The organism is Micromonospora sp. WMMD975, from assembly GCF_029581215.1.
GTDB lineage: Bacteria > Actinomycetota > Actinomycetes > Mycobacteriales > Micromonosporaceae > Micromonospora.
Window position 1 is genome coordinate 857102 of sequence record NZ_CP120739.1, and the last position, 57671, is coordinate 914772.

Sequence of the window (57671 nt, forward strand, 5' to 3'; positions counted from 1 at the left end):
TCGGGAAAACCGAGCCGCCGGCCGATCCCGGCGATCGGCTCGTCGGTGGCGGCCAGCAACCGCCGGGCCTGCAACGCCACCCGCTCGTCGATGACCTGCTTGGCGCTGCGGCCGGTCACCGCCAGGCAGGCCCGGGTCAGGGTACGCACGGAGCAGCCGAGCTGGCCGGCGTAGTCCTCCACCCGGCGGGTACGCCGGTAGCCGCGTTCCACCTCCCGGCACAGCCGCCGGAACGTCTCCGCCTCGGCGCCCGGCGCCGGCCCGTCCCCGGGATGCGGCAGCAGGCTCAGCCGCAGCAGCAGCACGGCGAGCTGGTGCCGCAGCAGCGCCGCGGCGGCGGGCACCAGCGCGTGCCGGTCGGCGTCCACGGCCAACTGGGTCACCTCGCTGATCACCGCGTCCTCGTCCTCCCCGGCGAGCTGGCGGTAGGTGGGCACCGCGTCCGGGTCGACGTCGAGGCCGCGCAGCGCGTCTGGCCCCCAGCACACCACCGTGGCGTCGAGCTGCGGACCGAGGCAACGCAGCACCTGGCCGGGCCGGGCGTGCAGCAACGTGCCCGGCCGGCAGGACACCGCCCGGAAGTCCAGCTCGGCGGTGCCGTGGCCGTGCGTGACCAGGATCAGCAGATCGTGGTCGAGCAGGACCGGCCGGGGCCAGCCGGGTGCCGGGGTGAGATCGTCGAGCGCGCCGGTGAAAATCTCGTCAGCGCTGAGGCGGGGCTCCGACAGGCCGGTGCGGAAGGCCGGGGAGGGCTGACCGGTAGTGACCATTGACCCGACGTTAACCGGCTTGGCCGCACCTTGCATCTCGGCGGTTCACCCTTGTCGGGGCGCCTGACGGACGGTTAGGTTACCGATCGGTAAGGCACGGGTCGGCCGACGGCCGTGACCCGGGAGGACGGCGATGGGATGGGCATGACGGATCTGTTCTCGGTCGACGGCAAGACGGTCCTGGTCACCGGCGGTTCGCGGGGGATCGGGCTGATGATCGCGCGCGGATTCGTGCGGGCCGGCGCCCGGGTCGTCATCTCCTCCCGCAAGGCCGACGTGTGCGAGTCGGTGGCCGAGGAACTCTCCGCCGACGGGCACTGCGAGGCGATCCCGGCGGACCTGAGCAGCGACACCGGCGCGCTGGGCCTGGCCGAGGCCGTGCGGCAACGCCACGACCGGTTGCACGTGCTCGTCAACAACGCCGGCGCCACCTGGGGCGCGCCGCTGGAGGACTACCCGGAGAGCGCCTTCGACAAGCTCTGGGCGGTGAACGTCAAGGCCGTCTTCCGGCTCACCACCGCGCTGCTGCCGGCGCTGCGCGCCGCCGCCGACCTCGACGACCCGGCCCGGGTGATCAACATCGGGTCGATCGACGGACTCCGGGTGCCGTGGATGGAGGTGTACGCCTACTCCGCCACCAAGGCGGCCGTGCACATGCTCACCCGCGGCCTCGCCCACCAACTCGCCGGTGAGGCGATCACGGTCAACGCGATCGCGCCCGGCCCGTTCGAGAGCAAGATGACCGCGTTCGCGCTCGACGACCCCGAGTCACGCGCGGCCATCCGGCAGCAGGTGCCGCTGGGCCGGATCGGACGCCCCGAGGACATGGCGGGCACCGCGATCTACCTCGCGTCGCGCGCCGGCGCGTACCTCACCGGGGCGGTCATCCCGGTCGACGGCGGGATCACCACGCGCGGCTGACCCGCGTACCCCGGGGTGTGGGGGTGGAAGACGGCCCGGGGCCGCGCGGACTCGGCAGATCCGCGCGGCCCCGGGTGTGGCGTGGTCAGCGACCGGCGAGCAGCCGGTTCACCGCGGTGTCGACGTCCAGGTGCTCGGCCTCCCGGCCGCGCGGAACGACGACGTAGGTCCGGCGCAGAAAACGCACCAGCACGCTGCGCGGGACCTCGAACAGCGCGTTGCCGTCCGGGGACGACAGCGCGAGCGCGACGAAGTCGCCGCGCGGGGTGGCCCACGGCCAGACCCGCACATCACCGATGCCGGCCGGCTCGTCGAGCCCGGTGACCAGCAGCTCGCGGGCGAACGACCAGCTCACCGCCTCGCCACCGGCCGATTCGGCATGGAACAGGACATGGACCGCATACGGGTCAGCAGGGTCGTAACGCAGGCTGGCACGCACCGGCAAGGCGGTGGCGTCAGGCGCGACGAGCCTTAGCGACGTCTCAACCTCGACGGTCGTCGGTCGAATGACACTCATGGACGTTCTCCCCCCGGCACCGCTGCGGAACGCGCGTGTCCCGCTTTTCCCATACTCAGGTGCTGCTCCTGGCTACGCTCCGCCATACGCTGACTTCACCCAGTGGTGGGAAGGGGGTCGGAAAGCCCCCGGGACCAGCCCGGCCCCGAGTAAAATTTCCGATTCCGCCCACTCCGTCGTTCCGCCCGGCAACGGGTGGTTCAGTCGTCGACTTACTCCGGTAACGTCCAGTCGTCAGCAGGGGTGACGGTCCCGGGCGACACTGGGGGTGGAAATGGCCGCGAGGAGGACCTCCTCGGTGGCGACGAGGACCGCAGCCGATCGGGGGGACGACGTGCCGGTCGACGGGCGTTCGCAAACCGCTCTCATGGAGCGGCGACGGCGACGGGGCTGGCGCGCCCGCCTGCACACCACGCTCGACCTCATCCGCGCCAACCCCACCGGCCGCATCGCCCTCAAGATATTCATCGGCATCCTCGGCGCCGTCGTGGTCACCGTCGGCATCGCCCTCATCCCGCTGCCCGGCCCCGGCTGGCTGCTCGTCATCGCCGGCCTCGGCGTCTGGGCGGTCGAGTTCCACTGGGCCCGCCGGCTGCTCGCGTTCACCCGCCGGCACGTCAACGCCTGGACACGCTGGGTCACCAGCCGATCGCTCGGCATGCGCTTCGTGCTCGGCCTGGTCGGGCTGGTCTTCGTGTCCGTGGTGGTGTGGCTCTCGCTCAAGTACAGCCTGGGCATCGACGTGGTGGCGGGGATGCTGCACTACCTCGCGACGCACTGAGGCCCGGTTTTTGGGTCCGGCTCGCCATCGGGTAGAGTCATGCGCGCTGAGGGCGATTAGCTCAGCGGGAGAGCGCTTCGTTCACACCGAAGAGGTCACTGGTTCGATCCCAGTATCGCCCACGCAGGTCAAAGGCCACTTCCCGGGTTCGGGAGGTGGCCTTTCTGCTTGCGTACAGCAGCTTTGTACAGCAGTTCTCGTCAGCGGCTCGGGGAGTCGCCGAGGCGCTTGAGCGCTTCTCTCGTCTTTGTCGATGTGACCTGCGTGTAGATCTCCATCGTCACCGCGAAGCGGGCGTGCCTGAGCACCTGCATGGCGACTCTGGGGTGGACGTCGAGGTCGGCCAGGAGGGTGGCGCAGGTTCTTCTGGCGTCGTGGACGGTGATCGGCGTGACCTTCTCTCCTCTTCAGGGGTGGCAGGGACGGGAAGCACCACCAGCCGTGGACCGGTGTCCGCTGGTGTTCGTCGTGGGTGACTTCCGTGGCGTCGATCTCTGGGGCATCTCCGACGTCGAGTCCAGCGATTCGGCAGGAAGGGTCCGTCGGCAGCTTGCGATCCGTGGGTGGTTGCGGGGAGAGTCATCCCGCCAGCCGACCCGGGCGAGTCGAGCAGGCCACCGCCCGACCCGCCAGCGTCCGTACGGGCGTCAAGGCCATCTTGACGTGGCGGGCCGGGCGGCGGCCCGCTCCCCAGGAGGGCGGGTCGACGGCAGACAGTGAGGATGGCGAACGTGCCGTGAGGAGGGGTGTCTTATCCCGCCAATTGGGAAGCAATGGCACCAATTAGCGCACCAATGAGTGCCACCACTGTAGTTGTGAAGACGGTAAATCGAGTATCTATGCGGGCCGCCATCTGTTCAACTGAGGCTCGAATGCTGCTTACGTCCAGCGACGTAACGAGATTGACCTCTTGAGGATACTCCTGCTGGAACAGCAAATTCATGTTTCCGCTTGATGCGCTCTCATCGAAGACCAGGCGGGTTCTACTCCACTCCCTCTTATTCTCTTCAATTGTGACGAGTCCAAGCCAAGTGGCCGCGATAAAGCGAGTCGAGTTCTTCCGCCATCCCCGAGTGCGCCACAAGGGCTTCAGCCTTGCGCGCAATGGAAGGGTCCCGAAGAGGGCGCGATTATATTGCAGAGTAAGTAGATCGGCCACGCTGGCGCGGGCATCTTCTTCCGCGACGGCTATAACCCGCCCATGGCTGCGCAGCTTGGTGTACATGTGGCAGACGAAGTTAATATGCGACAACAAGGCGGAGGCGAGTTCCAGGGGTGTTTCCCGATCCCGCACCTCAACCTTCAAGACGAAGCGACCCTGAGTGGAGAAGGTCGGGATGACAGTCTCGGCGACAGGCTCAATCAACATGTCCGAGTGTGCGAATGGGTAGCCGCAGTTTGAGCCACAGGAGAGTCGGCGTAATGACAATCCGCTGTCTTCGGCCGCCTTCTTAAGGATCTCTAGGACGACTAGGCCACCCGCAGTTCCGAATGGGCGCGCAGAGGAACTATGAAGCCACGTAACGAGAACGGTTACCCCGTCCCAGGCTACCCAGTATTCGTCAGAAGGGACCTCGTCCTCGTTTTTACCCTCGACTTGCAGTCGGCGGGGAACTTGGATATGCAACCGTATCGCGGGTTGAACGCGGAGGGCGTGAATGTGGGTATGGGTCGCCCCTTCCGTCCTCATGCTTTTTTTAGACTTGCCTGGCCTGAAAGGCGGAACTACATAACGAACATCTTCTACCGATGCTGTCAAAACGGGCGGGGCGTCGATCGACTTTACGCGAGGGTCCTTCTCAAGGCTCTCTATTAGGCCCGAGTAGCCCTCCTTGTCGTCGCGGACACCGTGCCGAACCAGGATGCAGATGCCTACCCGTCCCACCATCTTGGCCAGGCGTGTCGGCTGCTCCAATGGACTCCTCCTAGCCCTTCGACCGTCGAATAAGAGTACGGCTCAAGCGCATCGGATGCCTCCCGGCCAAGTGTCTGCCAGGCGACAGTCGGTCACGACCTCGGGCAGGATGAAGGGGCCGTGCCTGGCTTCTGGTCATCGCTGGATGTCAAGGGTTAGACAAGAATGGCAGGGCAAGCGGCACGCGGAAAGATAATCAGGTCATTTCGGGCAGATTGGCCTGGTAGCCGGAATCGGACGGGATGCCCGTCTTGCTGTCACCAACAGCGGCGCTCCTACTCCAAGCATCACAAGTCAGACACCATCACGGCTTTGCCGGGTCCCTGCCACCAGTCCAGCCAGCACCGGCCCTCAAAGCGATCCGTACCGTCATCCTCCCAGAGCGACCGCCAGCCGACCGCAGGTGTGAGAGAACTTTGTTTACGTCTATCAAAGCAGCCCTGAATGGGCCGGGCACGCCGCCGGGGCGCGTCCGTCGCTCCGCTGGCGCTCCGAGTCTGGCCACGCACCACGCCCGGCGGCTGGCGCGGAGGGGGTAGCCCCCTGGGCCGCCGGCTGACGACAGGCAGTGCGGGTGGTGGGGTGGGTCGCTGGGTTGGTCTGACTCACCGGCAGAGCGACGGTTGCTGTCCTTTCCCACGCACCCACACCTAACAGCAACGACGCGTCACCGAAGCCCTCAGCAAGCAAGAAATCCTCCGTTACCCCAAACGCTACGTCTACACCGCCCTATGCGCCGATTTCACCGCCCTCACCCCTGAGGTCCATAGGAGCATCGGGATGGCACATGACTTGATGTCGGCCAGTGCACCCACTACCAGTAGATAGCCACGATTTCGGTTTCCATAAACTTCTCGTCTCCCCTGGCAGGAAGGGCCAGCGGCGGTGTATCGACCCTCATGGCGGATCCCCCGGGCCCCAGCCCTTGCTCTTGACGCGCCCTAACCCGAAGTTCAGCGACTTGCGCGGCATCGACCTCCCGCCCACCCAAGGTGGCGATGTACGCGGCAACAGATGAGAAGGCCTTGCGGCTCTCAGTTACCCCCACCACCAAATCCGCCATCTCGCTCGCGATCTGCTCCACCTGCCTACGGTCGATTTCGGTCAACTCGACGCCAGCGCAACTAGCAAGCATATCCCCGAAAGCGCACAGCGCCCGCACTCTCGGCTCCATCACAGGCTGCCGACGCTTCGCGCCTTCGGCAAATGCCTCCAGCATGCCAGAACCGAGCATATTTACTTCATCCATGAATTCGGGAACGACCTCGCCAAGCACATCCGCTAATTTGACAGCAGTCCACTCCGAGCGCAGGCCGTCGTGATCGAACCTGCAAAGAACTCTGAACCTGGACTTCGAAAACAAGATGCGTCGGATGTCTTTCCAAAACAGCGACTCCTCGGCTACGCCGACGAGCAGGAGCTTCTTTGTTGGAGGGCGGCCAGCGTCGTCAAGTTGCCCGAGAAGGCGTTGATGTGCCAGGTAATCAACTCCTCCGATTGACACTACCTCGTAGTCTATGACCCGACACCTCAGCGGCACTAGGCCTGCCATCAGCTTGCTGAGAAGACCATTAAGCTCGATAGCCTTGTCTAGCGCGCTCCTGTCTGTATCGGCAAAAAGCTGCTTGCCTTCCCTCATAAGGTCAGCGAAGGTGGAGATGATGACGCTCACCCGGAAAGCGGGATCGGCCTGCACCTCAACCTCGATGTCCGCTAGACGTCCGCGCCGCAGTCTCTGGCTCGGTATGACCCAGACGTCGTCCGCTACTCCCCCGGCTGCATTATCAAGCAGCCTTCGGGCAGCATTGCTGCTTTTCGGCGGCTCCTCCAACAGGATAGGCCGCAAGACTAGCGAGCTTTTCTCTTCCCGATAGAGCCGCTTAAAGGTAGCCTGAATCGTCGCTTTGCTCACTACCTTGGTGTCTTCGGTCCAGGTCGTTTCTCTTTGAGAACCAACGCGAGTCTTGAGAGCCTTCCAATTCCCTTCGAAGTGGCTGCTGCGTTGTTCCTTACTCGCCTTGGTTAAGGTATCCGTAAACTCGTTTGGAAGCTTTCCTAGGCGAGAGGAAAGAAGGCTTGTGACGCTAACCTCATCGAGGTACACGAACTCACGCAACTCCATCTCTCGTTGAAGCGCAGCAAGTTCACGGCGTCGGCGGCGCCGCTGCTCCAGCCAGCCCCAACCGATCATTGCGTTTCCTCCGCATGTTCTTCACGGGAACTGGCTACTACGCGCGCTCTCTGGCTGGCAACGCGCTCAAACCCGCCAAAATAGTCTTCCTCAACGATCACATCGCGTTCATCTTTCACCGCTAGGAGAGCGGCCTCACTCCAGATTGCGGCAAGTTCTGCGGGCGACCACGATTCGGTCTTCTGAGCAATAATCGAATGAGGCATCTCGCCTCGGATGTTCAGCTTGCGCGCCGAAGTTCGCAGGACCACCTCCCGATCTTCGAGAGGCGGCAACGAGAAATGAATCTCCCAGTCGAATCGGCCGGGCCTGCGCAAGGCGACATCGATATCCTGTGGGCGGTTAGTTGTCGCGACGACCACAACATTCGTGTCGATACTGAACCCGTCTATAGAAGCGAGCAGTTGACCGACGATTCGCCGGGATGCCTCGTGTGAATTGTCGTTCCGCTGGGTAGCGAGGCTGTCCATCTCGTCGAAGAAGACGATAGCCCTGTCTTGCTCGGCGGCATCATCGAAGATTGCACGAATAAGCTCCTCGCTCTGGCCGTACCACTGGCTCAAAACCTGAGGGCCGCTAACCTGGTAGAAGGTAGCACCCGCGCGGTTTGCAATAATTCGAGCGAGCATCGTCTTGCCAGTTCCAGGAGGGCCCGTAAAGAGCACTCCCTTAATTGGCCTTGCGCCAATCTTCGCAAGCTCGCTATGCTTTCTGAGAGGGAGCTCAATCAACTCCTGCGCCCTCTCGACAATCTCGGAGAATCCACCGAAGTCGTCGAACGACGGGTAGTCGCTTGGCTTTGTCCTGAACTCCTTAGCCGAAACAGGATCTTCCCGAAGGTCGAGATACCTAATAGGCTCTTTCGTTAGAACCCTTTGAATTCCGGCCGAATCGGCTCCTTCGACGGTGTTTCCCTTCTTTAACTTGAAGCCCTTCGGCGACGGGAACGCTCGTATCCTCCCACCGACGTCTACAATTACCTCTTTTTTCAGGACCAACCGGACAATGCCAATCCACTGCTCCTCGCGCCACAAGTGTCTTGGAGCTGGCCGCACTTTTGTGAGATCTGCGCTAACTAGGACGACGTCCCCTTTGGCGAAGTCGTCGTCTTCCAGAATGTCATACGGGATCACAAACCCATTGGGGAGTTCTACGATGAACTCGTTGTTATCGAGATCGACATGAAGAACTCGACCAACGATTTTCTTGGGATCACGCTCGGGTGTCATAGCCTACTGCAACTCACCATTCTGATTACGTGATGTGTTTCGCCACGCCGATTCCCGCGCGGCAGTCAAGTCACTCCACTTCCCCTTGGCGACAGATGTTGCCGCCAGGGCGACGGGGCCACGACCCTTCTGCCGGGGTCTCACTCAGGGCTGCACCATGCCACAGCACAACCTGTGTCCGCGACCCCCCGCGCGTACCCGAGCGATCAACTGTCGAGAAGTAGGCAGGTTGGTTACGGACTACGGGCCAAGAGCACTGCGGAACCTGCGATGCCGGCCGTAGAGAGACCTACCTTGCAAGATCGGGACGTCGTTCAGGGCGTCAGACGCCGACCAAAGACGATAGACAACGCCCTAGCTCACACAGAAGAAGCAGGTCGCAGCCCTGGTATCCAGGTGCGAGGTACGCGGGAGGGGCGGGCACCGCCAAACCAGCGCGGAGTATCCTGATGGGCCGATCCACTGGACCTATCGGGGTCGAGGCCCTGTCCGGCATGTTGGGGCTTATGAGTTGGCCGCAGGGTCGGTAGCGTGAACTGACGGCCGTTGTGGGTCGGTGGCGGTTCCGCCCTACGAGGAGGCCCATGGTGGATTCCCTGCCGGAGTTGACGTTTGGGCAGCGGTTGAAGGTCTACCGGGAGCGGTCGGGGAAGACTCGGGCGGTGCTTGGTGGGCTGGTGGGTCGTAGCGCCGAGTGGGTCAAGGCGGTGGAGACGGATCGGATCCTGCCGCCGCGGGTGCACATGTTGGATCGGATAGCGCGGGCCCTCAGGGTCGACGTGTCTGCCTTGGTTGGGGAGTTGAGCGATCGGTCGGCGGTGGTGAACGGGCCGGAGCACCCGGCGTTGGCGTCGGTGCGGGATGCGGTGAATCACTTCTCGCTCTCCGTTGACGTGCTGCCCGAATCGTTGTCCGACCTGAGGGACCGTCTCGACGCGGCATGGCGGGCACGCCATCAGGCGTCGGATCATCGGACGGTGCTGGGCGGCCTGTTGCCGGGGTTGCTGCGCGACACGCAACGCGCCGCGTTGGTGTACGAGGGTGGCGAGCGCCGGCAGGCGCAAGCCCTGTTGGCGGAGACGCTCGGGCTGGCGCAGATGTTCCTTGCCTACCAGCCCGCTGCCGAGTTGCTGTGGCGGGTGGCGGATCGGGCGATGGTGGCGGCTCAGGAGTCCGGGGACCCGGAGGCGGTGGCGGGTGCGGGGTGGTTCCTGTGTCAGGTGCACCGGGACGCGGGGGATTGGGACACTGCTATGGCGGTGACGCTGGACATCCTGTCGGTCCTGGAGCCGCAGGTGGCCGATGCGAACGCCAATCTGCTGGCGTTGTGGGGTGCGGTGAACTTCGAGGCTGCCTATACGGCCGCGCGTGCTGGTGAGGAGGGCCGGGCGTGGCGGTTCTGGGACCACGCGGACCGGGTGGCGGATCGGCTGCCGCCGGGTTTCTACCAGCCGCAGACGTCGTTCTCACGGGTGGTCATGGGTGCGCACGCGGTGACGGTTTCGGTGGAGTTGCAGAAGTCCGGTGAGGCGGTGCGGCAGGCTCGTCGTCATGACGCGGCGGCGATTCCGTCGAGGCCGCGCCGGGCGCGTCATCTGATCGAGGTCGCGCGGGCGCACTACGGCAAGAACGACAAGGAAGCGGCCGTCGTATTCCTGGGGCAGGCGTACCAGGCGGCGCCGGAGACGATTCGCTTCAACGGGTACGCCCGCCAGATCACGTTGGACCTGCTCGATGGCCCGCGTGCCACCCGAGACGAGGCTCGTGACCTGGCGATGAAGGTTGGTCTCGTCTCTTGATCTAGGGGTAGGAACTTTACCCTTTCCGGCCCGTAGCTTTCCGTAGCTTCTCCGTCACTGATGTGACGTCGGGAGGTGCGAGATGCCGGGTAAGGGTGACGAGCCGGCGGTGAGCCGGGGTGAGCAGGTTCAGGCGGCCGAGCGGGAGGCGGCGAAGCGGCGGCTTCTGGCCCAGGCGGAGGCGGATCGGATTCCGGTGGAGGACACCACCCGGGCCATACCGGATCGGCGGTGGCGTCGTGGGCAGCGTTGAGCTGTTGCCGGTCGGTCGGCGAGTGGCGTACTGGCGGGGTCGGCGGAGGTTGTCGCAGCAGGTGTTCGCTGATCGGCTCGGTAAGTCGAAGAGCTGGGTGGACAAGGTCGAGCGGGGCGTGCGGCGGTTGGACAAGTTGTCGACGCTTCAGGAGATCGCCCGTGTGCTCCGTATCGACACGGCCGCGCTTGTGGGCCAGGACGCCGCGCCGGTCCAGGCAGCGGGTCGGGTTGAGGGCGTCGAGCGGATCCGGGTGGCGTTGTCGCGGTACGAGATTCCGTTGGGGAAGTCGGCGGGTCGCCGCCCGGTGGTGCCGGTGGATCGGATGGTGCGGGATGTGGGGTACGCGTGGACGACGTTCCAGCACGCCCGTTACCCGCAGTTGGTTGGCCTGGTGCCGGATCTGCTCACTGATGCGCAGCGCACCGATGCCGTGGCTGCGGTGGCGGGTCGGGTGCCGCTGGTCGAGGCGTACCGGGTCACCGCTGCTCTGTTGGTCAAGCTTGGTGATGCGGAGTTGGCGTGGTTGGCGGTGGATCGGGCGATGCTCGCCGCCACCGGCGACCGGGTCCTGGTCGCTGCCGTGGCCGTGCAGCTCGGGCAGGTGCTGCGGGCGCTCGGGCGGGTGCGGGAGGCGAAGTCGGTGATGCTCACTGCCGCGTACCGGATCGCCCCGCCGGTGATCGAGTACGGCCCGCCGGTGGAGTTGTCCCTGTGCGGGACCCTGCTCATTCAGGCTGGCCTGGCGGCGGCGCAGGACGGCAACGAGTCCGCCGCCGGGGAACTGCTCGACGAGGCCGCCGGCATGGCGGAACGGGTCGGCGACGGGTACGACCATCACCGCACCGGGTTCGGGCCGACCGCCGTCGACGTGGCCCGCGCTGCCGTGGCCGTGGAGAACGGTGACACCGGCGAGGCGCTCGCCTGGCACGAGAAGGCCACCGCGCGGTCCGGGTGGCGGTGGCTGCCCGCCGAACACCGCGCCGCGCACCTGCTCACCGTCGCCCGCGCCCACCTGCACGCCGGGGACGCGGGCCAGGCGGCTCGGATGCTGACCGAGGCCGAGCGCACCGCACCGGCCGAAATCACCCACCGGCCGGTCGCCCGCGACATTGTTGCCGAGATCGCCCGCGACCCCCGTGCCCCGACCACGATCACTCAGCTCGCCACCACGCTCGGGGTCGGCTGAGCAGCGCTACACGCGGTGTACAGGGTGCCGGACGGCGACAAGGCAAGATGACCATCACCGTCACCAGGAAGGGCGTACGTCAGCGGGTTCTCGTCTCAGCTCGCAGAGCGCGATATGCGTCCCAGGGGATCGCGGGACGGGTCATCGATCGGCGGTCCAGGTAGCGCTGAGTGGCAGCGCGGAGCCGTCGGGCGGTGCGGATCGCGTCGAGCGGGCCGGCGCGGAAACGGGATCCCGGCTCGGTCAGCCGGTCGGGGGCGAACACCCAGCCGGTCTCGTCGTGGCTGGTGAGACGGCCGCGGACGCTCGCGTTGTGCAGGTTCCAGAGCTGATCGTCGTGCCGGTGAACCAGCAACGACGCGGGGCCCTCCGCGAGCGGTAGGTCGTCGGGTACGGAGACGAGATATCCGCCGGGGCCGTCTGCCAGCGTTGTCCGCACGAGCACCGGTGCGCCGGTCTCGTCGCGGCCGGCGAGAACCGCCGACGAGTACGACGCCAGAACCGGCCCCCCGACCAGCGACGTGTCGGCTATCACCGTCCGGGACGTCGGCAGCGTCCGGTCGAGGGTGGTGTCCGGGGTGACCTCGATCCGTAGCCGCATGAAGTAGAAGTCGGTGAACCGGTTCGCCGGCCAGTCGAGGTAGGCGCCGCTCTTCGGCTGCCGCGTGAAGATCATGCGCCAGAAGTCAGCGAGGTCTCCGACGGGTTCGGTGTGCACCGTGTCGGCGCAGGTCGCCGAGCCGGTGACCAGCACCTGCCGCGGACTGTCGAGCTCACTGCCGGTCGGGTCCGAGAAGAGCAGGGCGACTCGCGGGTCACGACGAACGTTGAACGCCTTCTGCGGGTACGCGATCGCCGTGGTCAACAGGATCTTTCCGTCTGTGCGGAACAGACCTGAGGTGGGCCACGCGATAGGCGTCCCGTCCTTGGCGAGAGTCGCGAACTCACAGGTGCGGTAGGCGTCGAGAGCGATGCCGGCGTCGTTCATGTGGGTCTCCTGGCGGGTGTCGCGGTGATCTTGCCTGAGCAAGCTAGCGGACGCTCCGGGGACTTCGGCCGTCGCAGCGTCCGGTCAGTGGATGTCGGTGGAGCGGGAGAGCTTCTCCCACGCTGCGATGTCGTGGTCGACCGCTTCGCGGCCGGACCGGATGATCCGCAGGGCGTCCGAGCCGAGGACCAGGTGGTTCGGAGGCTGCGGAAGGTCGAGGATGTGCAGGACAGCGGCGGCGGCGCGGGCCGGGTCGCCGAGCTGCCGGCCGCTCGCGTCCTGCCGGGCCGCGCGGATCGGGTCGAACAGGTCGTCGTAGTCGGGGATCGTGCGCGGGGTCCGGGTCATCGAGCGTCCGGCCCAGTCGGTCCGGAACGATCCGGGGGCGACGGCGGTGACATGTATACCGAAGCCGGCCACCTCCTTCGCGAGCGACTCCAGGATGCCTTCGAGCGCGAACTTGCTGCCGCAGTAGCCGGAGACGCCGGGGAAACCGGCCAGGCCGCCCATCGAGGTGACGGCGAGGATGTGGCCACGGCGGCGTTCGCGCATGGACGGCAGGACTGCCTGAATGGTCGCGGCCGTTCCGAAGACGTTGACGTCGAACTGGGCGCGCAGGGCGGCCAGCGGGGTTTCCTCGAAGGTGCCCTCAAGGCCGTAGCCGGCGTTGGCGATGAGCACGTCGATCGGACCGACGGTTTGTGCGGCGTCGGACACCGTGGCGAACACCGCCGCGTGGTCGGTGACGTCGAGGATGCGAGCGTGCGCCCGCTCGGGTCGCAAGGCGGCGAAGGCCTCGGCGTCGGCGTCCGTGCGGACGGTGCCGATGACGGTGTGGCCCGCGTCCAGCGCGGCGACGGCGAAGGCGCGGCCGAGTCCGGTGCTGACTCCCGTGATCAGAAAGTTCTTGCTGGTCATGCAGCCATCCTGGGCGGCGTCGCGGCCGGCAACCAGGACGAGCCGCACCCAGGCAGGCCGGAGCGCAGCGGCCTAGCCTGGGATGGTGACCGTGAGAAACAGCCTGGGGGATTTCCTCCGTGCGCGCCGTTCCCGCCTGGCTCCCGGCGATGTCGGCCTGCCCTCGCACGGTGTGCGACGCGTCGCGGGGCTGCGACGCGAGGAGGTCGCCGTGCTGGCCGGCATGAACAGCGACTACTACGCCCGCCTGGAGCAGGGGCGCGAGCGCAGCCCGTCCGCGCAGGTTCTCGAGGCGATCAGCGCGGCCCTGCGTCTGGACGATCCGGCCCGCGACCACCTGTATCGGCTGGCCAGGGCGGTGCCCGGCACCCGGCGGACGCCGCGAAAGACGATCAGCGTGCCGCTGCGCCACCTGCTCGACGGATACGCGACCGTCCCCGCCTTCGTGCTCAACCCGGCCAAGGACCTGATGGCACTCAACCCACTGGCCGAGGCACTGTTCTCGCCGTTCCAGGCCGTGGACAACCTGGCCCGGATGACCTTCCTCGACCCGGCGGCGCGGCACTTCTTCGCCGACTGGCAGCGTTTCGCCGAGTCGATCGTGGCTGGCCTGCGCCACGCCGACGGCCTCGACCCGGATCACCCCCGTCTGCGGGAGCTGGTGAGCACCCTGAGCGAGCGGAGCGAGACCTTCGCCGCGTTGTGGTCCTCGCAGGTCATCTACGGCAAGAGCGAGGATCCGACGGAACTCGTCCACCCCGAGGTCGGACCCCTGTTCCTGATTTCGCAGTCTTTCGACGTGCGCGGAGCCGACGGCCAGCTCCTGGTCATCTTTCAGCCCGACCCCGGCAGCTCCAGCGCGCAGGCGCTGACCCTGCTCGGCTCGCTGGACGCCACCCGCCGCTCCGCCACCCTCTGATCGGACTGAGGGGGAGTCAGGTTGCCGCCGGAACGCTGAGGTGGACGAGCCGCCGGATCCGGTCGAGGTCGACATCGCTCGCCAGGCGGGCCCGGTCCGGCACCTCCTCGGTGAGCGGGTCGACTCCGAACAGCAGCCGGGGCAGCACCGGATGGACGGCGAGGCCGATCAGCTGGTTCGCGACGGCCTCGGCCTGGTCGGTCGCGAGTCCCGATCCGCCCTCCAGGTGGGTGGCGAGGTTGCCTGTCGTGACGCCGAAGAGGACGTCGAAGAGTCCGGCTGCCAGGTCCGGCAGCCGGTCCGCCTCGGCGATGCCGAGTCGCGCCATCTTTCCCACCGAGGACCAGCGCAGCAGTTGCACGAAGCGCCCGCAGTAGCGGACGGCTGCTTCCGTCGGTTCGTCGGCGTAGTCGGCGGGGATGCCCATGCGTTCGGCGAACAGGGCGCGGGTGCGCGCGACGACCGCCAGGAACAGCGCGTCCTTGGTCGGGAAGTGCGCGTACAGGGAGCGCTTCGAGGTTTCCGCCCGCAGTGCGATCGCGTCCATGGAGGTTCGCTCGAAGCCGGTCTCCAGGAACGCGACCTTCGCCGTGTCGAGGATGTGCTCGCGCAGTGCTTCCCCGCGTCGGGCCATGGCGTCCACCTCAATGTATACGGTACAGTCGAGTTTACTTCGTCCCGATGCTGATGGGGGTCATCATCCATGATCGTTGTCACCGCTCCTACCGGGCAGATCGGCAGCAAGCTCGTCCGGACCCTGCTGACCCACGACGAGCCGGTCCGCCTCGTCGTCCGCGATCCGGGCAAACTGCCCGCCGACGTGCGAGAGCGGGCAGAGGTCGTCACCGGATCGCACCAGGACCTCGCCACCCTGGACCGCGCCCTCGCCGGTGCCGACGCCCTGTTCTGGCTGATGCCGGCCGCCCCGACCGCGAGCAGCCCCTACGAGGCGTACGTCTCCGCCTCGATCCCGGGCGCGGACGCCGTGGTGCGCCACGCCGTGCCGCACGTCGTGGTCGTCTCCGCACTCGGGCGCGGCTCGCAGATCTACGCCGGGCACGTGTCGGCCTCGCACGCCATGGAGGACCTCTTGCGCAGCACCGGTGCGCACGTGCGCGCCCTGGCGCTGCCGACCTTCATGGACAACATTCTCCGGCAGACCGCCGCGATCGGAGGCGGGGCCGTCACCGGCACGCTGCCGGCCGACTTCACCATGCCGTGGATCGCGACGAAGGACATCGCGGCGCTCGCCGCCGGCCATCTGCTCAACCGTGACTGGACCGGTCAGGACTCGGTCGAGTCCCTCGGCGGTGAGGACCTGTCCTACGCCGACATCGCCGCGATCCTCACCGATGTTCTCGGCACGCCCATCCGGTACCAACTCCTCGACCGCGCCGCGGTCAAGGAGTTCCTCCTCGGCCGCGGCGTCTCCGCGGCGATGGCCCAATCCATGATCGACATGGATGTGGCAGGTGAACGCGGCATCAACAACGCCATCCCGAGAACCGCCCAGAACACCACGCCCACCACTTTCCATGAGTTCGCCCTGGAAAACGTCAAGCCGGCAGTGACTGAGTCACACGGCGCCTGAGAGAGCCGCATGACACTGATGCCGTGGCAGAACCCGCGGAACTGTCGCTCTATGCGGTGACCGGCTTGCTCGCCGGACGACGCGGACCAGATGTGGCTCATCTGATCCGCGTCGCCTGGTCACCGCATGCGTCAGTCGTTCTTGATCGACGAGACCCGGTTGTCCCAGGTAGCACCCACCCAGTACTCGATGTAGTTCGGCCCGGTATACCCCGGGTACCAGTAGCCGCCGCCGCCGGAGTGCTCAGCCAGGTGCGACGTGCAGCTTCCGGTTTGGTACGACGACATCTGGTCGTTGAAGTCGAGCGGGATGTTCTGCCAATAGCCACGGTCGAAATACTGCAGCATTCGGCCTTTCCTGTCGGCGTCCTGGAACAGCCTGAGCGGCGTGCTGCAGGATGCCAGCAACTGCGCCTCCGAAAGGGTGCCTCGCAGGGTGGCCGCTCGTCGGTCGGCCTGCGCCTGGTCGGCGAAGCATTCGACGTGCGACTGCGCCCGCCACACCGAGCACACTCGGGCACCCCTCCAGTCGCCGGCAAGATCGATGCGCTGATGGCCGAACATCGCCGGCATCTGGACGTCGCCGTCTTGCTCGGCGGCGTGTGCGACTGCTGGTTGGGCGCCGGCCAGCAGCGCGGCGAGCGTCGCCACCGCGGTAGCGATGCGAGCCAAGGGCATCAGTGACATCCGGCCTCCTATGAACGTTGCCGCGATCGGATTGCCGCGACCTGCCCTGTTTGTATGCCACCCCGAGGACGTCGCCAGTGACGACGGTCTATTGCGCGAGTCGACGGTCTATCTGCACGCTGGGTAGCATGCCGCGTACGGAACGTCCCCTTGACCCGTCCTCCGGACCCGCCGCCGCGTTTGCGGCAGAGCTGCGTGCCTTGCGGATCGCTGCCGGCTCTCCGAAGTACCTGCAGATGGCTCGGCGGACCGGCCGCTCCCGGACCGCACTGGCGGAGGCCGCGGGAGGTGACCACGTACCGCGGTGGGAGACGGTCGAGGCGTACGTGTGGGCGTGCGGCGGCGATCCGGCCGAGTGGACCGAGCGCTGGGAGAAGGCGCGTGCTGCCGCATCCGACAACGCCCGCGGCACGCCGCCGTCGCCGCATCGGCACCCCGCCCCGGCGGGGCAGGCAACGGCCCGAGAACCCGGTGAAGACCCCGACGATGACAGCTTCCCCCTCGGGGACCGGCCGGACATCCGGCATCGGGCACCTACCACTGCCAGGCTGCTACGGCAGGCACGACGACCGGTACTGCTGGCGGTGACAGCAGTAGCCCTGGTGCTGCTCGGCATGATCGCGCCGCGCCCGGGCACACTGACGGGTCTCCGCACCACCACCACCAACCAGATCCGTGTCGCCAGGCCGGCTGCGGTGACGCTTGTGGCCTTCAGCCGGTTCGGCAAGTTCGCCGCCGGGAACATCGCCATCACCGGTGCCGGCGGTGTGGTAGAGGTCTGGGACACCCACACCGTCGTGCGGCGCCATACCCTCATCACCGGTGATGAGCAGGTCACTGACGTGCAGTTCGATCCGCTGAACCGCAACATCCTCGCGACCGCCGGCACAAACGGCCTGCTCCGGCTCTGGGACACCACCGCCGGCAAACCCGTACTCAGCATCACAGGACAGGCAGCCGAGGACAGGATGATCTTCGCGTTCGATCCGCGCCGACGAGGGATCGTCGCCACCGTCGGCGAGAGCGGAACGATCCGGATCCTGCAGACGGACACCGGCCAACTCGTCCGGGAACTCCACACCGGACTGACCGACATCACCGCCCTGGCTTTCGATTGCCACAATGAGGGCCACCTCGCCGTCGGTGGCGACGGTGCCCTAGAGGTCTGGAACAGCAGCAACGGCGCACGCGTCAGCGTCGGCGAACAGATTCCGGCACGGGTAACCTCGGTCCGGTTCGACCCGCTGACCCGAAACACTCTCGCCGTCGCCGCGGCGGGCGCACCGCCGGGCATCTGGGACGCCAGCAACGGCCGTCCGGTCCGCTTCCTTCGCAGCGATGCCCGCTCGACGGTCATCGCGTTCAACCCACTGATCAGAAACAGCATCGCCGCGTACGACGGTGACGGCCGGATACAGATCTTCGACGCCAGCAACGGCGTTCTGGTCCACACCTTCGACGGTCGGTTCGGCCCGGTCACCTCACTCGAATACGCACCCGACGGCGCCACCCTGGCCGTTGGGGCTCGCGACGGCGTCGTCCGCCTGCACGCCGTCGACGACTGGTGAACAGAATTCACACGCTCCTTGGTCTTTGTCCTGCGCGCCGCATGGACCTGGCCCCGGGCCATTCGAGCTACCGCCAGCCGCGACCTCGCCACCCCAGGGCGCGCAGGTCGGCGTTTGCCACGGCAGGAAAGGTGGGATCTACGACGTTGCTGCCACCGGGGCGAGGCATCAGGCTGTGTGCATGTCCGGTCGTAACGTGCTGATCCTGCTGTTCGCAGGTGTGCAGAGTCTCGACGTGACCGGCCCGCTGGAGGTGTTCGCGGGCGCTGGGTCGGCGTACCGGGTCATGACCGCCAGCACCGACGGCGAGGTGGTACGCACGTCGAGCGGCCTCACCTTGACACCCGACACCGACCTGTCAGCCGTGCCGCCACTGGACACCGTGGTCGTGCCGGGCGGCGAGGGCACCCGAGACATCGATCCACTGATCGTGGAATGGCTGCGGGCGCACGCATCGCGGGCGCGGCGGGTGGTGTCGGTGTGCAGCGGCGCGTTTCTACTGGCCGAGGCCGGGCTGCTGGCCGGACGCCGGGCCACCAGTCACTGGCGAGTCTGCGGCACCCTGGCACGACGGTATCCCGACGTTCAGGTCGATCCAGAGCCGATCTTCGTACGCGATGGGCCGATCGCCACCTCTGCCGGCGTGACCGCCGGCATCGATCTCGCGCTCGCGCTGGTCGAGGAGGACCTCGGCCGTGATGTCGCGCTGGCCATCGCTCGGCACCTGGTGATGTTCCTGCGCCGCCCGGCCAACCAGACACAGCTCAGCGCCCAGCTCTCCGCCCAGGTTGCGAGCCGTCCCGGGTTGCGGGAGGTGCAGCGGTGGATCGCCGACAACCCGCACGCCGACCTCCGGGTTCCGGCGCTGGCCCGGCGAGCCAGCCTGTCACCGCGGCAGTTCGCCCGGGCGTTCACCGCAGAGGTCGGCGAGACTCCAGGCCGTTACGTCGACGGCGTGCGCTTGGAAACCGCCCGCCGCCTACTGGAGGAGAGTGACGACAGTATCGACCGGATCGCTGCCCGATGCGGCTACGGCACGAGCGAGGCGATGCGCCGCGCCTTCATCCGCGTCCTGGGCATCCCACCCGCCGAGTACCGGCGCCGGTTCTGATGGGAAGACAGCCATGCAGATCGCGATCCTGCTCTTCGACCGCTTCACCGCGCTGGACGCGGTCGGCCCCTACGACGTGCTCAGCCGCTTGCCCGGAGCGCACGTCACGTTCGTCGCCGAACAACCTGGCCCGGTCGGCAACGAGGTCGGCAGCCTGCGCCTGTACGCCGACGCGGCGCTCGCCGACGTGCCCGGCCCGGACGTGATCGTCGTCCCCGGCGGCCCGGGACAGAATGCACACATGCACGACGGCCCGGTGCAGCGCTGGCTGCGTGCCGCTGACCGGAACAGCACCTGGACCGCCTCGGTCTGCACGGGCTCGCTGCTGCTCGCCGCCGCCGGCCTGCTGACCGGCCGCCGGGCTACCACCCACTGGCTGTGTCGCGACGACCTCGCCCCGCTCGGTGCCGTCCCGGTGAGCGAACGCGTCGTCGCCGACGGCAAGTAAATCACCGCCGCCGGCGTCTCCGCCGGCCTCGACATGGCCTTCACCCTTGCCGGTCGCCTGGGCGGTGACATCACCGCCCAGGCCATCCAACTCGCCCACGAGTACGAACCGCAACCGCCCTATCAGGCCGGTAACCCGGCCACTGCGCCCCACGCCGTCGTGCAGGCGGTCCTCGCCCGCCGCGAGAGCATCGTGAACTGAGCCGAGGGCTCACACCGCCCGGTTGTAGCGCCGGAGGACGAGCTCCAGCAGTGAAACGTGCATCCCGTCAACCCGACCAGCCGACGGCTGGTTCGCGTACCCGCTGGCCTGACCTCCGGTGAGCACCGCAGCCACGGTCACCGGACGATCATCAGGCGCACCGGCACCGCCGGCACGGCCTCGTCGGTGCCGGCGGTGGTCGGCGGCGGGGTGAGGCGGGGCGTGCGGGTGTACTCGTTGCAGGTCGGGTAGGAGTTCTTGACGTGGGCCGGGATGTGGTCCGGCGAGGTGTCGGTCATGCCGAGCAGTCAACCGCCGCGGCGTCCCGGCCCACCAGGGGCACCGGTCCCGGCCGGCCCGGGACGGCGGCGGCGTCGGAACGGACGGTGGATGGATTGCCCACCGCCCCCCGGAGGGTGCCCGCGTGACGCGGAACCCCTCCGGGGCCGGCGGTGTCGGATTGCCGGCTCGCCCTCAGCTCGTGGGGCTGGACGCCGCCCCACCGAGCGTCACCTTGAGAATCTTCTCGTTGCTGTTGTTCGGGGTGCTGTCCTTGTCCCCGCCGGTGCTCGTGGTCAGCCACAGGTTGCCGTCGAGGGACGGTTCGACGGTGCGCAGCCGGAAGTACGTCCCGACGAAGTACTGCTGGACGTTGGTGAGCGTGTTGCCGCTGATCTCCGCCCGGTACATCCGGTTGCCGCGCAGGCAGGCGATGTAGAGCACGTCCCGGACGATCGCGATGCCGCTGCACGAGGCGTCGGCCACCGGGTACGTCCGGATCGGGGCCCGGAAGTTCGGGTCGGCGCAGTCGCCGGAGGTGCCCTCGCAGACGGGCCAGCCGTAGTTGCCGCCCCGGACGATGATGTTGGTCTCGTCCATGACGTTGTTGCCGAACTCCTGCTCGAAGAGTCGGCCCTGGGAGTCGAAGGCGAGTCCCTGCGGGTTGCGGTGGCCGTAGCTCCACACGTAGTTGCCGAAGGGGTTGTCCGCCGGCACGGTGCCGTCGGGGTTGAGCCGCAGCACCTTGCCGCCCAGGTTCTTGGTGTCCTGGGCCACGTCCGGGTCCTGTCCGTCGCCGGCGGCGGCGTACAGCTTGCCGTCGGGGCCGAAGCGCAGCCGGCCGCCGTTGTGGTACTTGTTGCGCGGGATTCCGGTGACGAGCACCTGCCTGGTGTCGGTTTGCAGCGTGCCGTCGTAGCGGATGCGTACGATCCGGTTGTCGGTCGTGGTGGTGTGGTAGATGTACAGCCAGTGGTCGGTGGTGAAGGTGGCCGAGACGGCCAGCCCGAGCACGCCGCCCTCGCCGTTGGTGCCGGCCACGTTCGGCACGGTGCCGATGCTGTGCTTGTCGGTGCCGTCCGGGTTCATGGCGACGATGTCGAACAGGTCGCGCCGGCCGTAGAGGACCGTGCCGTCTGGTAGTTGCACCAGGCCCCAGGGGAGGTCCCTCTCGGTGGTGACCGCCGTGGCGCCGCAGACCGGGCTCGTGCAGCCCGAGCCGGTGTGCGCGGTGACCGCGGCGCTCGCCGCCGAGACATTGCCCTGGGCGTCCCGGGCGGTCACGGTGTACCGGTAGTCGGTGTTCGGCGTCAGCCCGGTGTCGGTGAACGTGGTCGCCGGCGGGTTGCCGGCGGTGCCGGTGGTGGAGCCGACCGCCGTACCGTCGCGCAGGATGGTGTAGCCGGTGACCGCGACGTTGTCGGTGGAGGCCGACCAGGTGAGCGTCACGTCCGTACCGTTGACCGTCGCGGCCGGGTTGGTCGGCGTGCTGGGCGGAGACGTGTCCCGCTGGCAGAACGGCGGGGTGACCGAGAGCGTGGAGCTGGCCTGCGAGACGTTGCCGGCGGCGTCGCGGGCGTTGACGTACCAGCCCCAGGTGACACCCTGCACGACGCTGAGCGTGGCGGTCAGCGTCCGTCCGGAGACCGAGGTGACGAGTTGGCCGTCGTGGTAGATGTCGTAGAAGGCGACGCCGACGTTGTCCCGGGAGGCGTACCAGGAGAGCGTGACGGACTGGCAGGTCAGCCGGCTGCTGCGCAGGCCGGTCGGCCGGGTGGGCGGGCTGGTGTCGGCGGCCGGCCGGGCCGCCGGCCGGCTCCCGGTCGCCGCCGCGGCCGGCGCGGCGTTGGCGGGTACGCCGGTCAGGACGGTGCCGGCGCAGATCAGCAGGGCGAGTGGTACGCGGTGTCGGCGCTGGTGAAAAGTGGTGCGCACGGGTGCTTTTCCTTCCGGGTGCGTGGTCAGTACGGGTAGCCGGGGACGTTGAGTCGCACGCTGTACAGGCCGGAGTCGTTCGTCCGGCCGGAGGTGATGTAGAGGGTCTGCCGGTCGGGCCCGCCGAACGCCACGTTCGTGGTGCCGGCGCCGCCGGAGCGGATCGTGCCGAGCTGCGCGCCGGCGGGCGAGTAGACGTGGATCAGCCCGTCCGAGCCGGAGGCCCAGTAGACGTTGCCGGCGCAGTCGATGGTGACCCCGTCGGGACCGCCGAGGTAGTTCACGAAGACGCTGCGGGCGCCGGTGCCGCCGTCGGGCTGGACGACGTACTTGTAGATCTTGTTCTCGGAGTAGGCGCCCACGTAGAGCGTGCCGCCGTCCGGGGAGAGCGCGATGCCGTTGGGTTGCCGCAGCCGGTCGTCCACGAGCGACACCTGGCCGCCGGAGACGCGGAAGACGCTTGTGCGTCCGCTCATCTGGTCGGGTCGGTTGCCGCGCTGGAAGTTGGGGTCGGTGAAGTAGACGACGCCGTCGGAACGGACCGTGACGTCGTTGGGCGAGTTGAACGCCCGGCCCTGGTAGCCGGCGGCGACGGTGCTGCGGGCCCGGTCGCTCAGCCGGTATGCGGAGACGTTCCGCTGGTCGTGGGTAGCGGCGATGATCTGCTGGGCGTCGGGGCTGAGCGCCAGGCCGTTGCTGCCGGCGTCGGCGATGAAGGTGTCGAAGGTCCCCGGCGGGGTGAACCGGCGGATCGTGGCGGGCTGCACGTTGTACGGCCCGGCGCCCGCGCCCATGTCGGACATCAGCAGGTAGCCGCCGTCGGCGATCCAGACCGGTCCTTCGAGGAACGAGAACCCGCTCCGGATCTTCGTGGCGGACACGGAGCTGGCCGGCAGGGGCGGGCCGTACCCGGTGCCGCCCGGGCAGACCCCGGGGGGCGCGCCGGGTGGGCCGGCGAGTGGTCGGGTGTGAGCGTTCACATCAGCGGCGTGCCGAAGGGGCGCGGCACCGGCGGGGCCTGCGGCGGGGATGAGTGCGAGGCCCAGGCCGGCGAGTGCGGCGATGGTTGGACGCCAGGTCATCGGGTACTCCAATCGGGGTCGGTGAATGCGAGGCCCGTGGTTGCCGGTGAACTGGATCCGACCACCGACGCCTACTATTGATAGACATCGATGTCTACGTGACGCAGCTTAGGCGAGGAAGCGGCACCCCGCATCAGTTCCCCACGATCACCTTCGGCACCTGCCCAACTCCACGTCGGCGTCGACACGGACGGTGGGTGGATTGCCTACTTGCCGAGCGGCCCGGATCCGACGTCTCGACGCCGCGCTGCGGCGCAGCCTCGCTCTGGCGGCGGGCTGGGGCCGTTATGGACCCTGTGGAAAGCCGTCATTGCTGACTCCGGCGCCGCCGTGCGACCATATATCGATGCATGCGGAACTCTTGCGTAGCAACAGATCCCGCCTACTGATGACCATGTCAGCGGCTGCCATGGTCATCGCATCCCTGGGTATCGCCGCACCGGCGTCCGCCGCGGTTTCCGACGGTCACTACTGTGGGTGGATCTCGCCGGACAGCCCGCCGGGAAAGACCGAGAATCCCAAGATCATCAATTTCACCGCATCTGTCCAGTGTGACGGCACGGTGCGTCGCGTCGACCTCACCGTGGAGTTGCTCTACCACGGGCTGGTCCCCGGCCCTGGCCAAACAGTGAACGGCCGGACGGAGGTGTGGCAGAACACCAACGTGACCCTGTTCGGTCTTGGCGTCAACAGCCCGGGTGCGCTCTGCGATTCGGGCTACTACTCGGGTCGAGCGACCGCCACCATCCAATTCCTCTCGGGGACTCCGGAGTTCATCACCAGAACGGCAGAGTCTCAGCTGGCATCGCTGACGTGTCCGCCACCGGATCTTCCCACCACCCCGCCGAGCGGGGCGGTGACGGTCATCAACCCAGGCACCCAGAGCTCGCTCAAGCCGGACCGCGTGGCGCTGCAGATGCAGGCCACCGGCGGGAGCGGGTCGTACACCTGGTCGGCGACCGGCTTGCCGCCTGGGCTGACCATCGACTCCTCGACCGGTCGGATCAGCGGCACACTCAGCACCATCGGCACCTATAACGTCACGGTCACGGCCGATGGAGGCGGACAGGGCAGTACCACCTTCACCTGGAGCGTCCGAAAAGAGTCCCCCTGCACGCGCTGCTGACCAACTGCCTTCACTGGGGAAGCTCTGGCTGCGGTGCCTCGGCCGCCCGCGCCCTCGACCAGCACCTGCCGCGCCGCGCCGCCGCCGCTGCTTCCTCGCAGGCGGACACCCGCCTGTGGGACGACCGGTCGGCTCCGGACGCCACCGTTCCGCCGGACGGGTGGCCGCTGGCGCCCGGCGAGAGGCACGACGCGATGGTCGACGCGTTCGCCTGGCTCCGGATCGCGGCACTTGTGGACGCCGGGCAGCGCGAGCAGGCGGTCGAGCTGCTCAGCACCACGATGGCCATCTCGGCGGACGAGGCGGCGAGGCTCGTTGACGGCCTGAGCGACGCGGGCGGGGAGCGTCGCCCCGACTGACCCACGTGGGGCGGGAAGTCCGCTCGGTCGATGATTGAGCATCTCCGGCTCATCGGTGATGATGAGGCGTGCGGAGCGTGCGGGTACGCCGACTGCTCGCAGTCATGGTCATCGGCGCGGCTGTCACCCTGCTCGCCCGGGTCGGCTGGGCGGTCCGCGCACGTGACCTCGACTGGGGCAACAAGGTCGCGGGCATCGCCGGATTCCTGATCCTGGCCGCCGGCACCCTGGCGGCGGTCCTGCGTCGGCTCATGGGATGGGCCCAGCCGAAGCCCCTGGCTACCATCGACCTCGAGCAGGCTACCGAGAACCTGGCCGTAGCGCTCGGCCGCGTGTGGGCGAACGAGGAACGACTACGGCGGATCAACGATCCATGGCCGCTGCCGGTGCGCTGGGAGACCGTCGACGGTCCGGCCACCACCGCCGGCGGAACCGGCGCTCCGAGTCGCAGCACAGGCGTGTTCACCGACGTCGCGGCGTTCTTCACCGCCATGACCACACCACGGCTGGTCATCCTGGGCCGGGCCGGTTCGGGCAAGAGCGTGCTGGCGGCCCGACTGGTCCGCGATCTCCTGGCCGCACGATCGGCCGGAGACCCCGTACCCGTCGTCGTGCCGCTGGGCAACTGGCAGGCCGGAGCGACACTGTCCCGGTGGCTGGCCGACGAACTGGTGAATCTCAGCCCGGCGCTCGCCACCCGGGTCCTGGCCGGAGACGACACGCCCGTCACTCTCGCTCAGGCGCTTGTCGACGCCGGCGGAATCCTTCCCGTCCTGGATGGCCTGGACGAGCTGTCCACGCCGGAACGCGCCTGGGTGATCGAGCAGATCAACGCCTACGGCTCGGACCGGCCGCTGGTGATGACGAGCCGACCGGAGGAGTACCGGCTCGCGGAGCATCACGCCGGGCGTTCGATAGCTCTGGCCACAGCGGTGCGTCTGCGTCCGCTGTCCACCGACGAGGTGCGGCGATATCTCCTGGATGCCACCGCAGGCGGTCGGACAGGGCGGTGGCAGGCCGTCTTCGATGACTTCTCCGCCGCCCCGGACGGCGCGCCGGCTCAGGTGCTGACGAACCCGCTGATGCTGTGGCTGGCCCGAACCGTGTACGAGCGCCGGCGCAACGATCCGACGGAGCTGCTCGGTCTTGCCGATGCGGCGGCGATGGAACAGCACCTGCTCGAAGCATTGATTCCCGCGGTCTACGCCGATCGGCCGGGGCCTACCGGGTTTCGCTGCCGCCCCAACCAGGCGCGGCGGTGGCTGGCCGCGCTGGCCGCCGACCTGAACCGCGCGGACAGCCGAGATCTCGCCTGGTGGCGGATGGCCGATCCGAATGTCGCCTGGGTATCGCTCATCGCGGCGGTGCGCTCCGCCGTACGCATGGCACTTCTCTGGGGCGTCGTCGCCCTCGTCGTCGCCATGGACGCCGCGGACGCGGGGCGGAACCTCTTCGTCGAGATGGGCAGACTGGCGTCGGCAGGCCCCGTCGGTGTCCCCCTCCCGCCGGAAGTGCCGAAGGAAATCGACTTCTTGTTCGAGCCTTCCTGGCTGCCGGAGGTTGACGTCGGCGTGCTGTTCGAACCGGGCATCTTCGCGTGGTGGGTGGTGCTGTGGATGATCCTGGGTGGCACGCTCACCGCGTTGGGCCGCGCCGTAATGGTCCCGCAACTGCCCTCGTCCTTGGAACGCCGCCGTCTGCCCTGGCGGCTCCGGCTGGCCATGGCCTGGGCCGCCGCCGCGCTCACCGGGCTGGTAACCATCGGCGTGCTGCGGACCTGGCAACCACAGGTGACGGTGCCGAAGCTCAACGGTTTCCTGCTGGTGGCAACGGTGTTCGGTGTCCTTGTGGCGGCGAACGCTCCGACGTGGCTGGTGCAGCCGGTGGACGTCTCCCGCGCCGTCGGGCCCGCGCAGCTCATGCGAATGGACAGACGCGCCGGACTGATCGCCATGGTCGGCAGGCGCGCCCTCCACACGATCCTCGTCTGGCTGATCGCCGGCCCCGTCATGCTCGTCGGATACCTGGTCTATGTCATGACCGACACCGCTGGGACCCTGATCTTCAGCGCCTTCGGCCCCGCGTCCCAGCGCTTCGCGGCGGTTCGGCTGTCGTACGCGCTCAGGTTCCGCCTGCCCTGGCGGCTCATGCCATTTCTGATCGACGCCCACCGGCGTGGCGTCCTGCGGCAGATCGGCGCCGTCTACCAGTTTCGTCACCTTCGGCTCCAGAACCACCTCGCCGAGGCCGACGCCAACAGCCTCGTGCAGAAGCGCGTGGAACAGTTCGTCACCTGGATCGAACGGCGGCGAAACCTTCCCCGAGCGGGTGCGCTGGTCATGCAGCCGCTGCCCTGGTCCCGGCAACGCTGGCGCGACCCCGCCCTGGCCGCGAGGCTCGCCGCCCGCCCGTCGGCTCCCGGCGCCCACGTCGCTGAGCCGCTCGACGGATGGCTCACCGACTGGACCGTCGCCCAGACCTGGCAGTTGGGTCCCTGGCGTCGACTGGCCGACGGCAGCGCCATGCTTCCCGGCGAGCAGGTGAGACTTCACCTGCGCCTGCATCCTGTGGCGCTGCTTGTCCGGACGGCCGCACCCGGCGTCGTCATCGGCCTGTTCCTCCTTCCGTGTCTCTCCCTGCTGATTCCGAGCCGCCTCCTGCTGGCGGGCGTGCTGCTCATCGCCGTGGTTGTGCCGGTCTTCCTCTCCTCCCACGATCATGTGACCGTCACCGACCGGCGGATGCTTGTGGTGGCGCTGTCTGACCGTGTCGAGGTGCCCCTGCAACGGATCATCGACCTGCGATACGAGCATTCCCCACTGGGTCGGCTGTTCGGCTACGGACAGATAGAGGTCATCACCGCTGACGTCGCCGGGGGCGGCGCGACAGTCCGACGGGTCAACCGCCGAAGTGTCGGCTGGCATGACGTGGCGGCAACCGCCGACGGGACAGTCGTCGCCCATCTCAAGGGTGTCCGAGATCCGTACCGCACCTGTGAGCTGATCCGTCGCCTGCTCGAACCAGGAGACGGCCCGTCCGCTCCACAGAATGTCCATGACGGGCCCGCCGCCGCGCCGCCCACGAGCCCCACGCCCACCTGAGTGCGCGACCTGCCCGCATCCGGTGAACCCTCTGGTTCGGGCACCCCATCAACACGTCGACCATGCCCTGAACAAGCCTCGACTATTCCTCTCGGGCGGGACAGAGCACTCGGCGTACGGCGTCACGCAGCCACTGATGGGCACCGTCGACGCTGTGGCGTGGGTGCCAGGCCATGCCGATCGTCAGTGGTGGCAGTGGCAGCGGGATCTCCAGCAGGCGCAGTCCCAGCGCGTGCGCCGTGTCGCTGAGCCGTGACGGAGGCTCGCCCGGCAGGGCGGTCGGCACCAGGCAGACCATGTCCTCGGCTGCGGCCAGCATCATCGCGGCGAGGTGTCCGGGCAGGACGGCGCGGACCTGACGACTGAGCCCCTGCGCGGCCAGGGCCGTATCAAGCGGCCCGGTGAAGCGTCCGCGGCGGCTGACCGCCACGTGCTCGGCCGCGGCGAGCCTGGCGGCCGTCAGAACTCCTTCGGTCAGGGGGTGCCCAGCCCTGACACCGGCCGCCATCCGCAGGGTGACGAGTTCTTCGACCCGAGTCTCCGGGTCGACGTGGTCGATGGCCCCGATCTCCAGGTCGATCCGTCCGTCACGTAGTGCGGGGCCGGCCTCCCACTCCTCCGCCAGCACCCGCAGTGAAACACCCGGCGCCTGGCGTCGGGCGAGCCGGAGCAGACCGGGCGCGACCGCGGCACCGACCAGGTCCGCAGCCTGCACGGTGAAGGTGCGCCGCAGTGCCGCGGGGTCGATCCCGCCGCTCGGGGCGAGCAACGCCTCCAGCCGGCGTACCACCGCTGCGGCCTCGTCCCGCAGCGCCTCGGCGCGCGGAGTGGGCACCATCGTCTGTCCGGCCCGCACAAGTAGTGGATCTCGGAGCACCCGGCGCAGCCGGGCCAGGGTACGGCTCATCGCCGCGGGGGAGGTCCGCAGCCGCGCGGCGGCGCGGGTGACGCTCTGCTCGGTCAGGAGGGCGTCGAGAGCGACGGCGAGGTTGGCGTCAAGGTTCGAGGTTGGGCTGCTCACCGCACTTATTCCACTTCAGGCAATGATTGGATGCTGAGGTTCCCATTGTGGCAACACGGCGGTCACCGGACGATGAGTGGGTCCTGCCGATCCAACAAATCGAGGTTTCATGATCGTCATTACCGGTCCCACCGGGAACATCGGGCGGCAGTTGCTGTCGCTGCTGATCGAGGCCGCACCCGCACGCCGCGAGGAGTTGCGTGTCGTCGTCCGGGATCCGGCCCGGCTGCCCGAGGCCGTCCGTGGACGGGTCGAGGTGGTCGTCGGCTCGCACGGCGACGCCGCGACCGTGGAGCGAGCCTTCGCCGGGGCGGACGCCGTCTTCTGGCTGGTGCCGCCGGACGCCTCCGTCCCGCCCGACGAAGCCTACAGCGGCTTCACGCGCCCGGCCGCGCGGGCTTTCGCCGCTCACGGCGTCGGCCATGTAGTCGCCGTCTCGGCGCTCGGCCGTGGAACCCCGCAGGCCGCCCGGGCCGGGCTGGTCACCGCCTCCCTGGCCATGGACGACCTGATCGCGGGCTCCGGTGTCGCCTACCGCGCCCTGGCCTGCCCGTCCTTCTTCGAGAACCTGCTGGAGGAGGTCGACTCGATCCGCGACGACGGCGTCTTCACCGACACCGTCGCCGCGGACCGTCCGTCCCCCATGGTGGCCGTCGCCGACATCGCCGCCACCGCGGCAGGGCTGCTGTCGGACCGCGCGTGGGCCGGCGTGGGCCATGTCCCTGTGCTCGGCCCGCAGGACCTCTCGCCCAACGATCTGGCCCGCATCATGACCGAGGAACTGGGCCGTCCGGTCCGCTATCAGCGTCAGTCGCTCGACGAACTGCGCTCCAGCATGCTCGGCTACGGCCTCAACGAGGCGTTCGTCGAGGCGATGGTCGACATGAAACGCGCCAAGGATGACGGCCTGGACTCCGGCGTCGACCGCTCCCCGCAGGCGGAGCCGGCAACCGCGTTCGCGCAGTGGTGCGCCCGAACGCTCCGGCCCGCTGTCCTCGCCACGAAGGAGATCGTCGATGCCAACTGAGCGTACCGAGTCGCCGGTCACCGCTTTCATGCTTGTCAAGACCACGCCCGAGTGGTTGGCGATGACCGTGGCCGAGCGCATCGAGGCATTCACCACCCACGTTCTCCCCGTCATCCAGGCCCGCACCCGCGGTGTCCGCTCCCGCTTCTACGACACGGAGTTCTACTCCGCGCGGGTCACCGACATCTGGGTCTGGGAGGCGGACGACCACGACGCCTACCGCCTGCTGATCGACGCGCTGCGTGAGACTCCCTTCTGGGACCGCTACTTTCAGGTCGTCGACCTGCTCGTGGGCATCGAGAACGGCTACGCCCGCACCTACGGCCTGGAGCCCCTGGCGACCCTCGCCACCTGAAGCTTCTGCGCGTCGGCGTGACGGTGTAGGGATGTCCGTGCGGGTGGTGCGGTATGCCACTGGATACGTGTGCCGGCCACCACCGACCGAGACGAGGAGTTGCCATGACCGAGGTCGTCACCTACCGGCCCGAGCCGGCGGAGATGTCGTACACCTTCGGCGGCCGGGAGCCGGTCCTGCGGGTCCGGCCCGGCACCATCGTGCAGCTCTACACCGAGGACTGCTACGGCGGTCGGGTGCGGGGGATCGACGACCTGCCGTCACGGGTGTGTGAGTTCCCCTACCTCAACCCGGTGACCGGGCCGATCCACGTCGAGGGCGCCGAGCCGGGGGACACGCTCGCGGTGCACGTGGTGGCCATCGAACCGGCCCGGGACTGGGCGGTCTCCAGCACCTTCCCGCACTTCGGCGCGCTGACCGGCACGCGCACCACGGCCACGCTGCATGCGCCGCTGGAGGAACTGGTCTGGGTGTACGACGTCGACGTCGCCGCCGGCACCGTGACGTACCGGGCCCGGCGCGGCGACCACACGGTGGCGCTGCCGCTGGACCCGATGCACGGGACCATGGGGGTGGCGCCGGCGGCGTTCGAGTCGCGGATGACGATCGTGCCGGACGCCCACGGCGGCAACATGGACTCGCCCGAGCTGCGGGCCGGCGTGACCGCGTACTTCGGGGTCAACGTGCCGGGCGCGCTGTTCGCGGTGGGTGACGGTCACTGCCGGCAGGGCCACGGCGAGGTGTGTGGCAGCGGGGTCGAGGCGGCGATGCACACCACGCTGATCCTCGACCTGGTGAAGGGCGTGTCGACGCCGTGGCCGCGCCTGGAGTCCGACGACGCGCTGATGAGCACCGGCTCGGCCCGGCCGCTGGAGGACGCGTACCGGATCAGCCAGCACGACCTGGTCACCTGGACGGCCGAGCTGGTGGGGTTGGACCAGCTCGACGCGTACCAGCTGGTCAGCCAGGCCGGTGAAGCGCCGGTGGGCAACGTCTGCGACCCGAACTACACGATGCTGGCCCGGGTGGCCCGGCGCTATCTGGGCGGGGTGACCGCGTACGACGGCGTGCACGCGCGGCTGCGCGAGACGGGCCGGGCCCACCTGGCCCACCGTTGACGGTCGACATCCGTGCGTGCCGCGCAGTCGGGACGTGCCGCCGTCTACGCGGGTGCGCCCCGGACGGCCCGCTGAATGCCGGCCGCTAATCGAGTGCGAGGACCTCGACCGGTGTGACCCGGTCGGTGCGGGTGCCGTCACCCAGTTGCCCGAACTCGTTGCCGCCCCATGTGGCCACGGTGTAGCCGGTCATCAACGCCATGCTGTGAAGGCCACCGGCGTCGATCGTCCTCATCCCGAACAGGAACCGGCTACAGGGGGCGACCTGCCCCACCGCGCACACCCGCACCGGGGTGGAACGGTTCACCCGGGTCCCGTCACCGAGCTCACCGAGGGCGTTGGCTCCCCAGGTGAGGACACCATTGCCGCTGCCCAGCAACGCCATGCTGTGGAAGCCCACGCTCGGGAAGCCGCCCGCGGCGATGGCCCTGATCCCGAACAGGAAACGGCTACAGGGCGCGACCTGTCCCGCCGCGCACACCCGCACCGGGGTGGGACGGTTCACCCGGGTCCCGTCACCGAGCTCACCGGAGTAGTTCAGACCCCAGGAGACGACCGCGCCGCTGCCCAGCAACGCCATGGTGTGAAAACCGCCGGCGGTGACCGCCCGGACCGCGGACAGGAAGCGATCACACGGCGCGATCTCACCTACCGCGCACACCCGGACCGGAGTGGAACGGTTGGCGAGGGTGCCGTCGCCGAGCTCACCAACGCCGTTGTAGCCCCACGCGACGGCCACTGCGTTGCCCACCACCGCCATGCTGTGGAATCCGCCGCCGGCGATGGTCCTGACCCCACTCAGGAACCGGTCGCACGGCGCGGCCTCATCCACCGCGCACACCCGCACCGGCGTCGACCGGTTGTCGAGGGTGCCGTCGCCGAGCTCACCGTATGAATTCTCTCCCCAGGTCACCAACCGCCCGTCGCGCAACTGCGCCATGCTGTGGAATCCGCCGCTGGCGATGGTCCTGACCCCACTCAGGAACCGGTCGCACGGCGCGGCCTCATCCACCGCGCACACCCGCACCGGGGTCGATCGGAATGCGCTGATGCCATCGCGGCCGTTACCGAGCTGACCCCAGTCGTTCGCGCCCCAGGTCACGACGGTGCCATCCCTGAGCAGGGCAATGCTGTGGAAGCTGTTCGCGTCTGCGGCGATGGCGACCACCTGGTCGAGAAACCGGGTACACGGAGCGGTTTGATCGACGGCGCAGACCCGCACCGGCGTGGGGCGATCGGTGGTGGTGCCGTCACCCAGCTGACCGATGTCGTTGTAGCCCCAGGCCACGACGGTGCCGTCGGAACGCAGGGCGAGACTGTGTCCGAAGCCGGCGGCAGTGGCGATCACGCCGGTGAGCAGGCCGGGAAGGTGGCGGGCGTGGGAGAGCGCCGGCGGGGGCGCGGCGGAGGCACTGTTCGCGTGTGCGAGGGCGGCGTCACCGAACAGCGGAACGGCGGTCAGCGCCCCGAGCAGGGCCACGATGATCCGCCGTCGACGGTGGGCAACGGTCGTGGCGCGCGCATCGTAGGAAACCTGTGGAGTCGAACCGCTGTCCATGCTTGCCTCCGGTGCGCGGGGGTCTTATCGAGGTAACGCCGCGGACCGCCGTCAGGTGATGGCAGCAGCAGAAGAAGCAGCGCCCGTGCACCGCTGGATGTCACCGTGGCCGAGGGTGGGAAGCCGGTCGGCGTGAACCCACGAGTTGCTCCATTGATGGACATGCATCTATCGTGGGCAGCCCATCGACTGCCAGCGTAGGCAATCGACTATCGTCGAAACGCTTCGACAACCCAGCGTGACGGTTGGTTCGAAGACGGGAGATGCTTGTGAAATCCACATTGAGAAAGGTTCAGTTCGCCGTACTCTCCGGCGTGCTGGCGCTGGCCGGATCCGCCGCCGTGATGACGAGTTCCGCGTCGGCCGACAGCATGGCCCAGGTGAACGCCACCCAACTCGTCGCCAACATGGGGGCGGGCTGGAATCTGGGCAACACCCTCGAGGCCAACGCCAACGGGATCCCCAGCGAGACGGCATGGGGCAACCCGGTCGTGACGCAGGCGTTCATCGACCGGGTGAAGGCGGCGGGATTCAAGACGATCCGGATCCCGGTGTCGTACCTGGGAAACATCGGGTCCGCCCCGAACTACACGATCAGCTCCGCCTGGCTGAACCGGATCCAGGAGATCGTCGACTACGCCTACGGTCGCGGCCTGTACGTGCTGATCAACATGCACGGTGACGGCTACAAGACCATCACCGGCTCGTGGTTGATCTGCGACTCGTCCAACCAGACCACGATCAAGGACAAGTACCAGAAGGTCTGGCAGCAGGTCGCGACCAGGTTCCAGAGCTACAGCGAGCGCCTCATCTTCGAGTCCATGAACGAGGAGTTCGACGGGCAGTACGGCAATCCGACCCAGCCGTGCTACTCAAACATCAACGCCTACAACCAGATCTTCGTGGACACGGTGCGCCGGACCGGCGGGAACAACGCCTCGCGCTGGCTGCTCGTCCCCGGCTGGAACACCAACATCGACTACACCGTGGGCAACTACGGCTTCGTGCTGCCGACGGACCAGTACCGGTCGTCGTCAGTGCCCGCCAACGAGCAGCGGCTCATGATCTCCGTGCACTACTACGACCCCTGGGACTTCGCCGGCGAGGAGAACGGCACCATCACGCAGTGGGGGCCGGCCGCCACCAACCCGGCACGGAAGTCGACCTGGGGACAGCAGGACTTCATGGACGCCCAGCTCAAGAAGGTGCGCGACACCTTCGTCTCGCGTGGATACCCGGTGTTCGTCGGTGAGTACGGCTCGGTCGACAAGACGTCTGCCGACTCGACGAACAACAGGTACCGCGCGGACTACGCGCGCACGCTGGTGTCCACCGCCAAGAAGTACGGGGCGGCCACCGCCTACTGGGACAACGGCTACAACGGGGCGTACGGGTTCGGGTTGTTCAACCGCAGCAGCGCCACGGTCACCCAGCAGGGCATCATCGACGCCATCATGAGCGCCGTGGGTGGCGGCACCCCGACCACCGCCCCGCCGACGACGACCCCGCCGACGACGACCCCGCCCACGACCACGCCGCCGACGAGTCCGCCGCCGAACGGGCGGTCCTGTTCGGCGTCGTACACCGTGACCGGTTCGTGGCAGGGCGGCTTCCAGGCCGAGGTACGGGTGACCGCCGGTGGTTCGGCGATCAGCGGTTGGACGGTGACCTGGACGTACGCGAACGGGCAGCAGGTGACGCAGGCGTGGAACGCGACGGTGACCAGCAGCGGGTCGACGGTTACCGCCCGCAACGTCAGTTACAACGGTTCGATAAGCGCCGGCGGTAGCGCGACCTTCGGCTTCCTGGGATCGTCGAGCGGCACCAACGGCGTACCGTCGTTGTCCTGCGCGGCGAGCTGAGCAGGCCGTGACCGACGGGCCGGGCGTCACGGACGCCCGGCCCACGCGGTCGCGGTCAGGTCCGTCGGGCCGGCAACGGCGTCCAGGTGAGATGACTCAGGCGGACCGCTGCGCGGTGTCGTCGTCGCGGAGGTGGTCCAACTCGGCGAGGTACATCGCCTGCATGCGGTCGTAGTGCCGGACCAGCAGCCGGACCTCCTCGACGCGGTAGCCCTCGATGAGCCGCCGCGCGCGCTCGGCGAAGCGCTCGTACGGTCGCTCGATCTCGGCGATCCGCTCCGGCCGCGGGGTGACGATGACCCGCCGCCGGTCCGCCGGATCGCGCTCGGCCGTCACGTAGCCTGCCTGTTGCAGGCGGCGGAGCATGCTGGTGACCGCCCCGGTGGTGAGGTTGGTGCGCTCGGCGATCTGCCCCGCGGTGGCGGATCCGACGTCCGCGAGGTGGTCCAGGCATTCCAGATCGCTCACGGTGAGGCCCAGTCGCTCCGCGACGGCGTACCGGAACACCGTGGACAGCCGCGACGTCTCCCGCCCGGCGCGCATGAGGTGGGCGATCGCGGCGGCACGGTCCGGCTCGTGGGACATCCCGCAATCATGCCTCCGGCACGGTGACCCGGTGCAGCCGAGGCAACACGCGGGTCAGCAACCAGTGCGGTGCGGCGGCGTCTCCGGTGAGGCGGCGCATCAGCGTGGCGGCGGAGCCGACGGCGCGGAAGGCGTACGGCATCATCTCGTCCTGGTATCCGGCGATCGCCTCCTCCACCGGCGTGCCGTTCGCGCGGGCCTCGACCAGCCGGCGGCCGAGCAGGGCGGCGTCGCGGAGCGCGGTGTTGCCGCCGTGCGCGCCGAACGGCGGCATGACGTGCACGGCGTCGCCCATCATCGTCGCCCGGGGCACCGCCCACCGGCGTGGCCGCCGGCCGGTGGCGAAGAGGTTGAGCACCGTGGCGTCCAACTCGGCCGTGTCGACCAGCCGCCGGACGAGCGGGTGGAAATCCGCACTCATCCGGGCCGCCAACTTCCACAGCGTCCGCAGGTCCCCGCGGGCGCCGACGGGCAGCTCCTCCCGCCGGAGCAGCAGTGCCCACATGACGTAGTCGTCGCCGGTCGGGGCGTAGCTGCCCGGGGCCAGGCGCGCGAACGCCTCCGACGGGCTCTCGCCGAACCGCATGGAGGTGAAGAAGAAGGCGCGGCCCGGCCGGTCGGCGATGGCCAGGACCCCGCTGGTACGCAGCGCGTCCGGGATGACGCTCGCGCCGTCGCGCCACAGCGGCGACCGGCCGTAGATGCCCACCATCGGGGTGTCCGCCGGTTCGGCGTCCGGCATCAGCTGCGCGCGTAGCGCCGAGCCGACGCCGTCCGCGCCCACCACGACGGTTGCCGTCACCGCCCCACCGTCGGAGAACCGCAGCCGCAGCCCGGCCGGACCGTCGCCGTCCACCGCGACGGCGGCCTTGCCGTAGTGGATCCGCCCGTCCAGCCCGGACTGCAGGATCGACCGCAGGGTCAGCCGGTCCACTTGCCGGGTCTCGTGCGGGTCGTCCTTGAAGGTGATCGTGAAGGCGTCCCGCAGCCGGCTGTCGGTGAAGCGCATGTGCCCGCCGGGCTCGTCGCCGGTGGCGAGCGCCAGCCGGTACAGCGGGCGGGGCAGGCTCTCGCGTAGCGCTTCCAGCCCGTACCGGTCGAGGATGATCCGGTAGCCCTGCCGCCGGACGAACGGCCCCGGGTCCCGTTCGTAGACGTGCACGTCGATGCCGGAACGCATCAGATAGTGGGCGAGGCAGAGTCCGGAGAGTCCGGCGCCGGCGATCGCCACCGAGAAGTCTGTCGATATGGTCACCCAGTTATCTTAACCATTAAGATGATTTCCGCGCGGGTCAGATCATGCCGGCACGCAGCGCGTACGCGACCGCATGGGAACGGTTGCGCAGCTTGAGCCGGTGCGTGACGCCGTAGATGACGTTCTTGACGGTCCGCTCCGAGTAGCAGAGCTTGCCGGCGATCTCACCGGTGTCGAATCCGTCCGCCATCAGGCGGAGCACGTCGACCTCGCGGGGGGTGAGACCGGAGGCGTTCAGGCCGTGCGGGGCAAGCACCTCACGCTGGAGCCGCTCGATGTGCTTGAGCAGCTCCCCGACCAGATTCGGCGGCATGATGCCGCCGCCGCCGGCCGCGGCCACCACGCTGTGCGCCAGCCGGTCGGCGGTCACCGCCGCGCGCGGCAGGATGGCCACCACCCGGCACTCCACCGCCGTGAGCAACTCGCTCTCGGTGATCTCCCGGAGTACGAGGACCACCGGCAGGCCGGTCTCGGCGGCCGAGCGGCGCAGCATCGCCACCACGTCCACGGTCAGCTGCTCGCAGCCGAACACCATCACCTGCGCACCGGTGCGGTCGTCGGAGGGCAACAGTTCGAGCGCCGGACAGGACCGCAGGAAGCTGTCCAGCCCCGCGTAGCTGAACGGGTCGGACGCCTGTAGGACGAGTCTGACCTTTTCCACCGAAACCTCCGTGTCTCCTGGTAGCGGTGGAAGTCTGCGGACCGGCCCTTCAGAAAATCTCCACGCCGCCTTCACGGCCCATCCTCGGCACGTGAAGGTTTCCGGTCCGGAGCTCAGCCACAGGTCGGCCGGGCGGCGCCCGGCGGCATCAGCCGAGCCCGGCGCAACGCCTCGATGTACTTGGGGATCTCGGTCGCGGCCAACTCCAGCCGGCCGGGCGCGAGCTGATCGGCGAAGATGGCGTCGACGACGTCCAGGGCGAGGTCGTCGGGGATCTCATCCACCCGCTGGGTCGGCACGTGCTGCCAGATGCGCAGGATCCGCAGCCGGGCCCGCACCGCCGAGAGAGTGCGTTCCAGCTCGGCGATGGCCTCGTCGGCCTGGTCCGGCGCCAGCACGAAACGCCCCTCACGGGCGAGGGTGAGCAGAAGCTCGCCGGCGAACGGGTTCGACGGAGCTCTCGGATCAGCCGACACCCGGCGAGTGCACCAGCTCCATGATGGAGAGGGAAGGCGCCGGCAGCGGAACTGCCCGGACTCCGGCCCGGTCTGCCCGCTCTTTCGTCCCACCACGACCGCTCCTGTTTACAAGGACGATGCGGGACGATCATCCTGACCGGGCAACCTCGGCGTGGATGGGGGACAATCGACAGGTGCGGAGCAAGCGGGCGGGTGGGGCATTCATCGAGATTCCGTCGGCAGTGAGGTGTTAGACCCGCATGTCAGCGGAGCAGGTGGGAATCGGCCTCCGTCTGTTGGGTCCGGTGCGAGCCTGGCAGGACGGCACCGAGCTGGTCCTCGGCTCGACCCGTCGCACCGCGGTGCTCTGCGTGCTGGCACTGCACGCGGGGCAGCGTGTCTCCCGCGACCAGCTGGTCAACGCCGTCTGGGGTGAGGACCCGCCGTCGAGCGCGACCGGCAACATCTACACGTACGTCTCCACGCTGCGCCAGATGCTGGAGCCGGCCCGGAGCCGGTGGACGGCCGGGCGACTGTTCAGCTCGGGCGGCGGCATGTACGAGCTGCGGCTCCCGCCGGACTCCGTCGACGTGCTCAGGTTCGAGTCGCTGCGCGAGACGGCCCGGCGGCAGCGGTCCGCCGGGGACGCCGACGCGGAGCTGGCCACCGTGGCGGCGGCCCTGCGGCTCTGGCATGGCGACGCGCTCGCCGGGGTCCCCGGCCCGTACGCCGAGGGGCAGCGGCTGCGCCTGACCGAGCTGCGGCTCGCCACCGCCGAGCGGTACGCCGAGCTGCTGACCGGGCGCGGACGCCACGAGGAGGCCGGCCAGGTCCGGCGCGAGCTGGCGGAGGCGTACCCGCACCGGGAGGAGCTGCGGGCCAGGCTCGCCGCCGCGCCGCCGGGGGCCGCCCCGGCCGCGGGCGCGTCCGTCGTGACGGGCGGCGGCACGCGGCCCCCCGGCGTACCGCTCACCGGTGGGCAGGTCCGTCCCGGAGGTGGCCCGGCGGGCGGGCCCGGGCCGCGTTCCGGGGCCGGCGCGAACCCGCTGTTCGGCCGGGACGTGGCGCTGCGTCGGCTCCGCCGGGGGATGGCCGACGCCGCCGCCGGGCGGGGCGGCAGCATCGTGCTCGAAGGTTCCGCCGGCATCGGCAGGACGGCCCTGCTCACGGTCGCGTTCGGGAGCGCCCCGGACGGATGCCGTTTCGGCTGGGCGGTCGGGGACGAGGTCACCCGGGACGTCCCGCTCGGCGCCCTGCGCGACTGCGTCGAGTCGGCGCTGGCGGCCGGCCTCGACGACCTCGACGGCGCGGCCGGCCCCGACGGCCTCGACCGGGCGGAGGCCGACGCCGTGGCCCGGGCCGTGACACTGGTCCGTCGCGCCACCGCCGACGGGCCGCTCGTCCTCGTCATCGACGATCTGCACTGGGCCGACCCGACCACGCTGCGCGCCTGGGCCACGCTGGGCGAGCAGGCGGCCGAGCTGCCGCTGCTGCTCGTCGCCGCCGTCCGCTCCGGCGCGGAGTCGGTGGTCGGGCGGTCCGTCGCCGAGATCGTCACGATCGGTCCGCTGGACTCCGCCTCGGCGGGCGCGCTGGTCCGGACGGTCGCCCCGCAACCGCCCGAGCCACCGGACCTGGCCCGGATCCTCGACCTGGCCGGCGGCCACCCGGACTACCTGCGCCGGCTCGCCGTGCACGGGGTCGAGCCGTTCCCGGTGGCCGCTCTGGTCGCGACGGTCCGGGCGCACCTCGCGCCGTACCCGGACGATCTCCGCCAGGTGCTGCGGGCTATCGCGTTCCTCAGCGCCTACGAGGTGCGGGTGCCGGGCGCGCTGCCGGCCGGCTGCACGATGGCCGAGTTGGCCGCGGCCACCGACCACCACCCCGACGACCTCGACCGGATGGTGGCACCGGTGCGGGCCGCCGGGATCCTCGCGTCGGGGGACCGGCTGCGCCTGCGGCACCGGGTGGTCGCCCGCACCCTGCACGAGAGCACGCCGGCCGCGCTCCGGGTCGCCCTCTGCCGCCTGTACGCGGGGCGGCTCGCCACCGTGGGCGCGGCGCCCGAACGGGTGGCGGCGCTGCTGCTCGCCGGGCCGGTGCCGGTCGACGACTGCGCCGGCGGGTGGCTGGCCGAGCACGTCGAGCGGGTCGCCGAGGCGTCGCCGCGGATCGCCGTCGCGGCCCTCGCCCGGGCGCACGCCCAGCACGCCCTCGACCCCGACCGGCGGCTCACGTTGACCGCCTGGTTGGCCCGGCTGCTGCTACGGGCGGATCACCACGCCGCGGCCGAGGCCGGTTGGGTCGCCGCGCGTACCACCGATCCGGAGCTGGCGGGGGAGATGCGGTGGATAGCCGCGCACAGCCACGAGCGGCGGGGCGACGTCGAGACCGCGGCGGAGATCGCCCACGCGGCGCTGCGGGAGCGCCGGATCGGCCCGCAGTGGATCGACCGGCTGCGGGCGCTGCTCGGGCGGATCCGACCGAGTCTGCCCGGCAACCCGACCCAACCGCATCTGTCCCGCTCGGGCCTCATCGGCGACGGACGGCCGTCGTGACCGGTAGCGCCACCTCGCCTCCCGACGGGTCGACGACGACTACCCCTGAGGATCGGCTGCGGGTGTCCGTCCTCGGGCCGGTCCGGGCCTGGCGCGGTGCACGGGACATCCCGTTGGGCCCGGCCCGGCAGCGAGTGATCTTCGCGCTGCTCGCCGCGGCAGTGGGACGCGACGTCGGGCGGGACGAGCTGATCGCGGGGGCGTGGGGGCCGTCGCCGCCGACCACCGCGGCGGGCAGTGTCTACACCTACATCTCCGGGCTACGTCGCGGCCTCGGGCCCGGGTCGCTGACTTCCGGGCCGGGCGGGTACGCCCTGCGCCTGCGCCCCGAGGACCTGGACAGCGAGCGGTTCGAGACGCTCACCGCCGAGGCCGGGCGGCTGCGCGCGGCCGGCGACCGGGCCGCCGCCGTGGCCCGGCTCGACGAGGCGCTGCGGCTGTGGCACGGCGAGGCGTACGCCGGGCTCCCCGGTGATCACCTCGACGCGGCGCGTGGCCGGCTCGCCGCGCGGCGTCTCGCCGCCGCCGAGGCGCGGGCCCGGATGCTCGTCGAGATCGGCGACGATGCCGTGGTGGCCGACCTCGCCGTGCTGGTCCGCGACCATCCGCTGCGCGAGCCCCTGCACGAGCTGCTGGTGCTCGCGCTGCACCGCGGCGGCCGGCGGGCCGAGGCGCTCGCGGCGTGGCGGGCCGCCCGGGACACCCTCCGGGCCGAGCTGGGAGTCGAACCGGGCGCCGCCCTCGCCCGGCTGCACCGGATCGTCTCCGGGTCGGGCGCGGATCCGGACGTCCGGACCGGTGCCGGCCCTGGGCGGACGACGGCGCTCGACGGGTCACCTCCGGCGGACCTGCCGGGCCGCGAGGCGGAGCTGCGCCTGCTGCGGGAGTTGGTCGGCGCGGTCGCCGCCGGCCGGGGCGCCGCCGTCTGGGTCGAGGGCGAACCGGGCATCGGCAAGACCAGCCTGCTCCGCGCCGCCGTCGACGAGGCGGCCGGGCGTGGCTGCCGGGTCGCCTGGGGTTCCGTCGCGGAGCCGGACCAGCACGGCCCGCTCTCGGCGACGCTCCGCGCGTTGGGGCTGGCCCCCGACCCTGCCGAGGGTCACCCGCCGGTCGCCGGGCGGCCCGGCGGGGCGGGCGGCGCCACCGCGGAGCTGACCGAACGGGTGCTGGCCGAGGTACGTGCCGCCGGCCCTCTCGTGCTGGTGCTCGACGGTCTGCACGGCGCCGACCGCTCCGGCGCCGCCCCGTTCTGGGAACGTCTGGTGGCGCTCACCCGCCGGCTCCCGCTGCTCCTGGTGGCCGCCGCCCGGCTGGAGCCGAGGGCCCGGGAGCTGGGCCGGCTGCGCCGCGCCGTCCAGGCCCGGCAGGGTCATCTGCTCCACCTGGACGCGTTGCCCGCCGACGTGGTCGAGCAGGTGGTGACCGCCCTGGTGGGCGCGCCACCGGGACCGAGCCTGGCCGAGGTGGTGGCCGACTCGGCGGGCAACCCCCGCTACGCCCACGAGCTGACCACGGACCTGCTGCGGCGGGGTGTGGTCCGGGTGGTCGACGAGGTGGCCGACATCCCCGACGGCACGGCGATCGACGCCCCACGTCCGCTGCTCGCGATGATCCGCGCCACCATGGACAGCCTCACGTCCGGCACCCAGGAGGTGCTCCGGACGGCGGCGCTGCTCGGCGCCGGCTTCTCGGTCGACGACGTCGGCGCGGTGGCCGGTCACCCCGCCCTCGACCTGGTGTCCAGCCTGGAGGAGGCGCTCGCCGCGCGGGTCGTCGTGGACGCCGGCGCCGACCTCGCCTTCCGACACCGGTTCCTGCGGCAGATGTTGTACGAGAGCGTCCCCGCCCCGGCCCGCTCGGCCCTGCACCGGCACATCGCCGAGGTGTTGGCCAACGGCGGCAGGCCGGTGGTGCGGGTGGCCGAGCAGCTTGCCGCCGCGACCTCGGCGGTGGACGGCTGGGTGGTGTCCTGGCTGGCCACCCACCACGTCGAGTTGACCCGCCGGGCGCCGTGGCTGGCCGGCGACCTGCTGCGTCGGGTGCTCGGCACCGACCGGCCCGATCCGGGGCAGCGGGGACGTCTGCTTGTCGCGCTGGTCCGGCTCGAATTCCGGCGCGAGCGTCCGGCTCTGGACGAGGCACGGGAGGCGGTCCGGCTCGCCGCGGACCCGGCCGACCGGGCCGAGATGCGTCACCTGCTCGCCGCGATGACCCGGCGCGGCGGCGACGCCGCGGCGGCGCTCGGCATCGTCGAGGAGGCGCTCGCCGACCCGACCGTCCCCGCCCTCTGGCACACCCGGCACCGGATGCTGCGGGCCAACCTCCACCGGGGTCCCCTCGACGACCTCGATCGGGCGGACCGGACGGCGGCGGCGCTGCACGCCGCCGCGCTCGCCGCGAACCAGCCGTACGAGGCGGCGTTCGCCCTGCAGACCACCTGGTTGACCAACACCATCCGGCGCGACCACGAGCGGGCACTTGAGTACGCCGACCGCGCGCTCGACGTCATGCGCGACAACCCGGCCTTCAGCGGCCTGTACCTGGACCTGTTGGACAACCGGACGTTCACGTTGCAGAACCTGGACCGGCTGGAGGAGGCCGAGCGGACGCTGCGCGAGGCCGCGCTCTTCGCGTTGCGGCACCGACTGCCGTCCGGGCTGCACGTCGCCGCCGCCGTGCAGCACTACTGGTCGGGCCGCTGGGACGACGTGTTGACGGTGGTCGGTGCGGTCACCGACGATCCGCTCGGATCCACCCTGCTGGGCACCCGGGAGCCGGGAGCGGTCGCCATGGTGCTGCACGGCGTCGCCGCGCTTGTCGCCGCCCACCGCGACGACACCGTGCTGGCCGGCGGGCACCTGGACTCGACCGACCTGGTGCCGGCCACCGAGGCGGAGCGCGAGAACTCCGACTTCCTGCTTGTCGCCCGCGCGCTTGTCGCCGAGCGGCAGGGCCGCCCGGAGCAGGCCCTGCACGTCCTCGAACCGCTGCTGGTGCCCGCGTACGCCCCGCTGTTGATGCGGCACCAGTGGCTTCCCGGTGTCGTCCGGCTCGCGTTGGAGCTGGGTCGACGCGACGTGGCGGAGCGGGCGGCGGCGATCTGCGCCGACGAGGCGGCCCGGGAGGTCCGGCCGGCACGGGCGCATCCGGCGGCGCTACGCTGCCGGGCGCTGCTCACCGGCGACGCGGAGCCCGCGCTGGCCGCGGCGGCGCACTACCGCGCGGTCGGCCGGGTGGTGGAACTGGCCGCGGCGCTGGAGGACGCGGCGGTGCTGCTCGCGGCCGGCCGACACCCGCACGCGGCGGCCCGGGCCGGCGGCGAGGCGGCGGAACGGTACGCCGTGCTCGGCGCGGGGTGGGATCTGCGCCGAACGCATCGCCGGCTGGGGGAGTACGGCGTGTTCCCGGCCCCCGACCGCCCGCCGGCGCAACGGCGCGTTCAGCGCACCTCGATCTCGTGCAGCGAGTAGCCGTAGTTGCCGTTCCGCTGGGTGCCGTACATCCGGACGTAGCGGCCGGTCGCGCCGTCGACCGGGATCCGGTCGACCTCGCCCGCGCCGAGGATGGTGCCGTACACCTTCGTCCACCGCCGACCGTCGACGGAGACCTCAAGCCGGTAGACGAAGGCGCGGGCGGAGTCCCAGCGCAGCACGACCTCGTTGATCCGCCACTGCGCGCCCAGGTCCACGGTCAACCACTGCGGATCGCTGAACTGGCTGCCCCACCGCGTGCCGAGGTCACCGTCGACGGCGTGCGCCGCAGCCCAGTTGGCGCCCTCCACGCTGGAGGCGGTGACCGGCCGACCGAGGGCCAGGTTCCGGCCGGAGGTGTTCACGGAGGCCCGTGCCTTCGGCGTGGCCGTGGCGCTGGCCGCCGGCTTGAAGAGCTCGCCGGGGTCGCCGGCTGCGCGGCGCGACCGGGTCGGTGCGGGTGTGCTCGCGGAGGTGACGGTCGGCTTCGGTGCCGGCGGCGCCTGCGCGGAGACCCCGCTCGTCGGCGACGGCGACCCGGTGGACGGTGACGGGTCGGGTCCCGCCTGGGGCGTGTCGTCGGCGTCGGCGACCAGGCCGGCGATCGCCACCCCGACCAGCACCGGCAGCGCGACGAGGGCACCCAGCACCGCTCGCCCGCGCCGGGCCGGCCGGACCGCCGCTGCGGACGGCGCCGACGGTTGCGTGTCGACGGTCGACGGCGCACCTGACTGGTTGCCGAGCAGGATCGCGAGCAGCTCCGGCGCGGTCGGCCGGGCGGTCGGATCCTTCGCCAGGGCCGCGCCGACCGCCTCCCGCAGGGACTCCGGCAGGCCGTCGAGTCGCGGCGGCTGGGTGAGGATGCGGGCCGCGGTCGCGGACGGCGAGTCGCCGTGGAACGGCGTCCTGCCGGTGCCGGCGAAAGCGATCACGCAGCCCCACGCGAACACGTCGGCGGCGGCGGTGACGGGTGTCTCCGACTCGCCGGAGAACCGCTCCGGGGCCATGTAGGCCACCGTGCCGACCATCACGTCGGCGCGCGTGTGCTGGCTGGTGGCCTCGAACGGCCGCGCGATGCCGAAGTCGATCACCTTCGGGCTGCCCGGCGCGAGCAGGACATTGTCCGGCTTGAGGTCGCGGTGGATGATCCCCGCGCCGTGGATGCCGGTCAGCGCGGTGGCCACCCCGACGGCGAGGGAGTGCAGCGCCCCGCCGCGCAGCGGACCGCGTTCGGCGATCACCTCCTCCAGGCTCGGACCGTCGATGTACTCCACGACCAGGTACGGCGGGTCATGGTCGAGATCGGCGTGGAGGAACTCGGCGGTGCAGAACGGCGGCACCCGCCGCGCTCGCTCGACCTCGCCGCGGAAGCGGCGGGCGAACTCGGGATCGGTGGTGAGATCCGGATGGATGAGCTTGATCGCGGCGTAACTGCCGTCGTCACTCTCCGCAAGGTAGACCATGCCCATGCCGCCCCGGCCGAGCCGGCCGACGAGCAGGTAGTCACCCACGCGTTCCGGATCGGCCGAGCCCAGCGGACGCACGCGGTATGCCGTGTCGATCATGTCTCCTTCATGGACGGAGTCGACGAATCCGCACCGAACGCCGATGCCGGCATCGTCAGGTATACCAAGGCATCGACTGATCGACAACGACACGTATCGTGACCGCTCGGCACATTCGGGCGGCGCCGTGCGGGACCGGGCGGCGGAACGGTGTGGCCACGCTCCGTCACACGAGGCCCGGCAGGTGGGCGAAGCGGGGCACCGCCGCGCTGCCGACCCGAGCCCGGCGCCCGGTCGCCGCCCACCGCTCGTGGCACCGGATCAACGAGGTCAGCGCGAGGTCGTCGAAGGGACCGCGCTCGCGGACCGGCTCCTCGGCGGAGAGTTCCCGCAGCAACAGGCGGCCGGGGCGGCCGTCACCCGCTGGCGTCGTCTCCAGCACCCGGAAGCGGGTGCCGGGCAGGAACAGCACCCGGCCGGCGGCGCGCTGCTCGTCCGCCGGCTCCAGCAACCGGGTCCGGCGGGCGGTCATCGACCAGAGCAGGACGTCCACATTTCCCGGCACGTTCATCGGCGGCTCGGTCAGCGCGTGGGTGAATCCCCGATCGGTAAGGGTCTCCCGCGCGGCGATCTCCCGCAGCTCGGCCGCGGACAGCGTGGCGGAGAGGCAGGCGGCGCCCCGATACGACGGCAACCGGGCCACCCCGGCGGCCACGCACCGGGCGAAGGAGACAGAGTCACCCGCCGACCCGGATCGCAACTCGCCGTCCACGGATTCGCCCGCCCCCGACAGGTACAGGCGTACGGCGACGGCGTCGACCACCGAGTCGCCCCCCACGTGCAGGTGTGGGTGCTCGGTGAGCAGCCGGGACACGGAGTCGGCGGCGACGTCGAACTCCCGACCGAAGCGTCGGCGCAGCCACGCCCGCTCCGCGTCGAGCCCCGCCGGGGTGGGAAGTCCCCGCGCGTCCGGCGCGGGCGTCGGCGGGAAGGCCAGGTCCGCGGCGGTGAACCGGTGGGTCAGTCCGTCACCGGCGTTGTCGTCGGCCCGGCCACCCGGCCGTCCTCGCCACCCGGCCGCCACCGCCGAGGCGAGGTGCAGGGTGCTGCGGGCCCTCGTGTCCGGGTCCAGCCGGGCGGCCAGATCCTCGGCGAGCTCGCGGAACCGTGCGACCCGGGACGGGACCGTGTCGTCGACGATGAGGGCGTGCCGGCTCGGGTCGGCCGGGTGGGCCCGGACCCGGCCGGCGTTGCGCGGCGTGTCGTCGGCGCGGATCCACAGTCCGGACTGGACGATCTCGACGACCGCGTCCGCGGCGTAGCGGTGGCTCAACGGGCCGACCGGTTCGCCGAGCAGCGCCGGGGCCCGGTGACTGAGGATCCGTGGCAGCTTGGCCGCGGCGCCGGGCGTGGCGCGCGGCGTGAAGCAGAGTTCCCGGACGAGGACCTGCCAACCGGGGCCGCCGTCCGGAGTGACGGTGCGCATCTGCGTACGGTCGGGCCGCCCGACGGGGATGCCGCCGAGGCAGACCACCGGCGACTCCAGCACGTCCGCCAGCCGCTGGCCGAGCACCTCGCCGGCCGGCAGCGCGACCGGCCCGTACTGGACGAACCGGGCCCGATGCCGACCGTCCGGGTCGAGGCCCCGCCAGAAGCGGGCGACGTCGTCGACGGCGAGCGGCGGCGTACCGGGGCAACCGAGGACGACGGTCATCACGTCGGGCTGGCACGGCAGCGCGGACACCAGCCACCGCCAGCGTTCGCTGATCACCTCCGGGTCGCGGGTGTCGCGGATCCAGACCCCGCCGGGGAGGGGTTCGACGGCGCCCACCGCGCTCGTCACCCGGAACCGCGCGGCTGCGGCGTCCCACGCCGGGGCGGGATAGCGCTGGGCGTCCCAGACCGGCGACCGGCCCGGGCGGTAGCGCACCCAGCCACCGCCGTCGGCGGCGCCCGCCAGGAGGGTCCCGTCCGCCGCGCGGATGATCCGCCCGTGCGGCGTGACGACCGGGCGGCGCAGCCGGTCGCAGAGCCACTGCGCGGCGAGTGCGCCGGTGTCGGCGGACGCGCCGCAGACGACGAGACGGATACCGCGCCGGTGGTGTCGCAGCGCCGTGGCGACCGCCCGCCAGGCGCCGATCGGCAGCTCGTCGTGGAGGTCGAGGACGACGATGTCGTACGCGGGGTCCTCGGCGACCGCGAGGGCCAGCGACCGGGCCGCCACACTGATGCGCTCGTGCGCGTGCAGGACGAGCGCGTTGCCGACCCGGTGCCGGGACATCCCCGCCGGCTGCCCGCCGCGAAGGGAGCGCATGATCCTCATTCGACTCGTCCCCTCACCACACCCGGCACCGGTGCCGGTCAGTAGAGATTGATCTCGACCGCGCCCATTTTTTCCCGGGCCAGTTCGGCGGCGTTGGCCGCGGCGGCCCGGATCGACTGGGCGATCGCGTCCTGCAGGGCCGTCACGTCGCGGGCGTCGAACACGGCGGGACTGACCTGCACGGCCTTGAGCTGCCCGAGGCCGCTGGCCAGCACGACCACGGCGCCGTCGGCGGACCGGCCGGTGACGAGCGCCTGTTCGAGACTGGCCTGCGCGCTGCGCAGCCGCTGCTCGAAGGCACGGCCAGCCTCGATCATCTCCTCGCGGGTGGGCTGCTGCGACATCGCGTCTCCTCTCAACCGACCGCGGCGAGGCCGCCGTGGTGGCGGGCCGCCGTGGTGGCCGGATCGTTGCGGCTGACCAGCCCGGTCACGTCGGCCAGCGCGAGGGTGCGGGACCCGGTGGCCCGGCTCAGGCTCCGGGAGAGCAGGTGGGCGGCGCGTACGGTTCGCTCGGGCGCCCGCGCGGCCAGCCCGGTGAGCGCGACCCGGACGTCGTCGGGAATCTCGTGGCCACGGCGTACGAGGTGGCGCGCCATCACCTCGGCGAGTTCGGTGACGGTGAGTTCCGGGATGGTCCACTCCGGCCCGAACAGCTCGGTGAGACCGGGCACCGCGACCCGCAGCCGGGCGAGCCCGGCCGGCTCGGCGACCAGGACGACCACCGGGTCGCCCAGCCCGGGACGCATCTGCTCGACAAGCGCCTCGACGATCTCCGGGGCGGCGCCGGTGCCGTCGTCCACGTAGTCGACCATCAGGGTGCCGCCGACCGCGTCCTGGAGCGCGCTCCGGACAAGGCTGTGCGTCTGCCCCGGCCACTCGGGCACGAGGTGCTCGGCGGTCGAGACCCGCACCAGCTGACCGACCGGGACCAGGTCCAGCTCGGACAGGGCGGCGGCGTAGTGCCGGCCGAGCTCACGGCGACCGCTGCCCGGTACGCCGGAGAGCAGGGCGTTGCCGTGCCGGCCGTAGGAGCGGCGGCGATTGCGCAACTCGCAGAGCTGGAGCAGGGTCGCGCCGATCGCCTCACGGGCGTCGGTCGCGCCGACCAACTGCCCGATCCGCTGCCAGCTCCGGGCCGCGTTGATCGCGGCAGCCGGGTTCTGGCCTGGGTCGGGCTGGCTCTTCCGCTCCACCGGCAGATCGGCGAGCAGTTCCAGCTCGGGGGCGAGGTCCTCGGCGGTCAGCCGGTTGATCTGCGCGTCCTTGGTCGGTGGGGTGGCCGCCAGCCGCGACGCCTGATTGTTGATCATCGCCTCGAACAGTTTGCGGGCCACCCGGCCGTTACCGAACGTCGAGGTCCTCGGGATCCGCTCGAAGTAGGCGGTCAGTCCCGCGACGGCGTCGTCGGTCAGTTCGAAGTAGTGCTTGCGGCACAGGTTCGAGGTGATGGTGACCAGTTCGTCGACGGAGTAGTTCGGAAACTCGACGGTCCGGGTGAACCGGGAGGCCAGGCCGGGGTTGGAGGCCAGGAACTTCTCCATCAGCTCCGAGTAACCCGCGACGATCACCACCAGTTCGTCGCGCTGGTCCTCCATGATCTTCATCAGCGCGTCGATCGCCTCCTGACCGAAGTCCGGGCCCGACCCGCCGGAGCCGGCCGACAGCGTGTACGCCTCGTCGATGAAGAGCACCCCGCCGATCGCCTTGTTGACCAACTCGGTGGTCTTGATCGCGGTCGAGCCGATGTACTGGCCGACCAGGTCCGCCCGGGCCGCCTCGATCATGTGGCCCTTGGCCAGGATGCCCAGCTCGGCCAGGACCGCCCCGTAGAGCCGCGCAACAGTCGTCTTGCCGGTGCCGGGCGGGCCGGCGAAGACCAGGTGCCGGCTCATCGGCGGCATCGGCAGGCCCATCTGCTGCCGGACCTGGGCCATCTTGATCAGGTTGATCAGCGCGGTGACCTCGTGCTTCACCCCGCGCAGGCCGATCAGGCCGTCGAGTTCCCGCAACGGTCCACTCAGCTCACCCTCCGCCACCACCTCGGGCTCGTCCGCCGGAGCCGCGTCGGGTGCGTACCCGGGGCCGACCGGGGCCGGGGAGGTCGGCGCCACCGACCGGGCGGCCCGCCCGGTGGTCAGCGAGGCGATGGTGAGGTCGGCGTCGTCGGCCTGCCGGACGTCGTCGCCGCCGCTGTCCCGGGCGACGCAATTGGTGATCGACACCGGCTCCGCGGTGTCCACGTCGAACCCGGCGGCGCCACTCTCCAGCACCTCGCAGTCGGTGAAGGTGCCCCGGGAACCGCGCTCCAGCCGTATCCCCGCCTGGCGGGCCCGGCGGATCCGCACCCGGCCGGCGGTCACCGCGCCGGACGCGCCGACCTGGAGGCCGTCACCCGCCACGTCGGTGAACTCGGTGTCCTGCAGTCGCAGGTCCGCGTGGTCGGCCACCCGCATCCCGGCCCCGTCCAGCACCGCCGACCGCAGCGTCAGCGACGCGCCCGAGCCGACCAGGACGCCGGTGGCCGCCGTACCGCTGAACCGGGCGTCGTGGACGGTGCCGCGCGCCGAGTCGCGCAGCTCGAGCGCGACGGCGCCGGCGGAATCGACCACCAGGTCGGTGCCGTCGAGCGCGGCGCCCTCGGTGACCAGGAGCCCGGACCCGGTGGTGACGGCGAGCCGCAACCGCTGCACGGTCATCGACGCCGCGCCGGTCACCACCGCAGCCTGCGCACCGCTGCCCCGGATGGTCACCCCCTCGAAACGGGGCGTGCTCTTGTCCTCGACCGTCAGCCCGACCGGCGAGTCCGCGAAGACGCAGTCGGCGAACGTCGGCTTCGCCGCGCCCGTCACGTGGGCGGCGCTGCGGCCGGCCGAGCCGAACGTGCAGCCCCGGAACGTCGGCGCGGCGCCACGGGCGACGTGGACGGACTGGAAGAGCGCGCCGGTGAACTCGGAATCCGTGACGACCACGTCGACGTCGCCGCGCACGAACACGTCGACGTTCGCGCTCTGGCGCACCCGCAGGCGGTTGATCCGGGCGTGCCCGCGCTGGTCCACCACGAGCGCCGGTTTCCCGGCGGCGGTGATCTCACAGTGTTCGGCGACGAGCCGGCCGTCCCCGTTGACGCAGATGCTGTTCGCCCCGGTCCGCTCCACCGTGCAGCGGCGCAGCGTCAGCGATCCCTGATCGCTGATCACCACGCCGGAGGTGGCGGCGTCGCGGATCACGGTGTGCTCCACCGTGCTCGTACCCGGCGCGGTCACCACGATCGCGGCGCCCGCGGCGGAACTGATCTCGCAGTTGCGCAGCGCGATCGTCCCCTGGAGCCGGGCCAGCAGCGTCACCCAGGCGGCACCGGCCACGCGGCAGCCGTCCAGGGCTGCCTCACCGGCGTACGCGTCGACCGCCGCCAGCTTCGGGTCGGCGCTCGACAGCGTGACGCCCCGCACCTGCGCGCCCTCGCCGTGCACGGCCAGGACGCTGCCCTCCTCCGTGTGCACCTCGACGAGGGCGCCCGGCGCGGCGGCGATGGTGATCCGGTGACCGACGACGAGCCTTTCGGTGTACCGGCCGGCGTGGACGGTGATGGTGGCGCCCGGCTCCGCGCGGGCCACCGCCGCGCCGATCGTGGCGAACGCACCGGGCTGCCCGCCGCCCACCGTGAGGACCTGTCGAGTCATTGCGGAATCACCCCTTCTTCCCGGCCGGCGGGCCGACGAGGCCGGGCAGCGTGCCGAACCGACCGGCCGAGGCGACACCGATCCGCTTGCGGGGGTCCGCGCCGGCCCACCTGTCGACGCTGCGACGCAGGGACGTGACGGCCAGTTCGTCGAGCGACAACCGTTTCCGGTCGACCCGGCCGTCGTCGTCGATCTCGTTGGCGCCGATCTCGCGGAGCAGGATCGCACCGCGACGCCCACCGTCCGGTTCCGTCGCCTCCAGGATCTTGAAGTGGGTACCCGGCAGGAACACCACCCGGTCCTCGACGCGCTCGTCCCCCTCCGGCTCCAGCAGGGCGGTCCGGCGGGCGGTCATCGACCAGATCAGCACGTCGGTGTCGCCGTCCTGACCGGCGCAGGGCGCGGTCAGCACGGCGACGAAACTCCAGTCGGTGACCAGCCGCCGCCCCCGGTACAGGTCCCACTCGTCCGCGGTCGGCGAGGTACGCACGATGGTGCTTCCCCGGTACGACGGCAGCCGGGAGAGGCCGGAGACCGCGCAACGGGCGAGCGGAACGTGTGGACCGATCGCACCCGACCGCAGGCCGGCGTCGATGCCGGCACCCCGCCGGGTCAGGAACAGCCGGGTCGCCACCGAGTCGACCAGGATGTCGTCCGCGCTGCTGTCACCGCCGGCCTTCATGCCCGGGTGTTCCGACATGATCCGGGAGACCGAGCTGGCCATGGCGTCGAAGTCCCGGCTCAGGGACCGGCGCAGCCAGGCCCGCTCCTCGGCCAGCCCGTGCACCGGAAGCAGGGCGGCGGCGTCCGGGCGCACCACCGGCTGGAGCCGGGCACCGGGCCTCGGGCTGTCCGCCGCCGGTTCGGTCGCGCGGACGGACGTCGTCGACAGGTCCCCGCCCGCCGTTCCCGCGGGCACGTTCCCGCCTGCCGGCCCTGCGGGCACGTTCCCGCCTGCCGGCCCCACCGGCACGTCCCCGCCCGCCGGCTCCGACACCGGCGCGGGCACGACGGCCGGGGTGGAAACGGGTGGCGCGGGCACGGGCCGCGCGGGCACGGGTGGCGTGGTGGGCGGAGACGGCGGCAGCGCCGTACCGGCCGTCGCCGTCGCTCCCGGCAGGCCCGGCGAACCGACCGGGGCGGGGCCGTCGATCGTGGACTCGGTCGGGATCTCGACCGGCGCCGGCGGAGCCACGGGAGCGGACGGAGCCACGGGGACCACGGGCTGAGCCACCGGCGCGGGCTGAGCCACCGGCTCGGGCGGAGCCGCCGAAACGGGCGGAACCGGCGGGGCGGCCAGGACCGCAGGAGCGGGCCGGATCACCGGAGCTGGCGGAAGCGACGGGGTGGACCGGACGGTAGGAGCGGGCGGGAGCGCCGAGGTGGAGACGGTCACCTGGATGGCGGGTGCCGCAGGCGGGGCCGGGGACAACGCGATCGGCTCGGGGATGCCCGTGATGCCGACGGTCGGGATCTCCGCCGCCACCTCGGGGGCGGGCGCGGCGCCGGCCGCCGGCGCGGGCGGCGTCGACGGCGACGCCGAGGTCAGGGTCGCCGCCGCGTGGCCGCCCGGCTTCTGCCCCGGCACCAACACCGATGCCGGGAACAGCGCGTGCGGCTGCCCCATCGCCCGGTCGATCCGGGCCGCCAGATCGTCGGCGAGTTCCCGCATCCGCGCCGTCCGCTTCGACTCGGTGTCGTCGAAGATCATGGTGATGCCCTCGGGGTCGAGCGGCGTCGCCCGGACCCGTTCCGCGTTGCCCGGCTCGTCCGCCGGACGGATCCAGAGCCCGGCCTCGATCACCTCGACCACCGCGTCCGGGGCGTACCAGTAGACCCGGGGTGCGATCTCCTCGGTCCACCGCAGCGGCCCCCGGTGGCTGAGCAGCAGCGGCCGGCGGGCCAACGAGTTGGGGTGGGCCCGGGGTGAGTAGCCGAGTTCCTGGGCGAACGGCGGCCAGCCCAGCACGCCGTCGGCGCGTACCGTCCGGATCTCGAATTTGCCCGGTGCGCCGATCGGGACCCCCGGGTAGCAGACGACCTTCGCGCCGAGCTGGTCGGCGAGCGTCTGACCGAACGACTCACCCTCCGGCATGCGTACCTCGCCGTACTGCACGAACCGGGTCCGCAGCCGGTTGTCCGGATCCAGGTCCCGCCAGAACCGGACCACGTCGTCGAGCGAGAGCGGCTCGGTGCCCGGGCAGCCGAGCAGGACTGTCATCGTGTCCGGCTGGCACGGCAGGTCGGCGACGAGGCGACCACGGTGCTCGGCGACGACCTCCGGCGCCCGTACGTCGTGGATCCACACCCCACCGGGCAGGGGCTCGATCTCGCCGGTGGAGCTGGAGGCCCGGCGTTCGGTCGCGGCCGTGTCCCAGACCGGCGTCGGATACCGCTTGGCGTCCCAGGCCGGCGCCTTGCCGGGCCGGAACCGCACCCAGCCGCTGCCCGGCTTCGAGTGCACGAAGAGCGCCCCGGCCGACCCGCGGACCAGATCGCCGTCGGGCGCGATGACCGTCCGGTTCAGCCGCTCCGACAGCCACTGCCCGGCCATCGCCGCCGTGTCGTTGCGCTGCCCGCAGGCGACCAGCCGGATGCCGCGACGGCGGCGCGGCAGGACACCCGCCATCGACTCCCAGGAGCCGATCGGGATGCCGCTGCCCAGATCGAGTACGACCAGGTCGTTCTCGCCGTCCGCGACCACGGAGAGCGCGAGCGACTGTGCCTCGCCGCTGATCTCGTCCGGGTGGTGCAGGACGAGCGCGTTGCCGACCGTGTGCTGCACCACGTCGCCGGGCGTGCTCCGCCCGCCGCGCAGCAGATTCCGGATGGATGTCATGGACGCGCTACCCCCTAGCAGGACCGTTGACGGCCTTACGGCTGAGCGTCGGGCCCTGCGGCATCGCCGCCAGCAGGCCCTTCGGGAACGGGACGACAGCCGATGAGGCGAGTTTCAGGGAGGCGACGGCATCCGCGTCGGCGAGCCGGTACGCGATGCCCTCGTCCGAGATCAACACCGTCTCGGCGACGGGACGCGCCTTGGGTATCGGCGTCACCGTCATGCCGGACCCCGGTTCGGCCACCACCATGGGTGTGCCGTCGTCGAAGATCCCCGCGACGTACCGCTCGGCGAATACGATCTCGCTGGTCACCGTCTCGTTGAACGGCCGTTGCCGCAGGCAGAGCACCTCGCGGCCGGGGTCGTGCCAGTGGTGTCCGGTCAGGTCGGGCAGCCGGTCGGCGAGCGTACGGTCGCGGGACCGTGGCGCGCCCGCGACGTCTGCCGCGTCCAGGGTCACCGGCGCGTCGCCGCCGCGCACCGTGGCGAGGACGAACTCCATCCGGTTGACGGGCGCCAACCCGTCCGGGCGGAGCACGAAGAGCTGCTCCGCCCCGGCGGCCGGCTGCTGCCGGAAGAGCGTGCCCACCGGGCGGACCCGCCCGGCGACCCGGGGTCCAGGTGTGCCCGCGTCGGGGATCCGGGCCGCGCCGAGCGTGGCGCCGGTCGGCAACTCGTCCAGCCAGGCGGCCGGGGCGAACGCCACCCGCGCGTTCGCGGCGCCGAGGGCGACAAGCACCGACTCGTCCGCCACCGGGAACTTGAACGGCCCGGCGAGCACGTACGTGACCCGGTCCGGTCCGCGTACCACCGCGAAGGTGTCGTCGGTCAACGGCGTGGCGGGGGCGCGCGGGTCGAGGTTCATGCCGAGCTTCGCGCCGGGCCGGTCCACCACCGACCCCGGCAGGCAGGCCAACCACGGACCCCGGACCAGCGCGTCGACGCCGGGAACGGACTGCGGCGCGTCGGCGATGCCGATCTCCGGACCGCGCGGCAGGTCCTTGAGCGAGTTGCGCGAGATGAGCTTCACCGCGGCGGACGGACCCTGCAACAGCATCGCGGAGGTCAGGTTCGGCGTCGGGTAGAGCACGCCGTCGCGGTAGACGTACCGCACGCCGGACTCCTTCTCCACCAGGATCGCCCCGGCCTGCCCGTACGCCCGGCTGCCGCCGGGCACGATCCAGCCGTAGACGGCGAACCCGCCGCCGACCAGGAGCACCACGATGATCCCGATCAGCAGGCCGGTCAGCGCCCGCTGCCCGGGGATCTGCGCGCTCGTCGGCTCACCCTGGACGAGCGCCGAACTCAGTCGCCCGGTCATGAAGCTGTGGGCGTGCACGTGGTCGCGTTGGGTCTGCACGGCGGGCTACCCGAAGAGTCCGCGGGCCCAGGCGTAGATGCCGAGGACCTGCGCCAGGATCGGCAGCACGGCCACGCCCGTCGCGACGTCGAAGAAGGTCGCCGTGTACTCCCAGAACGGCAGCATCCGCCGTGGCCAGGGCCGCAGCGCCGCCAGCACCAGCGGCACCAGCAGCCCGACAAGCGTGCTGAGCAACACCCATCGCCAGGCGGGCGACAGCATGTCGGCGAGCTTCGTGATCACCATGAGGTAGCCGACGGTACCGGCGACGACGAGCGGGCAGCGCTGCCAGAGACCGAGAAAGGTACGCGAGCGCAACAGGATTGCACTGGCGACCACCAGCACGAAGCTCCACCCCGCCCAGCCGCGGACACCCATCGTGAGGTGGAACAGCGCCGGCAGCACGAGCGCCGCCGTCACCATCGCGCCGGTCAGGTAGGTGTCCGCGTCGTCGGTCCGCCGGTGGACCTGGTCGGAGGCGGCGGGCTCGATGTCGTACGACATGTCCTCGCTGGTCTTGGGCAGTTGCGGACCGCGCAGCCGGGAGAGCTTCACCGCCATGCGGGGGGCCAGCACGATCACCACGAAGATCAGCAGGATGGCGACGGCGGCGACCCGTCGCATGCTCATCCCGCTGCCGTCGCGCATCAGCAGCATCACCGCGGTGACCAGGCCGGTCAGCCCGGCCACCAGCAGCGGCGGCAGCGGCAGGTGGGGCGCGACGGTCCGGTGCGCGAGCAACAGGAGCGCGGCGACGGCGAGGACGGCGACGGCGGCGGCGAGGACGGCCGCGCCGGTCACCGCGATGCGCTCCGGATCGCCGTCGACCGCGCTCGCGGCGGCGACCGCCGCGAAACCGGCCGCTCCGCCGCCGAAGAGCAGCGAGAACGCGCCGTCGGTCAGTCGGCGGCCACAGAACAGCGCCGCGCCCAGGAGCGCGCCGGCCAGCACAGCGCCGGCCACGACCTGCGGCAGGGCCGGACCGTGCGCGGTGAGCACGGCGGCGACGGCACCCATGAGGACCACCGACAGCAGGAGGAACAGGACCCGGCGGTACTCGGGCTGCCAGCGGTCGGTGCGCCGGTTGACGGCGGTGGCGATGCCGTCGGCGAGGTCGTCGAAGTCCAGTTCCGGCAGCGGGTCCTCAGCCGGGCGGAGGTGCAGTTCCTCCCCTTCGAGCCAGTCCAGGCTCTCCGGGGTGCCGGACAGCTCGAACGGGACCTGGCCGAGGCGCTGCAACACCCACGCCCCGTCGCCGACGCCCGCGTCGGGGTGCTGGGTGCTCTCCGTGGTCTGTTGCACCAACAGCGGCAACAGGGTGGCCACCGTGGTGGTCGCCGGGACCGCCAGGTCGACCTTGCGGGCCGGACCGACCACGGTGACCCGGCAGAGTTCGGCACTGAGCGTGGCGCTCACTGTGGTCCCTTCCTCATGAGACGTGTCCGGTCTGGATCAGCTTCACGCTGCGCCGGGTGACGAGCTGGGCGCGGCCGGGCGGCAGCCTGCGGGGCGCCGCCTCGCCGAGGAACTTGCCCTCTTCCTTCGGGTACGACAGCAGCGTGGCCGGGGTGCCGAGTTCCCACATCCGGCGCAGGACCGGATCCATCATGGCCCGCATGGCGCCCGAGGTGCTGCGCGCGATGATCACGTGCAGTCCGATGGAGACGCCCTGGGCCAGCAGCGGCAACACCGGGTCGAGCGCGGAGCCCACGCCGGCCGAGCGGGTCATCAGGTCGTAGTCGTCGACGATGACGAACAGCTCCGGCCCCTCCCACCAGTCGCGCCGGCGCATCCGCTCGGAGGAGATCTCCGGCCCGGGCACGCGACGGTTCATCGAGACGCTTGTCTGCCCGGCCAACTCGTGCAGCCGGTCGCCGGTGAAGCCGAACCCGACCTGGTAGTCGGCGGTGATCGCGGTGTCGAGGTCACGCCGCGAGTCACCGAGGACGACCTTCGCCTGATCCGGCGTGTAGTGCTGCTGGATCGCCCGCAGCACCAGCCGGAGCAGGTTCGACTTGCCGGTCTCGTTGTCGCCGAGGACCAGCAGGTGCGGGGTGGTCAGGAAGTCGTGCCACACCGGGGCCAACCGCTGTTCGTCGCGGCCCAGGCACACCTTGAAGGCCGGTTCCGGCACCGGCAGGCTCTCCACCGGCAGGT

46 protein-coding genes, 1 tRNA gene and 1 pseudogene (2 of these 48 running past the window's edge) are annotated in these 57671 nt (G+C 70.5%); 20 read left to right on the forward strand and 28 right to left on the reverse strand.

The window, feature by feature from the left end; translation table 11 throughout:
* Positions 1-770, reverse strand: partial view of an AraC family transcriptional regulator gene (locus tag O7613_RS03945; protein WP_282292131.1) — the 5' portion only. The gene continues 145 nt to the left of window position 1, outside the view; the window shows 770 of its 915 coding nt (coding positions 1-770); its start codon is at positions 768-770; the stop codon falls past the left edge of the window.
* Positions 771-914: 144 nt separating this feature from the next.
* Here O7613_RS03945 and O7613_RS03950 point away from each other — a divergent pair, with 144 nt between their 5' ends.
* Positions 915-1691, forward strand: coding sequence for a glucose 1-dehydrogenase (locus tag O7613_RS03950; RefSeq protein WP_282292133.1), 777 nt, complete (start codon positions 915-917; stop codon positions 1689-1691).
* An 85-nt stretch (positions 1692-1776) separates the two neighbouring features.
* On the opposite strand, the gene O7613_RS03955 is transcribed toward O7613_RS03950, so the two are convergent.
* Positions 1777-2208: an SsgA family sporulation/cell division regulator gene (locus tag O7613_RS03955; protein WP_007457244.1), complete on the reverse strand. Its 432-nt coding sequence runs from the start codon at positions 2206-2208 to the stop codon at positions 1777-1779.
* 367 nt (positions 2209-2575) lie between these two features.
* On the opposite strand from O7613_RS03955, the gene O7613_RS03960 reads away from it, so the two are divergent.
* The gene (locus tag O7613_RS03960; RefSeq protein ID WP_282292134.1) at positions 2576-2989 is read left to right on the forward strand and encodes a TIGR02611 family protein; all 414 of its coding nucleotides are present in this window, start codon (positions 2576-2578) and stop codon (positions 2987-2989) included.
* 50 nt (positions 2990-3039) lie between these two features.
* Positions 3040-3111 (forward strand) — tRNA-Val (locus tag O7613_RS03965).
* Positions 3112-3189: 78 nt separating this feature from the next.
* On the opposite strand, the pseudogene O7613_RS03970 reads toward O7613_RS03965, so the two are convergent.
* From O7613_RS03970 to O7613_RS03985, 4 genes and pseudogenes are all read right to left on the reverse strand, one after another.
* Positions 3190-3378, reverse strand: a pseudogene (locus O7613_RS03970) (site-specific integrase); the annotation flags it as partial.
* Between the two features lie 362 nt (positions 3379-3740).
* On the reverse strand, positions 3741-4358 hold the full coding sequence (locus O7613_RS03975; RefSeq protein ID WP_282292135.1) for a hypothetical protein: 618 nt from the start codon (positions 4356-4358) through the stop codon (positions 3741-3743).
* Between the two features lie 1360 nt (positions 4359-5718).
* Positions 5719-7020: a hypothetical protein gene (locus O7613_RS03980; RefSeq protein ID WP_282292137.1), complete on the reverse strand. Its 1302-nt coding sequence runs from the start codon at positions 7018-7020 to the stop codon at positions 5719-5721.
* 71 nt (positions 7021-7091) lie between these two features.
* Positions 7092-8324 (reverse strand): ATP-binding protein, encoded by a 1233-nt coding sequence (locus O7613_RS03985; protein ID WP_282292139.1) that lies wholly within the window; start codon positions 8322-8324, stop codon positions 7092-7094.
* Between the two features lie 587 nt (positions 8325-8911).
* Between O7613_RS03985 and O7613_RS03990 the strand changes: the two genes are divergently transcribed.
* Positions 8912-10123, forward strand: a complete 1212-nt coding sequence (locus tag O7613_RS03990; protein WP_282294473.1) for a helix-turn-helix transcriptional regulator — start codon at positions 8912-8914, stop codon at positions 10121-10123.
* Between the two features lie 275 nt (positions 10124-10398).
* A complete protein-coding gene (locus O7613_RS03995; protein WP_282294475.1) occupies positions 10399-11565 on the forward strand; it encodes a helix-turn-helix domain-containing protein in 1167 nt (388 codons plus the stop codon).
* Between the two features lie 79 nt (positions 11566-11644).
* Here the strand turns inward: O7613_RS03995 and O7613_RS04000 are convergent, their stop codons facing one another.
* Together O7613_RS04000 and O7613_RS04005 are read right to left on the reverse strand one after the other, a co-directional pair.
* Positions 11645-12553, reverse strand: coding sequence for a pyridoxamine 5'-phosphate oxidase family protein (locus tag O7613_RS04000; RefSeq protein ID WP_282292141.1), 909 nt, complete (start codon positions 12551-12553; stop codon positions 11645-11647).
* 84 nt (positions 12554-12637) lie between these two features.
* Complete coding sequence (locus O7613_RS04005) at positions 12638-13471, reverse strand: oxidoreductase (RefSeq protein ID WP_282292143.1); 834 nt, start codon at positions 13469-13471, stop codon at positions 12638-12640.
* 82 nt (positions 13472-13553) lie between these two features.
* Here O7613_RS04005 and O7613_RS04010 point away from each other — a divergent pair, with 82 nt between their 5' ends.
* The gene (locus O7613_RS04010) at positions 13554-14390 is read left to right on the forward strand and encodes a helix-turn-helix transcriptional regulator (protein ID WP_282292145.1); all 837 of its coding nucleotides are present in this window, start codon (positions 13554-13556) and stop codon (positions 14388-14390) included.
* A gap of 16 nt (positions 14391-14406) precedes the next feature.
* Here the strand turns inward: O7613_RS04010 and O7613_RS04015 are convergent, their stop codons facing one another.
* A complete protein-coding gene (locus O7613_RS04015) occupies positions 14407-15024 on the reverse strand; it encodes a TetR/AcrR family transcriptional regulator (protein ID WP_282292147.1) in 618 nt (205 codons plus the stop codon).
* A 69-nt stretch (positions 15025-15093) separates the two neighbouring features.
* On the opposite strand from O7613_RS04015, the gene O7613_RS04020 reads away from it, so the two are divergent.
* Entirely contained in the window at positions 15094-15981 is an 888-nt protein-coding gene (locus O7613_RS04020; RefSeq protein WP_282292149.1) for an NAD(P)H-binding protein, read from the forward strand.
* Between the two features lie 131 nt (positions 15982-16112).
* On the opposite strand, the gene O7613_RS04025 is transcribed toward O7613_RS04020, so the two are convergent.
* Complete coding sequence (locus O7613_RS04025; protein WP_282292151.1) at positions 16113-16667, reverse strand: hypothetical protein; 555 nt, start codon at positions 16665-16667, stop codon at positions 16113-16115.
* A 128-nt stretch (positions 16668-16795) separates the two neighbouring features.
* On the opposite strand from O7613_RS04025, the gene O7613_RS04030 reads away from it, so the two are divergent.
* The 4 genes from O7613_RS04030 (at position 16796) to O7613_RS04045 (ending at position 19995) form a co-directional block, all read left to right on the forward strand.
* Positions 16796-18235 (forward strand): helix-turn-helix domain-containing protein, encoded by a 1440-nt coding sequence (locus O7613_RS04030; RefSeq protein WP_282292153.1) that lies wholly within the window; start codon positions 16796-16798, stop codon positions 18233-18235.
* A gap of 196 nt (positions 18236-18431) precedes the next feature.
* Positions 18432-19346: a GlxA family transcriptional regulator gene (locus O7613_RS04035; RefSeq protein ID WP_282292155.1), complete on the forward strand. Its 915-nt coding sequence runs from the start codon at positions 18432-18434 to the stop codon at positions 19344-19346.
* Between the two features lie 13 nt (positions 19347-19359).
* Complete coding sequence (locus O7613_RS04040) at positions 19360-19794, forward strand: DJ-1/PfpI family protein (RefSeq protein WP_282292156.1); 435 nt, start codon at positions 19360-19362, stop codon at positions 19792-19794.
* Between the two features lie 33 nt (positions 19795-19827).
* Positions 19828-19995, forward strand: coding sequence for a hypothetical protein (locus O7613_RS04045; protein WP_282292158.1), 168 nt, complete (start codon positions 19828-19830; stop codon positions 19993-19995).
* Between the two features lie 9 nt (positions 19996-20004).
* On the opposite strand, the gene O7613_RS04050 is transcribed toward O7613_RS04045, so the two are convergent.
* The 4 genes from O7613_RS04050 to O7613_RS04065 all read right to left on the reverse strand — a co-directional run bounded on the left by O7613_RS04050 (position 20005) and on the right by O7613_RS04065 (position 23291).
* Complete coding sequence (locus O7613_RS04050; protein WP_281584137.1) at positions 20005-20136, reverse strand: hypothetical protein; 132 nt, start codon at positions 20134-20136, stop codon at positions 20005-20007.
* The gene (locus O7613_RS04055; RefSeq protein WP_281584136.1) at positions 20133-20294 is read right to left on the reverse strand and encodes a hypothetical protein; all 162 of its coding nucleotides are present in this window, start codon (positions 20292-20294) and stop codon (positions 20133-20135) included. The genes O7613_RS04050 and O7613_RS04055 overlap by 4 nt, the downstream gene beginning before the upstream one ends.
* A gap of 175 nt (positions 20295-20469) precedes the next feature.
* Positions 20470-22209, reverse strand: a complete 1740-nt coding sequence (locus O7613_RS04060) for a PQQ-dependent sugar dehydrogenase (RefSeq protein WP_282292160.1) — start codon at positions 22207-22209, stop codon at positions 20470-20472.
* Between the two features lie 26 nt (positions 22210-22235).
* A complete protein-coding gene (locus O7613_RS04065; protein ID WP_282292162.1) occupies positions 22236-23291 on the reverse strand; it encodes an SMP-30/gluconolactonase/LRE family protein in 1056 nt (351 codons plus the stop codon).
* A gap of 409 nt (positions 23292-23700) precedes the next feature.
* Here O7613_RS04065 and O7613_RS04070 point away from each other — a divergent pair, with 409 nt between their 5' ends.
* From O7613_RS04070 to O7613_RS04080, 3 genes are all read left to right on the forward strand, one after another.
* A complete protein-coding gene (locus O7613_RS04070) occupies positions 23701-24417 on the forward strand; it encodes an Ig domain-containing protein (RefSeq protein WP_282292164.1) in 717 nt (238 codons plus the stop codon).
* A 194-nt stretch (positions 24418-24611) separates the two neighbouring features.
* The gene (locus tag O7613_RS04075; RefSeq protein WP_282292166.1) at positions 24612-24776 is read left to right on the forward strand and encodes a hypothetical protein; all 165 of its coding nucleotides are present in this window, start codon (positions 24612-24614) and stop codon (positions 24774-24776) included.
* Positions 24777-24844: 68 nt separating this feature from the next.
* Positions 24845-27877, forward strand: coding sequence for an NACHT domain-containing protein (locus O7613_RS04080; protein WP_282292167.1), 3033 nt, complete (start codon positions 24845-24847; stop codon positions 27875-27877).
* Positions 27878-27959: 82 nt separating this feature from the next.
* On the opposite strand, the gene O7613_RS04085 is transcribed toward O7613_RS04080, so the two are convergent.
* Positions 27960-28898, reverse strand: coding sequence for a LysR substrate-binding domain-containing protein (locus O7613_RS04085; RefSeq protein WP_282292168.1), 939 nt, complete (start codon positions 28896-28898; stop codon positions 27960-27962).
* A gap of 109 nt (positions 28899-29007) precedes the next feature.
* Here O7613_RS04085 and O7613_RS04090 point away from each other — a divergent pair, with 109 nt between their 5' ends.
* From O7613_RS04090 to O7613_RS04100, 3 genes are all read left to right on the forward strand, one after another.
* Positions 29008-29925, forward strand: a complete 918-nt coding sequence (locus O7613_RS04090; RefSeq protein WP_282292169.1) for an NAD(P)H-binding protein — start codon at positions 29008-29010, stop codon at positions 29923-29925.
* Positions 29915-30280: a darcynin family protein gene (locus O7613_RS04095; RefSeq protein WP_282292170.1), complete on the forward strand. Its 366-nt coding sequence runs from the start codon at positions 29915-29917 to the stop codon at positions 30278-30280. The genes O7613_RS04090 and O7613_RS04095 overlap by 11 nt, the downstream gene beginning before the upstream one ends.
* A gap of 104 nt (positions 30281-30384) precedes the next feature.
* Positions 30385-31398, forward strand: coding sequence for an acetamidase/formamidase family protein (locus tag O7613_RS04100; protein ID WP_282292172.1), 1014 nt, complete (start codon positions 30385-30387; stop codon positions 31396-31398).
* Between the two features lie 85 nt (positions 31399-31483).
* On the opposite strand, the gene O7613_RS04105 is transcribed toward O7613_RS04100, so the two are convergent.
* Complete coding sequence (locus O7613_RS04105; protein WP_282292174.1) at positions 31484-32956, reverse strand: hypothetical protein; 1473 nt, start codon at positions 32954-32956, stop codon at positions 31484-31486.
* Between the two features lie 281 nt (positions 32957-33237).
* Here O7613_RS04105 and O7613_RS04110 point away from each other — a divergent pair, with 281 nt between their 5' ends.
* Positions 33238-34818, forward strand: coding sequence for a cellulase family glycosylhydrolase (locus tag O7613_RS04110; RefSeq protein WP_282292176.1), 1581 nt, complete (start codon positions 33238-33240; stop codon positions 34816-34818).
* A gap of 96 nt (positions 34819-34914) precedes the next feature.
* Here O7613_RS04110 and O7613_RS04115 read toward each other — a convergent pair whose 3' ends face one another.
* The 4 genes from O7613_RS04115 to O7613_RS04130 form a co-directional block, all read right to left on the reverse strand.
* A complete protein-coding gene (locus tag O7613_RS04115; protein WP_282292177.1) occupies positions 34915-35403 on the reverse strand; it encodes a MarR family transcriptional regulator in 489 nt (162 codons plus the stop codon).
* Between the two features lie 7 nt (positions 35404-35410).
* Complete coding sequence (locus tag O7613_RS04120) at positions 35411-36658, reverse strand: NAD(P)/FAD-dependent oxidoreductase (protein ID WP_281584123.1); 1248 nt, start codon at positions 36656-36658, stop codon at positions 35411-35413.
* Between the two features lie 37 nt (positions 36659-36695).
* Positions 36696-37319, reverse strand: coding sequence for a response regulator transcription factor (locus O7613_RS04125; protein ID WP_282292178.1), 624 nt, complete (start codon positions 37317-37319; stop codon positions 36696-36698).
* A 113-nt stretch (positions 37320-37432) separates the two neighbouring features.
* Entirely contained in the window at positions 37433-37795 is a 363-nt protein-coding gene (locus tag O7613_RS04130) for a hypothetical protein (protein WP_282292180.1), read from the reverse strand.
* A gap of 242 nt (positions 37796-38037) precedes the next feature.
* Here O7613_RS04130 and O7613_RS04135 point away from each other — a divergent pair, with 242 nt between their 5' ends.
* Positions 38038-40335: an AAA family ATPase gene (locus O7613_RS04135; RefSeq protein ID WP_282292182.1), complete on the forward strand. Its 2298-nt coding sequence runs from the start codon at positions 38038-38040 to the stop codon at positions 40333-40335.
* Positions 40336-40397: 62 nt separating this feature from the next.
* On the forward strand, positions 40398-43805 hold the full coding sequence (locus tag O7613_RS04140; protein WP_282292184.1) for a BTAD domain-containing putative transcriptional regulator: 3408 nt from the start codon (positions 40398-40400) through the stop codon (positions 43803-43805).
* Here O7613_RS04140 and O7613_RS04145 read toward each other — a convergent pair.
* From O7613_RS04145 to eccCa, 8 genes are all read right to left on the reverse strand, one after another.
* Positions 43775-45370: a discoidin domain-containing protein gene (locus O7613_RS04145; protein ID WP_282292186.1), complete on the reverse strand. Its 1596-nt coding sequence runs from the start codon at positions 45368-45370 to the stop codon at positions 43775-43777. The genes O7613_RS04140 and O7613_RS04145 overlap by 31 nt on opposite strands.
* A 166-nt stretch (positions 45371-45536) precedes the next feature.
* Positions 45537-47624 (reverse strand): hypothetical protein, encoded by a 2088-nt coding sequence (locus O7613_RS04150; RefSeq protein WP_282292188.1) that lies wholly within the window; start codon positions 47622-47624, stop codon positions 45537-45539.
* 47 nt (positions 47625-47671) lie between these two features.
* A complete protein-coding gene (locus O7613_RS04155; protein ID WP_281584116.1) occupies positions 47672-47977 on the reverse strand; it encodes a YbaB/EbfC family nucleoid-associated protein in 306 nt (101 codons plus the stop codon).
* 11 nt (positions 47978-47988) lie between these two features.
* Positions 47989-51315, reverse strand: coding sequence for a right-handed parallel beta-helix repeat-containing protein (locus tag O7613_RS04160; protein ID WP_282292191.1), 3327 nt, complete (start codon positions 51313-51315; stop codon positions 47989-47991).
* A 7-nt stretch (positions 51316-51322) separates the two neighbouring features.
* Complete coding sequence (locus O7613_RS04165; protein ID WP_282292193.1) at positions 51323-54154, reverse strand: hypothetical protein; 2832 nt, start codon at positions 54152-54154, stop codon at positions 51323-51325.
* 7 nt (positions 54155-54161) lie between these two features.
* Positions 54162-55514 (reverse strand): type VII secretion protein EccB, encoded by a 1353-nt coding sequence (gene eccB, locus O7613_RS04170; RefSeq protein WP_282292195.1) that lies wholly within the window; start codon positions 55512-55514, stop codon positions 54162-54164.
* A gap of 6 nt (positions 55515-55520) precedes the next feature.
* Positions 55521-56930: a type VII secretion integral membrane protein EccD gene (eccD, locus tag O7613_RS04175; RefSeq protein WP_282292197.1), complete on the reverse strand. Its 1410-nt coding sequence runs from the start codon at positions 56928-56930 to the stop codon at positions 55521-55523.
* Between the two features lie 13 nt (positions 56931-56943).
* Positions 56944-57671: the 3' end of a type VII secretion protein EccCa gene (eccCa, locus tag O7613_RS04180; RefSeq protein ID WP_282292199.1), read on the reverse strand. Its footprint extends 3229 nt past the window's final position; only the last 728 of its 3957 coding nucleotides appear in the window; its start codon lies beyond the right edge, outside the window — the gene reads right to left on this strand; the stop codon is at positions 56944-56946.

What these genes read in the sequence shown, in the direction of transcription:
- O7613_RS04135 (WP_282292182.1), top strand. Translation starts at nt 38,038, where the DNA reads ATGTCAGCGGAGCAGGTGGGAATCGGCCTCCGTCTGTTGGGTCCGGTG.
- O7613_RS04095 (WP_282292170.1), top strand. Translation starts at nt 29,915, where the DNA reads ATGCCAACTGAGCGTACCGAGTCGCCGGTCACCGCTTTCATGCTTGTC.
- O7613_RS04055 (WP_281584136.1), bottom strand. Translation starts at nt 20,294, where the DNA reads ATGACCGACACCTCGCCGGACCACATCCCGGCCCACGTCAAGAACTCC.
- O7613_RS04025 (WP_282292151.1), bottom strand. Translation starts at nt 16,667, where the DNA reads ATGTCACTGATGCCCTTGGCTCGCATCGCTACCGCGGTGGCGACGCTC.
- O7613_RS04075 (WP_282292166.1), top strand. Translation starts at nt 24,612, where the DNA reads ATGGTCGACGCGTTCGCCTGGCTCCGGATCGCGGCACTTGTGGACGCC.
- O7613_RS04010 (WP_282292145.1), top strand. Translation starts at nt 13,554, where the DNA reads ATGGTGACCGTGAGAAACAGCCTGGGGGATTTCCTCCGTGCGCGCCGT.
- O7613_RS04015 (WP_282292147.1), bottom strand. Translation starts at nt 15,024, where the DNA reads ATGGCCCGACGCGGGGAAGCACTGCGCGAGCACATCCTCGACACGGCG.
- O7613_RS04160 (WP_282292191.1), bottom strand. Translation starts at nt 51,315, where the DNA reads ATGACTCGACAGGTCCTCACGGTGGGCGGCGGGCAGCCCGGTGCGTTC.
- O7613_RS04065 (WP_282292162.1), bottom strand. Translation starts at nt 23,291, where the DNA reads ATGACCTGGCGTCCAACCATCGCCGCACTCGCCGGCCTGGGCCTCGCA.
- O7613_RS03955 (WP_007457244.1), bottom strand. Translation starts at nt 2,208, where the DNA reads ATGAGTGTCATTCGACCGACGACCGTCGAGGTTGAGACGTCGCTAAGG.
- O7613_RS03960 (WP_282292134.1), top strand. Translation starts at nt 2,576, where the DNA reads ATGGAGCGGCGACGGCGACGGGGCTGGCGCGCCCGCCTGCACACCACG.
- O7613_RS04105 (WP_282292174.1), bottom strand. Translation starts at nt 32,956, where the DNA reads ATGGACAGCGGTTCGACTCCACAGGTTTCCTACGATGCGCGCGCCACG.
- O7613_RS04020 (WP_282292149.1), top strand. Translation starts at nt 15,094, where the DNA reads ATGATCGTTGTCACCGCTCCTACCGGGCAGATCGGCAGCAAGCTCGTC.
- O7613_RS04100 (WP_282292172.1), top strand. Translation starts at nt 30,385, where the DNA reads ATGACCGAGGTCGTCACCTACCGGCCCGAGCCGGCGGAGATGTCGTAC.
- O7613_RS03985 (WP_282292139.1), bottom strand. Translation starts at nt 8,324, where the DNA reads ATGACACCCGAGCGTGATCCCAAGAAAATCGTTGGTCGAGTTCTTCAT.
- O7613_RS04165 (WP_282292193.1), bottom strand. Translation starts at nt 54,154, where the DNA reads ATGACATCCATCCGGAATCTGCTGCGCGGCGGGCGGAGCACGCCCGGC.
- O7613_RS04070 (WP_282292164.1), top strand. Translation starts at nt 23,701, where the DNA reads ATGGTCATCGCATCCCTGGGTATCGCCGCACCGGCGTCCGCCGCGGTT.
- O7613_RS04090 (WP_282292169.1), top strand. Translation starts at nt 29,008, where the DNA reads ATGATCGTCATTACCGGTCCCACCGGGAACATCGGGCGGCAGTTGCTG.
- O7613_RS04145 (WP_282292186.1), bottom strand. Translation starts at nt 45,370, where the DNA reads ATGATCGACACGGCATACCGCGTGCGTCCGCTGGGCTCGGCCGATCCG.
- O7613_RS04045 (WP_282292158.1), top strand. Translation starts at nt 19,828, where the DNA reads ATGGCCTTCACCCTTGCCGGTCGCCTGGGCGGTGACATCACCGCCCAG.
- O7613_RS03950 (WP_282292133.1), top strand. Translation starts at nt 915, where the DNA reads ATGACGGATCTGTTCTCGGTCGACGGCAAGACGGTCCTGGTCACCGGC.
- O7613_RS04000 (WP_282292141.1), bottom strand. Translation starts at nt 12,553, where the DNA reads ATGAACGACGCCGGCATCGCTCTCGACGCCTACCGCACCTGTGAGTTC.
- O7613_RS04155 (WP_281584116.1), bottom strand. Translation starts at nt 47,977, where the DNA reads ATGTCGCAGCAGCCCACCCGCGAGGAGATGATCGAGGCTGGCCGTGCC.
- O7613_RS03975 (WP_282292135.1), bottom strand. Translation starts at nt 4,358, where the DNA reads ATGTTGATTGAGCCTGTCGCCGAGACTGTCATCCCGACCTTCTCCACT.
- O7613_RS04030 (WP_282292153.1), top strand. Translation starts at nt 16,796, where the DNA reads ATGCCGCGTACGGAACGTCCCCTTGACCCGTCCTCCGGACCCGCCGCC.
- O7613_RS04040 (WP_282292156.1), top strand. Translation starts at nt 19,360, where the DNA reads ATGCAGATCGCGATCCTGCTCTTCGACCGCTTCACCGCGCTGGACGCG.
- O7613_RS04115 (WP_282292177.1), bottom strand. Translation starts at nt 35,403, where the DNA reads ATGTCCCACGAGCCGGACCGTGCCGCCGCGATCGCCCACCTCATGCGC.
- O7613_RS04150 (WP_282292188.1), bottom strand. Translation starts at nt 47,624, where the DNA reads ATGCGCTCCCTTCGCGGCGGGCAGCCGGCGGGGATGTCCCGGCACCGG.
- O7613_RS04005 (WP_282292143.1), bottom strand. Translation starts at nt 13,471, where the DNA reads ATGACCAGCAAGAACTTTCTGATCACGGGAGTCAGCACCGGACTCGGC.